Origin of the sequence: Amycolatopsis sp. cmx-4-83, from assembly GCF_046548815.1 — a bacterium.
Taxonomy (GTDB): Bacteria; Actinomycetota; Actinomycetes; order Mycobacteriales; family Pseudonocardiaceae; genus Amycolatopsis; species Amycolatopsis pretoriensis_A.
This window is the reverse complement of sequence record NZ_JAEBEF010000021.1, coordinates 55,568-111,268: the sequence shown is the minus strand read 5'-3', so window position 1 is coordinate 111,268 and position 55,701 is coordinate 55,568. Positions and strand designations below refer to the sequence as shown.

Genomic DNA, 55,701 nt, shown 5'->3' with positions numbered 1-55,701 from the left:
GAAGATCCTGCTGCTGCGCGGCCGCGCCGAGCTCGACGTCGTCGACGGCATCCCGCAGGAGTACCTGACGATGAACGGCAGCTACGAAATGACGCCCGAACAGCGCGTCGAGTGGGAGCGCGAGGTGCGCTCGCTCTACGACGGCATGGTCCGCATCGTCGTCACCCCCACCTGGGCGAAGCTCATCGATTTCGAGGAGACCCTCCCCAGCGCCGTCGAAGAGCTCGCCCGGCGGCGGGCCGAACGCGGCTAGCGCACGGCGGCGCGCTCGATGATCGCTCCGGTGTCGACGCCGGCCGGGAGCGTGCCGAAGGCGATGCCCCAGTCACCGCCGAAGCGGGAGGCGCAGAACGCGTCCGCGACCGCCGGGTGGCCGTGGCGCACCAGCAGCGAGCCCTGCAGGACCAGCGCCATCGACTCCACCACGCGTCGCGCGCGGTACTCGATCGCGTCCAGGTCGGTCAGCTCCTTGCGGAGCCGGTCGACGGCGGCGTCCAGCCGCGCGTCGCCGCCGGCGGCCTGCTCGACCTCGGTGAAGAACGCGGCCACCGATTCGGGCTGCTTGCCCATGGCGCGCAACGCGTCCAGCGCCGCCACGTTGCCCGAACCCTCCCAAATGGACGACAGCGGCGCCTCGCGGTAGAGCCGCGGCATGCCCGACTCCTCGACGTAACCGTTGCCGCCGAAGCATTCGAGGGCTTCGGCGGCGTGCGCCGGCGCCCGCTTGCACACCCAGTACTTCGACACCGCCAGCCCGAGCCGCCGGAACGCCTGCTCCTGCGGGTCGCCGGTCCGGTCGCCCGCCGCGGCCAGCCGCATCGCCACCGTCGTCGCGGCTTCGGACTCGATCACGAGGTCGGCCAGCACGTTGGCCATCAGCGGCTGGTCGACGAGCGCCTTGCCGAAGGCGTGCCGGTGGGTCGCGTGGTGGACCGCGCGCACGGCGCCCAGCCGCATCCCGGACGCGCTGCCCAGCGTGCAGTCGAGCCGGGTGTTGTTGACCATCTCGATGATCGTGCGGACCCCGCGGCCCTCTTCGCCGACCAGCCAGCCGACGGCGTCGTCGTACTCGATCTCCGAGGACGCGTTCGACCGGTTGCCCAGCTTGTCCTTCAGCCGCTGCAGCCGGATCGGGTTGCGCGAACCGTCGGGCAGGACGCGGGGGAGCAGGAAGCACGACAGCCCGCCCGGCGCCTGCGCCAGCGTCAGGAACATGTCCGACATCGGCGCGGAGGTGAACCACTTGTGCCCGACGAGGGTGTAGCTGCCGTCGGCGCTCGGGGTCGCGGTGGTCGTGTTGGCGCGGACGTCGGAGCCGCCCTGCTTCTCGGTCATCGACATGCCCGCGATCAGGCCGCGCTTGGTGCCCGGCTCGCGCAGCCCGAAGTCGTACTCGGTCGCGGCCAGCAGCGGCTCGTACCGCGCGGCGAGCTCGGGGTTGGCCCGCAGCGCCGGGATCGCGGCGTAGGTCATCGAAATCGGGCAGCTGTGCCCGGCCTCGGCCTGGCCCCAGACGTAGAACTTCGCCGCGCGGGCTGCGTGCACGCCTTCGCGCGGGTCCTGCCACGGCGTGCCGTGCAGGCCGTGGCCCACCGCGACGGTCATCAGGTCGTGCCAGTGCGGGTGGAATTCGACTTCGTCGATGCGGTTGCCGTAGCGGTCGTGGGTGCGCAGCACCGGCTCGTTCTCGTTGACCAGCCGGCTCCACTCCTGGACCTGCTCGCTCCCGGCCAGCCGGCCCAGCTCGTGCACCTCGGCGGCGGCCCAGCCCGCGCCCGCCCGCTCCAGCCCTTCGAGCAGCGCGGGGTCGTCCCCGGCGTCGTGGCCGGCCAGGGGTGGGACCTGGTTGGTGACCTCATGCGTGGCGGGCATCGGAACCTCCTAGAGCGCGGACGACGAACGTGCGGAGCTCGGCGACGTCACCGGCGTTACCGCTGGTCAACGGACCGATGAGAACTTCGGCGGCGGCCCCGACCAGCGCGGCGGCGGTCAGCCGGCCGTCCTGCGGCGGCAGCGCGCCCTGCTTCACCCCGGCGGCGACGTGCTCGGCGACGACCTCGGTGAACGCCCGCCGGAACTCGAGCCGCTCGGCGTCGATCAGCGCGTCGACCGGCTCGGCGAGCAGCGCGTAGGCCTGCCGGGGCGCCTTGAGCGCGCGCTGGGCGAAGGTCTCGAACACGGCCAGCACCCGCTCGGCGGGCTCACCCGGCCGCGCGGACGCGGCCCGCACGGCCTCGACCTCGCGGGTCACAACCTGCCGGAACACGTGCACGACGAGGTCGGCCTTGGTGGGGAAGTGCTTGTAGACGCTGCCGACGGCGACCCCGGCGCGCTCGGCGACGGCGGCAACGGAGCACCCGCCGTAGCCGTGCTCGGCGAGCTGCTCGGTCGCCGCGGCGACGATCGTCTCGCGCTGGGCATCCAGGCGTTCCTGCACCTTGGGGGTGCGGCGGTAGGGCACGTCAAGAAGTGAAGCACCGATTCACTGCTTCAGTCAACGCTCCGGCAGCTAGAAAAGCTGCCACCGCGCGGGGCGAGCGCAGCTCGACGACGTCCACATCGGACGTCGGCAGCGCCCGCCGCAGTTCCGGGGGTGCCGCCACCGCCAGAAGTCCCAGCGCTCACGTCCCCGGCGCAGCGCGCGCCGCGCACACCGCGCCGGCGAAGGGTTCAGCACCACCGCTGTGTCCGCCGCCAGCCGCACCTCCAGGACGTCGTACGGTCCGAGGTCGCCGTCCTCGATCCGTCGCGGCGCCGCGATCAACTCCCGTTGCCGCGTCACCCACTCCGCCCGCGCCGGCCCGACCGGCCCGGCTGCCAGAACACCGTGTCCAGCTCCAGCCCGCCCGACCGGCAGCCCGGTCACCACACCGAGCCGCCGCGCGAACAGCGGCTTGCCGGCCCCGCCGCACCCCAGCACCAGCACCCGCTCCACGCCGTCACCCTCCCGCGCGCTTGCGCTGGAGCGCACTCCAGCTCCTACCGTCGAAACCATGACCACCCCGCAGCACAAGATCGGTTCCGGCTTCGGCGCCACCAGCACCGCGGCCGAAGTCCTCGACGGCATCGACCTCACCGGCAAGCTCGCCCTCGTCACCGGCGGCTACTCCGGCATCGGCCTCGAAACCACCCGCGCCCTCGCGAACGCCGGCGCCCACGTCGTCGTCCCCGCCCGCCGCCGCGCCACCGCCGAAGCCGCGCTCGACGGCCTCGCCGAGGTGGACGAGCTCAACCTCGGCGACCTCGACAGCGTCCGCGCCTTCGCCGACCGCTTCCTCGCCACCAGCCGCCGCCTCGACGTCGTCATCGACAGCGCCGGCATCATGGCCTGCCCCGAAACCCGGGTCGGGCCCGGCTGGGAAGCCCAGTTCGCCACCAACCACCTCGGCCACTTCGCCCTGGTCAACCGCCTCTGGCCGGCCATCGCCGACGGCGCACGCGTCGTCTCCGTCTCCTCCCGCGGCCACCACTTCTCACCCGTCCGCTGGGCCGACCCCCACTTCGAGACCGGCTACGACAAGTGGCTCGCTTACGGCCAGGCCAAGACGGCCAACATCCTCTTCGCCGTCCACCTCGACCGGTTCGGCCGCGACCGCGGAGTACGCGCCTTCGCCCTGCACCCCGGCTCGATCCTGACCAACCTCGCCCGCCACATCCCGCAGGACGAGCGCGTCGCCCAGGGCTGGGTCGACGAAAACGGCGTCCCCAGCGGCTACTTCAAAACCCCCGAAGCCGGCGCGGCCACCCAGGTCTGGGCCGCGACCTCACCCCAGCTCGACGGCCACGGCGGCGTCTACCTCGAAGACTGCGACATCGCCGAACTCGCCCCCGAGGGCGACGGCGTGACCGACGTCGGCCTCCGGGTGGGTGTCCGCGACTACGCCATCGACCCGAGCGAAGCCGCCCGCCTGTGGGCGCTGTCGGCCGAACTCACCGGCGTCGACGCCACTTCCCGGTGATCACCCGCCGGATCGGCCGAGTCTGAACCTCCACATCGGACGTCGCGAACGAAGTCCCCACCGTGAAAGCGAAGTACGCGAAATCCAGCAGGTTCGGCCGCTCCGTCGCCGGGAACCGCAAGCCCGCCTCCGCACGCTAGTGCACGTGCGCGTACCCGAAGTGCGGCAGGATCCGCGCCGCGAGCACCGCAGCCACGCCGGCTCGCCGTCGGCGACCAGCCGGTACCGGCGGATCCGCAGGAACTCCGCGCACTGGTACCAGATCCTCCGCAGACGGCTCACCGCGCGAAGCTGGCGGCACCACGGATCACCTGGTCAGGTTGCGTGCTTGAGCAACGCCACCAGGTACCGGCAGGGGAGCGCACCCGGGTTCGCGAACACGCAGTCCGACGGCGCGCCCAGCTGCAGGCAGTCCCCGGCCGCCAGCTCGTGCACTTGCGCACCCTCGTGGAACCGCAGCTGCCCGGCCAGCACCCAGATCTGCTGGTGCAGGAACGCGTACGTCCCCGCCGCCATCGCCACCTCGGCGCCCGGGAGCAGTTCGACCTCCACCAGCTCCAGCGGCCGGCCGGCGGCGGGGGAGACGGCGCGGCGGCGGTAACCGGTTTCCGGGTCCACCCACACCGGCTGGTCCGCCGCCCGCACCAGCCGCCGCTCGTCACCCTCGGCACGCGCGATCAGCTCCGAGAGCGTCAGGCCCAGCGCGTCCGACAGCTTCGCCAGCAACGCCGCCGTCGGCTGGACGTCGCCCCGCTCGATCTTGCCGATCATCGCGCGCGACACCCCCGAGCGGTCGGCGAGCGCCGCGGCCGAAAGACCGCGGGACGTCCGGGTGGCGTGCACGGTGGCCGCCAAGCGGGCGGACAGGGGATCGGCCATAACCGGGGATACTATACGACCCATTCTGGCTACCATATGAGCCATGATCCGCGATGCCACCACCGCCGACGCCCCCGCCTGTGCGGCCATCTACGCGCCCTACGTCACCGACACCGTCATCTCCTTCGAAACCGAAGCGCCCGACACCACCGAAGTGGCCCGCCGCATCACCGCGGCCCACGCCTGGCTCGTCCTCGAAGACGACGACCACATCGCCGGCTACGCCTACGCCACCCCCTTCGCCGCCCGCGCCGCCTACCGGTGGTCCTGCGAAACGAGCATCTACCTCGAACGCGGCCGCCGCCGCACCGGCGCCGGGCGCGTCCTCTACGAGGAGCTGTTCGAACGGCTGCGCGAGCGCGGGTTCCACCGCGCCTTCGCCGGCATGACCCTGCCGAACGAAGCGAGCGCCGGACTGCACCGCGCCCTCGGCTTCGAGCCGGCGGGCGTCTACCGCCGCGTCGGCTGGAAGCACGGCGCCTGGCACGACGTCGCCTGGGTGCAGCACGACCTCAACGCAACTGAAGGTTGCACATCCGCGCCCCGCGAGCTAACGTGACACGCAACCAAACGTTGCACAAAGGAGCGGACATGGACCACGGCACCCTCGAACGCGAACTCCACATCGACGCCACTCCCGACGTCGTCTTCGACGTCGTCAGCAACCCCGAACACGTCCGCGAATGGTGGCCCGACGAAGCCGACTACCCCGTTGAACCCGGGGGAGAAGGCCACATCGCCTTCGACGGCCAGCAAGTCCGCTTCACCGTCGTCGACGCCATCCCGCCGAAGCTCTTCTCCTTCCGCTGGACCCACGCCGAGGGGGAGACCGCCGCACCCGGCAACTCCTTCCTCGTCGTCTTCGAACTCGAACCCACCGCCACCGGCACCCGCCTGCGGATGACCGAAACCGGCTTCCGCGAACGCGGCTGGGACGAAGCCAAGATCGCCGCCGAATACGCCGACCACGAAAGCGGCTGGGACCACTTCCTGCCCCGCCTGCCCGCCCGCGCCGCCGAGGTGGGGGCCACCCGGTGAGCATCGCCGTGGACGACGACCTCTGGTCGGCCATCGGCGACCCCACCCGCCGCCGCATGCTCGACCTCCTGCTCACCGAAGGCCGGGGGACCGCGACCAGCCTCAGCGAGCACCTCCCGGTGACCCGCCAGGCCGTCGCCAAGCACCTCGCCATCCTCGACCGCGTCGGCCTCGTGCACGCACAGGCCGAAGGACGCGAAAAGCAGTTCCGCGTCGACGAAACCCAGCTCGCCCGCGCCGTCGCGCAGCTCACCGACGTCGGCAACGCCTGGGACGCCCGGCTCCGCCGCATCAAGCACATCGCCGAAACCATCGAACGGAAGAAGCAGTAGAAATGGACATCCTGCACCGCATCGGCGTCCAGAGCGCCACGCCGGAGAAGGTCTACGAAGCGCTCACCACGATCGACGGCCTCGCCGGCTGGTGGACCGAGAAGACCGAAGGGGAGACCGGCGTCGGCGACGTCATCGCGTTCCGCTTCATCCCGGGCGGCTTCGACATGAAGGTCATCGAGCTCGACCCGGGCCGGCTCGTCCGCTGGGAGGTCGTCGACGGCCCGCCCGAGTGGATCGGCACGACGATCCGCTGGGACCTGGAGCAGCGAGACGACTACACGATCGTCCTCTTCAAGCACGAGGGCTGGCGTGAGGCCGTCGAGTTCATGCACCACTGCAGCACGAAGTGGGCGATCTACCTGATGAGCCTCAAGCAGCTCGTGGAGACCGGGGAGGGCGCCCCGGCACCGCGGGACGTCATGATCAGCGACTGGCACTGACGTTACTTGACATAATGTACATTATCGGCACTTGGGGACAGGCTGCGGCGGGAAGCCAGGAGGGGTGCCGAAGCCGGGATCCGGCGGTGGTGTGTTCGCTTCGCCAGGACGGCTTCTCCTGAGGTTTCCGGTCCGCCGTTCTCCCGCGTCAGGCGCCACGCAACCCTGAAGGCGCCTTCTGGGGGTCGCAGGAGCATCCCCTGGAGCCGTGGAGCCGACGTCCTGCCACTCGACCCAAAAACGTCACGGTGACGAAACTCCAGGGGTCGAGTGGGTCTCCGGAGATATCAGGTCGACGACGCAAGACGTCGCCGTGGGTCGCCCTCGGGTCATCCGGCCTCCTGAGGTGGCCTACGGCCGGGCCGGACACTCGAACATACGTGCGCATCCCCGCCGTGGGCATCGAGAGACGATCCGAGGCCTGAAATCACCTTCGCGAAAGACCCGGATCCCCCAGGGGGCCACTCCAGGCTAAATCGACATTTCATGCATAATTGCCATTATGCATGAAATGTCGGGGGACCCGGGCACCGGAATTATCGGTGCTGTGCGGTACAAGATCCACATGAGGCTTTCCGAGGCGCAGCAAGCCTTCTTCGCCGCCCGCCGGCCGCGCAAGGACTCGCCGCACACCACCGACGCCTACCGGCGGGACCTCGCCGGGATCACCACTCTCCTGGTTTCGGAGCTCGGCCGCCCCGCCGAGGACCTGGAGGTGGCCGAGCTGACCGGGCCGGCGCTGCGGTCGGCGTTCGGCGCGTTCGCGGACGGGCACGCGAAGAGCTCGGTGCTGCGGGCGTGGTCGACGTGGAACCAGTTCCTGACGTTCTGCGTGGCCGACGGCTTGCTGCCGGGCAACCCGATGGGTGCGGTGGCGCGGCCGCGGACGCCGGCGTTGACTCCGAAGCCGTTGCGGGGTGAGGAAACCCCGGAGCAGCTGCTGTCGGCGGCGGCCGCCGGGTCGCGGCGCGCGCGGGATCCGTGGCCGGAGCGGGACGTGCTGGTGATCGCGCTGGGGCTGGTGGCGGGGTTGCGGGCGGCGGAGATGCGGGCGCTGACGTCGCGGTCGCTGGTGGGGCGTGCGGGTGAGCTGCGGTTGCACGTGAAGGGCAAGGGCAGCCGGGATCGGTCGATCCCGGTGCAGCCGGTGCTGGCGGAGCTGATCGAGCGGTACCGGGAGTCGTGCCGGGTGCGGTTCCCGAACGTGCGGTCCTCCCCTGGTTCGCCGTTGCTGCTGGACCGGGCGGGTGAGCCGATCGGGCGGGGTGCGCTGGAGTACCTGGTGAAGTCGTGTTACCGGGGTGCGGGGTTGCACGACCGGGTGCCGGCGGGGGCGAACTTGCACGCGTTGCGGCACACGTTCGCGACGCGTTTGGCGGAGGACGGGGCGACAGCTTCGGAGATCATGGCGTTGCTGGGGCACGCGAGCTTGGCGACGAGCCAGAACTACATCGAGGCGACGGGTCGTGAGCAGCGTGCGGCGGCGGCGAGTAACCGGACGTACCGGGCCCTGGACGGGTTGGGCGCGGGGTCGTGAGGGGTCAGCGGAGTTGTTCGAGGTCCTTGGCGGCGCGGGCGATTTCGTCGGCGAGTCCGCGTAGCTCGCGGGCGTCCGCTCCGTCGTCGACGGCGGTGACGATGTCTTCGGCGGCGCAGCGGAGCTGGAAGAGGCGGTCCTGGAGGGCGGCGATCTCGGTGTCGGAGAGCACGACGGCGTCTTCGGGCAGTCCGCTTCGCTGGAGTGCGGTGCGGCGTTCGTAGGCGCGCTGGCGGCAGGATTGGCCGCAGTAGCGGCGCCGTCGGCCGACGTTGCCGGCTTCCGGGAGTCGGCGGCCGCACCAGCCGCAGTGCTTGGGGGCGCCGCGGCGGGCCGGGACGGGTTCGAGCTGGGTCAGTTCGGCGGCTTCCCTCACCCGGGAGACCCTAGCTGGCCATCGCCGGGTCATGCCGGGGTCATGGCGGAAGTGCACACTTGGGGGATGCAGCCGTCGTTCCCGTACCTGGCCGATCCGCTCCCCCGCGCCTTCGCGCACCGGGGGTGGCACCTCGATGAGCTGGACGGGTTGGAGAATTCGCTGCCGGCGTTCCAGCGGGCGTGCGCGGAGGGGTACCGGTACCTCGAGACGGACGTGCACGCGACGGCGGACGGTGTGGTGGTGGTGCACCACGACGCGAACCTGGACCGGACGACCGATGGTGCCGGGGCGATCGCGGCGCAGACGTGGGAGCAGCTGAAGGGCGTCAAGGTCGGTGGGAAGGTGCCGTTGTCGCGGCTGGAGGACGTGCTGGAGGAGCTCCCCGACGCGCGGTTCAACATCGACGTGAAGGTGGATCGGGCGGTGGAGCCGTTCGTGCGGGTGCTGGAGCGGACGGGTGCGCACGACCGGGTGGCGGCGGCGGCGTTTTCGGACGCGCGTTTGGTGCGGTTGCGGAAGCTGGCGGGGCCGAAGCTGGTGACGGCGATGGGGCCGCGGTCGGCGTTCGCGTTGTGGGCGCGGGGGAAGCTGCCGCTGCTCCCCCTGGGCCGGCTGGTGCTGGGGGCGATGGCGCAGGTGCCGGTGCGGCAGGGTGCGTTGCGGGTGGTGGACAAGGCGTTCGTGTCGATCGCGGGCCGGTCCGGGATCGAGGTGCACACGTGGACGATCGACGATCCGGCGGAGATGCGGATGCTGCTGGACCTGGGGGTGCACGGGATCGTGACGGACCGGCCGGACCTGCTTCGCGAGGTGCTGATCGAGCGGGGTGCGTGGCAGCGGTCGCAGGGCTCGTGAGTGGTTGGGGCGGTTCTGACCGCCCTGACCACTCACGAGGGGGTCAGCGGGGTGCTTTGCCCTGCCAGGCGGCGGTCCAGGTCTTGGGGCCGAGGAGGCCGCTGTCCTTGATGCCGTTGGCGCGCTGGAGGTCGAGGACGGCGGTGCGGGTCTTGTCGTAGTAGCAGCCGGTGCCGGTGAAGCCGTAGCCGTAGGCGTTCATGCGGAGCTGGAAGGCCTTGAGCGGGGCGGCGCAGTCGCCGTAGGAGTAGACGACGCCGGGCCAGGCGGGCATCGGGCCGCCGGGGGGCGGCGGGGTGGGCTGGGGTGCGGGGCCGCCGCCGATGTACGCGGAGTCGGCGTAGGTGGGGACGCGTTTGCTGCGGGCGTCGGCGTCGCCGGCGAGCTTGAGCATGCCGGCGCACTGCCAGGGTTGCCAGCCGCGCATGCGGTAGAGGTAGAGGGCGCGGTAGTCCTGTTCGGCGGGTGCGGCCTGGTCGGGGCGGCCGGTGCCGCCGACGCTGCGCCAGGTGGGCAGGTCGAACTGGTAGGCGCCGTAGTAGCCGTTGCCGGTGTTGGTGGCGTAGCGGCCGCTGGATTCGCACATGCGGAGCTTGGCCCAGGCGGTCGGTGCGGGGTCCGCGGAGGCGACGGCGGGGATGGTCAGCTGCAGACCCATGGCGGCGAAGGCGAGGAGCAGGACTCTCGCGACGGTGCGTCTCCGGATCTGGATCATGGGAGCACAGTAGGAGTGTGCCCCACTGACCACAAGGGACACACTGCGCGCCTCAGTCTCACATGAAACACCGTTCACACCTGTTCGCGACACGCGGTGACCGCGGGACCGTGATTGCCCCGGAAGTGGCGGATGCGCGCGATGCGACAAACCGGACACGGTTTCGGCGGTGCTGTGAGCGTCGTCGCTACCTCCCAGTAGTCTCCGCGCTGACCTGGAAGTTCTTGATTCGAAGGAGCCGTGGATGACGCTGGCCGGGACGCGCTCGACCAAGTGCGAGCGCTGGGGCTGGTATTTCTACGACTGGGCGAATTCGCCGTTCTATTCGTCGTCGACGACGGTGTTCGGCGCGTTGTCCATGAGCGAGATCGCGGCGGCGGACGCGAAGACGAACTTCACCCTTAACGGGGACCGCGCTTGCCTGAACGCGGCAGGCAAGGCGGACACGCTGCACAACTGCGACGTGACGTTGTTCGGGCTGCACTTCCCCGCCGGTTCGGTGTGGGGCTACCTGCTGTCGGTGGCGACGGTGGTGCAGGTGCTGGTGCTGCCGATCGCGGGTGCGGTGGCCGACCGCAGCCACAACAAGCGGCGGATCCTGGGCGGGTTCGCGTTCCTGGGTGCGGCGGCCGCGGCGGCGATGTTCTTCCTCGCGGGGTCGGACTGGCAGCTGGGCGTGGTGCTGTTCATCATCGCGAACATCGGTTACGGCGGTTCACTGGTCGTCTACTACTCGTTCCTGGTGGACATCGGGAGTCCGGACGAGCGGGACGACATCTCGGCGAAGGGCTGGGCGTTCGGGTACCTGGGTGGCGGGCTGGCGCTGGCGCTGCAGCTGGGGTTCTACCTCGGGCACGCCACGTTCGGGGTCAGCGAGGGCATGGCGGTGCAGATCTGCTTCCTGACCTCGGGGCTGTGGTGGGCGGCGTTCACGATCCCGGCGGTGCGCCGGCTCCCCCGCCGGCACACCCCGGTCGACGTCGTGCCGGGTCGGACGGTGCTGCGGGCGGGCTTCGCGGAGCTGCGGCAGACGCTGGTGTCGGCGAAGGCGTACCCGTTGACGCTGGCCTTCCTGGGCAGCTACCTGGTCTTCACCGACGGCATCAACACGGTGGTCACGGTGTCGGCGCAGTACGGCAAGGACGAGCTGGGATTCGGCAACAGCGTGCTGATCATGACGATCCTGGTGATCCAGTTCGTGGCGTACCTGGGCGGGACGCTGCACGGGCTGGTGGCGCGGCGGATCGGGGCGAAGCGGACGATCCTGGGCAGCCTGGTGCTGTGGGTGGTGGTGCTGGCCGGGGCGTACTTCGTGCAGCCGAAGCAGATGCTGCAGTTCCTCGCGGTTGCGGTGGGGATCGGGCTGGTGCTGGGGGGAACGAACGCGCTGTCGCGGTCGTTGTTCAGCCAGATGATCCCGGCGGGCAAGGACGCCCAGTACTACTCGCTCTACGTCGTGGGCGAGCGCGGGACGTCGTGGCTGGGGCCGCTGGTGTTCGCCGGGGTCGGGCAGGCGACGGGGTCGTTCCGGCTGGCCATCGTGGCGCTGGTGATCTTCTTCGCGGCGGGTCTGGTGCTGGTGTGGCTGGTGCCGGTGCGGCGGGCGATCGTGGCGGCGGGCAACACCCCGCCGGAGGTGCTCTAGGCCCCGATAGGGTCGACGGTCGTGACCTTTGTGAACGACCGGGCCGCCGGCCCCGACCCCACGGACGCCCTGTCGTCGGTCCCCGCGGCCGGTTCGCGCCGCGGGACGCCGCCGGTGGGCAGGCTGAAGTTCTGCTACGGGCCGATGGACTGCGGGAAGTCGACGCTCGCGCTGCAGATCGACCACAACCACGCCCGGCAGGGGCGGCGTGGCCTGATCCTGGTGCGCCACGACCGTTCGGGCGCGCCGCAGATCTCGAGCCGGATCGGGCTGACGCGGCAGGCGGTGGAGGTCGTCGAGGAGACCGACGTGCGGGACCTGGTCCGGCAGGAGTGGGCGCGCGGGCAGCACGTGGACTACGTGGTGGTGGACGAGGCGCAGTTCCTCTCCCCCGCCCAGGTCGACCAGCTGGCGGAGCTGGCCGACGAGGTCGAGATCGACGTGTACTGCTTCGGGATCGCGACGGACTTCCGGAGCCGGCTGTTCCCGGGAGCCGCTCGTCTGTTCGAATTGGCGGACGAGCTGCAGCCGGTCCAGGTGGAGGTGCTGTGCTGGTGCGGGCTGCCCGGGCGGTTCAACGCGAGGGTGGTCGACGGCGAGGTCGTGCGGGAAGGCGATACCGTCGTGGTGGCAGATACCGAACAATCCGTAGTTGAAACTTCAGCTTCAGCACGATTTGAGGCCGAATTCGCTACGGTGCGTTATCAGGTATTGTGTCGCCGCCACTTTCGATCGGGTGACTTGGGGCCGGTTACTGCTCATCACGGTCAGTTACGGTTGACCTGAGTCAGGCCCCAGTAGCCCATCCGGGGGATATCAGCACTAAGAAGGCCGTATTGACGTCACGCCGGAGCGCGAAACGCCTCCTACTAGAGGAAGCTGATGCCGGCGGGTGACGCAGCTCATCGTGAGCAACGACATGGTCTCCCGGGAATCCCCGGGGGCCCTGACTCGTTGCATAGGGTGAGCATCACCCTGGCTCCACCCCGGAGCTGACTGAAAGGACCCCACTATGGCCGACCGTGTTCTTCGTGGAAGCCGGCTGGGAGCGGTCAGCTACGAGACCGACCGCAACCACGACCTCGCTCCACGCCGCACCGTGCGTTACGCATGCCCGAAGAACCACGAGTTCGAGGTGCCGTTCTCCGACGACGCCGAGATCCCGACGGTCTGGGAGTGCCGCCTGCACGGCAGCGAATCGGAGATCGTCGACGGTGGGCAGCCCGAGCAGAAGAAGGTCAAGCCGCCGCGCACCCACTGGGACATGCTGCTGGAACGGCGCACGATCCCCGAGCTCGAGGACCTGCTCAACGAACGTCTCGCCGAGCTGAAGGGTCGCCGGACCTCCCGGTCCGCGTAGTCCCGCCCAGCCCGTAGCAACCGCGACCACCACAACGGAAAGGCCCCCGCGACCTCCCCCCGCGGGGGCCTTTCACCTACCCGGCGGCCGGCGACCCGGGCGAATCCGAGCTTTGGACGGCGAATCTCCTGTCCGGGTCAGTTCGCGTCGGGTCCGGGCTCTGTCCGCTCGAAGGTGTGCCAGGTGCCCGGCAAGTCCTCGACGGTGATGTGCTCGTCAGCCGGACGCCATCCAGGCGGCCAGAGCACTGGGCGACGGCCTTGAAGCCGGTTCGAGCGCGCGGCCATCGAGGAGTACCGGGTCAGCACGTCCTGCTCGATCAGTGCGCCGTCGAAGCCGACGAGTCCATCGAACGTCGCTTCGGTGAACCACGTGCACTCCGCAAACCTTGCCTTCGCGAAATCGGTTCGCCCGGCGAACTTCGCAAGGAGGAAAGAGTGGTACCCGAGCACCGAGGTCAACCGGGGCTTGCCGAACGTCGTTCCGGTGAAGCTGACTTCATCGGTGAACGTGGCGCCGTCGAACCGGGCGGGTCCGGTGAACCTCACCTCGTTGAACCTGGTGAACCCGGCAAAGCTGACTTTGTCGAACCGGGCGCCGCCGCCGAAGACACGTCGACGAAGCTGTTGCCGTAGGGCTTGGAATGATCCAGATCGTACGGCCGGACGGGGTCCCCGGCGAAGGTCGCCGCACTGAAGTCGGCGAGGGCGGTGAACGTTGCCTTGTCGAAGTGGGTGGGGCCGGCAAAGGCCGCCTTGTCGAACTGGACAGGCCCGGTGAACGCCGCCCCGGCGAACGAGGTGGTGCCGATGAACCTCGCGCCGGTGGCCAAGAAGGTGCGGGCGGCGCAACCGGCGAGGGCGAAGTCGATCAGGGTCGCTCCGGCGAGGTCGAGATCGACATCGGCCCAGAAGCCCGGCGATTCGTGGACGATCCAATCGGGGCCCCGGAACCGGTGGGTCAAATGACTGAAGAGCAGGCGTTGGGCGGTGAGCCGAACCTCTCGTTCCTGCAGGTTCGCCTGATGATCAGTGCGAGGCGGCGTCGAGCTGGTGGCGGACGCGGGTCGATCGCGTGACGTCCGCAGTGGAGCACGCGGTCGACCGAGCCGCCGCTGCGGCGGCTCGTCCGCCGGCACGGCGTACGGCATGCGCAGGTAGGCGCACAACACGTTCACCACGGTCTGCCGTTGCGGTGGGTTGTCCTGGGCCAGGCGTTCCAGGGCATACATCCCGCCCAGCCGGACCGCGGCGTGGTCCGACCCCAGTTGCCCGACTGACGTGCTGTACAGGTCGGTCACACGACGTGAGATGGCGTCCCATTCCGATGCGTCCGCAACGCGTTTGGAGTGCAGGCGGTTGGTCTCGGCGACCTGTTCAGCGTGGTCCTGGGTGCGATCGCGCTGGTCGAGCTCGGCCTGTCGATGCCGCAGTTCGGCGTGCCGGGCCTCCAATTCCAGCTCCTGTGTCCGCTGCCGCCGGGTAGCGAGGTACAGGGCGAACAAACCACCCCCGGCCACCGCCACCGACGCCGAAACCTTCACCACGTCCAGCTGCGCCGCGGCCTTCTTCTCGGGATCGGCCAACGCCAGACTGTCAATCCACTGCCACAAAACCCACCCCGCCACCCCCGCCGCGGCCAGCACGACCACGGCGACCACCGGCACTGTCCACCGCGGCAACAACGGACGCGGTACCAGCGGGTGCGAGGGTGGCAAGGACGTCTCTCTGGTCACCGCCGCATCATCGCGTGACACCGGGAGCAACCCGACGCATTCCCGGGCACTCCCCACCATCGCTTGAACCTCGGCTATCGGATGGCCGAACGACGTCACTGTCCGCTTCCACCCGCGTGCCGGCGAACGCCCTGAACGGGCTCGGGCCTACTCTCGCGGTCTGAACGGGCCGGCCAGTGCCGCCCACTGCAGGAGCATGATCGTCTTCGCGTCGGCGATCTCCCCCGTGCCGATCATCTTCAGCGCGTCCTCGAACCGCAGCTCCACCACCTCGATGTCCTCCCCCTCCGCCGCGATGCCGCCACCCGCACCGCGGTCGGCCGGGTCGTACGGCGCCGCGTAGCAGTGCAGGCGCTCGGTGACCGAGCCCGGGCTCGTGTAGACGTCGAACACGTGCTCCAGCGCGCCGATGCGGACGCCCGTCTCCTCCTGGGCCTCGCGGCGGATCGCCGTCTCCGGGTCGTCGGTGTCCAGCAGGCCCGCGGCCGTCTCCAGGAACATGCCGTCCGGGTGGTCGTTGACGTAGACCGGGTAGCGGAACTGGCGGGTGAGCAGCACCGTGCCGCCCGCCGGGTCGTACAGCAGCACCGTGGCGCCGTTGCCGCGGTCGTAGGTCTCGCGCTGCTCGGTCGTCCAGCGGCCGTCGCGGTGCTGGAAGTCGAACGTCGTGCGGCGCAGGACGTACCAGGCCGAGGACAGCAGCTCGACGTCAGTGATCCGGACGCGCGGGTTGCGGGCCGGGCTTGTCGAAGAGGTCATGCCGCGACCATAATGTGCACGACTCGGAAGAAACAAGGAGGATTGTGCATGCTGGTCGGGGAACGCCGTGAACTGCTGCTCGCCCGGCTGGCGGGCGAGGGCAAGGTGCTGGCGAAGGACGTCGCGGCCGAGCTCGGGGTCTCCGAAGACAGCATCCGGCGGGACCTGCGCGACCTGGCCGCGGCCGGACTGTGCCAGCGCGTCTACGGCGGGGCGCTGCCCGTCTCCCCCGCGCTCGCCGACTACGCCGGCCGCACCGCCATCGCCGTGGCCGGCAAGGACCGGGTCGCCGCGGTCGCCGCCGGGCTGGTCCGGCCCGGGTCGACCGTCATCCTCGACGGCGGCACCACCACCCTCGCCGTCGCCAACGCCCTCCCCCGCGACCTCGAGGCCACCGTCGTCACCCACAGCCCGACCGTCGCCGTCGCGCTGCTCGAGCACCCCGGCGTCGAGGTCTTCCTGCTCGGCGGGCGGCTGTTCCGGCACTCCGCCGTCACCTGCGGCGCCGCCGCGGCCGAGGCCGCCCAGGCGATCAGCGCCGACGTCTTCCTGCTCGGCGTGACCGGCGTGCACCCCGAGGCCGGGCTCACCACCGGCGACGCCGACGAAGCCGCGATGAAACGCACCCTGGCCCGCCGCGCGGCCGACACCTACGTGCTGGCCAGCGCCGAGAAGATCGGCGCGGCGTCGCGGTTCACCGTCCTGCCCTTCGCCGACGTCGCCGGTGTGATCACCGACTCCGCCGACCAGAACGTGCAGGAACTTGCAGACCTCGGGGTGCCGATCCTGCGGGCGTGACCTCGGCGAACCACTCGCGGCCCGCCACCACCGCGAACAGCGGTGCCGGCAGCCACACGAGCAGCCGCAGCACCGCCGAGAGCCGCCCGGGACCGCGGACGTCGGACACGTGCGCGGCGAGCGCCGCCTGCTTGCGCCCGGCGAAGCGCCGGACGTCGAAGCGGTGGGTGACGGCCGCACCCGGGCTGTAGGCGTGCTCGAGCGCCTCGGCGTCGTACCGGAACGGGATCCGCAGCGCCCGCAGCACCCGGACGAACCGCAGCGCGAAGTCGCGGGGCAGCGTGGCCTCCAGCAGCCGGGTCCCGGTCAGCCGGGCCGCCCGCCGCGCCACTTCGTGCACCTTGACGTGGTCGGGGTGGCCGTAGCCGCCGTGGGCGTCGTAGCCGAGCAGCAGGTCGGCCCGCTCCTCGTGCAGCAGGGCCGCGAGCCGGTGCGCGGCCTCCTCGGTGTCCGCGCGGGCGAAGCGCTGCCGGCCGGGCGGGTCCGGGTACAGCTCCGGCCCGTGCCCGCTGTCGGCATACCCCAGGTGCACGACGCGCCGCACGCCGAGGATGGCCGCCGCGGCCTCCAGCTCACCCCAGCGGGGTGTCGGGTGCTCGGCCACCATGCCGTCGGTGGCCACGACGACCACCACCCGGTGCCCGTCGGCCGCGGCCCGGGCCAGGGTGCCGCCGCTGAGCAGCACGGGGTCGTCAGCGTGGGCGTGGAAGGCCACGATGGTCGTCATCGGCCCCATGATGGCCCAGAACGGGAGAAGACGACGTGAGTGAACACCGGGCCCGGTTCGCGGCGATCTTCGACGAGGAGGTCCGCAGGCACAACGAGCGGTTCCGGGCGGTGGCCGCCGTGCGGCCCGGCGAAGACGTCCTCGACGTCGGCTGCGGCACCGGCGAGTCCACCCGCGAAGCCGCCGCGGCGGGCGCGAACGCGCTCGGCGTCGACCTCTCCGCGCCGGCCATCGCCAAGGCCCGCGAGCTCGGCGGCGCGGCGTTCGAGGTCGCCGACGTCCAGGCGCACCCGTTCCCGGCGACCGCGTTCGACGTCGTGCTGTCCCGGTTCGGCGCGATGTTCTTCCCCGACCCGCCCGCGGCCTTCGCCAACCTCGCCCGCGCGCTGCGCCCCGGCGGCCGCCTGGTGCTGCTCGTGTGGCAGGACCGCGACCGCAACGAGTGGTACTCGCTGCTGCGCGACGCGCTGGCCCCGGGCGCCGAGCCACCGCCGCCCGGGCCGCACTTCTCCCTCGGCGACCCCGGCCGCACCCGGGCGCTGCTCGAAGGCGCCGGCTTCACCGGCGTCGAGTTCACCGAACTGCGCGAACCGGTCTGCTACGGCCCGGACGCCGCCACGGCGACCGAGTTCGCGCTCGGCCTGCTCGACGTCAAGCAGCTGCTCCCCGACGGCGACGAACACGCCGTGACGCGCCTGCGGGACGCCTTCGCCGCGCACGAAACCCCCGAAGGCGTGCTCCTCGGGGCCCGGACGTGGCTCGTGACGGCGCGGCTCAGCCGCGCTTGACCAGCCGCCGCACCTGGTGCCAGCGCCGCTCCACGCCCCACTTCGCCACCCGCAGGAACGCTTCGCGGATGATCGAGCCGCTCATCTTCGACTCGCCGATCTCGCGCTCGGTGAACGTGATCGGCACCTCGACGATCTCGAAGCCCGCGTCGGCCGTGCGCACGGTGAGGTCGATCTGGAAGCAGTAGCCGTGCGAGTTGACCTCGTCGAGGGCCAGCTTCTCCAGCACCGGACGGCGGTAGGCGCGGAATCCGGCGGTGATGTCCCGCACGCGCATGCCCAGCGCGAGCTGCGAGTAGACGTTCGCGCCGCGGGAGAGGACCTGGCGGTTGACAGGCCAGTTCACGACAGCTCCGCCCGGCACGTACCGGGAGCCGATAGCCAGGTCGGCGTCCCCGACGGCGTCCAGCAGGCGCGGCAGGTCCTCCGGCGCGTGCGAGCCGTCGGCGTCCATCTCGACGATCGTGTTGTACTCGCGCGCCAGGCCCCAGCGGAACCCGGCGATGTAGGCGGCGCCGAGGCCGGCCTTTTCGGTGCGGTGCAGCACGTGGACGTGGTCGTTCGCGGCCGCGCGCTCGTCGGCCAGCTCGCCGGTGCCGTCCGGGCTGCCGTCGTCCACCACGAGCACGTGCACGTCCGGGAGTACCTTGTGCAAGCGATCCAGGATCGGGCCGAGGTTTTCCCGTTCGTTGTACGTCGGGATCACCACCAGCACCGGATCGATTTCCCGGGCCCCCCGCGGCGCCTGCGACATCCGTGCTCCTCCGATATCCGCGGCGGTCAGTCCGCCGCTTCCCCTGCTGCCGTGCCGGCGCTCGCGCGCCGGGTGCGAAAACGGAGTACGAGCCCGCCGGCCACCCCGGCGATCGCCAGTGCCAGCAGCCCGTACTCCGTCCACGCACCGAGTCGATCCGACAGCGTAGTCTGCGTCCGGAGCGGGACGCGCCCGACCAGGGAATCCGCGGTGAAAAGGCCCGTTGAGCTGGTCACCGTCCCGTCGGGCGCGACGATCGCGCTCACCCCTGAGACGGCGGACACCACGACCGCCCGGCCGTGCTCGACCGCCCGCAGCCGGGACATGGCCAGCTGCTGCACGCTCATCTCGCTCTCGCCGTACCAAGCGTTGTTCGTCGGCACCACGAGCACCTCGGCGCCGTCGCGCACGGCGTCGCGGGCCGGGTAGTCGAACGCGGCCTCGTAGCAGACGAACACGCCGACCTTGGTGCCCGCGACGGCCAGCGTCTGGTTGGCGCCGTCGCCGGGGAGCATGTCGACGGTCTCGGAGTCGAGGAACGGCGTGACGAGCTCGGCGAGCTTGCGGGCCGGCACGTACTCGCCGAAGGGCACCAGCTGCTGCTTCGCGTAGCGCTGCCCGGGCCCGGTGTGCGGGTCCCAGGCGATCACGGAGTTCTGGATGTGCCCGTCGGGCAGCTCGTAGAGCGCGCCGATCAGGGCGGGGACGCCGAAGTTGGCGACGAGCTGGTCGACCTGCGGGTCGGGGCCGGTGACGGTGGTGGCGCTCTCCGGCCACAGCACTAGGTCCGGCTTGGGGACCTTCCCGGCGCGGACGGCGTCGAGCAGCCGCTGGCTCTCGGCGATGGTGTTGCGCCGCAGCAGGACCCGCTCACCCTGCAGGGCGAGGCCGATGTCGGGGGCGTTGCCCTGGACGGTCGCGATGGTGCGTTCGCCGTCCTGGGCGCCGGTGCCGATCGCGGGCCACAGCGCGAGCCCGGCGAGGACCGGCAGCACGGTGCCGAGCGCGGCGAAGACGGCCGGGCGGGTGACCTCGCGCGTCTCCCACAGGCGGGTGGCGAGCGCGGCCAGGCAGAAGCCGGTGAAGACGACGGCGAGGCCGACCAGCGGGGCGCCGCCGATCGAGGCGAGCGGCAGGAAGGCGCCTTCGGGCTGGCTGAACGCGACCCGGCCCCAGGGGAAGCCGCCGAAGGGGAACCAGGCGCGCGGGGTCTCCAGCGCGATGAACACCAGCGCGCCCCAAAGCGGCGCCGGCGGCAGGCGCGCCACGAGGGTGATCAGACCGCCCGCGAGGCCGTAGTAGAGCGCCAGCGCGAACGACAGGCCCAGCCACGGCCACGGGCCGAAGTCCGGGCCGAGGAAGTCCAGCAGCCACGTCAGCAGCGGCAGGAAGAAGACGAACCCGAACGCGAAGCCGTAGCCGAACGCGCCGCGGAAGCTGCGCCCGCGCAGCACGAGGGCGAACCCGGCGAACGCCAGCGGCGCGAGCCACCACAGCGGGCGCGGGGCGAAACTCAGGTAGTAGGCGAAGCCGGACACCAGCGCCCCGGCCAGCCGCAGGAGCCACGCGCGGGGGAACCGCCGGGTTCGCGGGGGTTGGTGCGGGGCGCCCGGTTCGGGGTCCGCCACGGTGACTGCCACGACTGAGAACTCTAGGTGATGGCGTCGTGGAGGACCGCACCCGCGCGGACCGTCCGCAGGCAGCGCGGGAGGTCGGCGTCCGGTTCGAGCCTCGGCAGCGGCGGCACGCCGGCGCGCGGGTCGGTGGACCAGCGCTGCACGCGGCTGTCCGGGGTGGCCACGACGAGGTCGGTGGCGTCCCAGATCGCGTAGTGCGCCGGCGCGCCCGGGACGAGGCTGCCGGTGACGCCGTCGTTGACGCCGGCAGCGCGGTGCCCGGCCCGGGTGTGGGCGGTGAACGCCGCCCGCGGCGACAGGCCCGCGCCCGGCGTCCGGTGGTAGGCGCCCGCGCGGACGCTCCCCCACGGGTCGAGCGGTGTCACCGGCGCGTCGGAGCCGAAGGCCAGCAGGACGCCTTCGGCGGCCAGTGCGGAGAAGGGGTTGAGCCCGGCGGCGCGATCGGGGCCGAGGCGGTCGGCGTACATGCCTTCCGGGCCGCCCCAGAGCGCGTCGAACAGCGGCTGCACCGAGGCGACCGCGCCCCAGCCGGCCAGCAGTTTCGCCTGCTCGGTGGTGACCATCTCGACGTGCTCGAGGCGGTGGTGGCGGGCGGCGAGCGCGCGCTGCCCGACCTCCTTTTCGGCGAGCCGGAAGCCTTCGACCACTTCGGCGACGGCGGCGTCGCCGATGACGTGGAAGCCGGCCTGCAGCCCGGCTTCGGTGCAGGCGGCCAGGTGCTCGCCGATGCGGTGGGCGTCGAGGTAGAGCGTGCCGGCTCCGGTGTGGTCGGCGTACGGCGCGCTCAGGGCGGCGGTGTGGGAACCGAGGGCGCCGTCGACGAAGAGGTCACCGGCGAGGCCGCGGGCGCCGAGTGCCTTGGCGGTGTCCACCGCGCCGAGCTCGCCCCAGTAGCCGACGACCTCGGGGGTGTCCGGGCCGGCGAGGGCGAGGAGGGCGGTGAGGTCGTCGGCGCCGGAGATGTCGGGGCCGGCGCATTCGTGGACGCTGACGATGCCCTGCTTCGCGGCCTCGGCGAGGAACGCGCGCTGGGCGTGTTCGCGCTGCCCGGGCGTGATGGCGGCGCGCACGGCCGCGCGGACGGCGTGGTGGGCGGCACGGGTCAGCGGGCCCTCGGGCGACCAGCCGTCGGCGGCGCGGGCGGCCGGGGCGAGCTCGACCAGCGCGGTGGACACGAGCGCGGAGTGGACGTCGACGCGGCTGAGGTAGACGGGCGCGCCGGCGGCGGCGTCGTCGAGCTCGGCGCGGCTGGGCAGGCGCGGGTCGGTCCAGGCGGACTCGTCCCAGCCGTGGGCGAGCAGGACCTGGCCCGGGGTGACGGCGGCGCGAACCCGGCCGAGCAGCTCGGCGCGGTCGCGGACGCCGGTGAGGTCGAGGCCGGTCAGGTGCAGGCCGGTGGCGGTGGCGTGGACGTGGGCGTCGACGAAGGCGGGGGCGACGAAGGCGCCCTGGAGGTCGACGATCTCGGCGTTTTCGTGGAGGGCGCGGGCTGGGGCGTCCTGGCCGACCCAGACCACGGTGCCGCCGGTGACCGCCATGGCCGTGGCGTCCGGGCCGGCGGGGGTGTAGATGCGCCCGCCGAGCAGGAGCGTCGTGTGTTCGTCCGTCACGCCCCCGAGTCTCCCCCTGGTCGCCGGGCCTACTGCACCTGGGGGAAGACATGCCAGCAGGCAGGAAGATTTACTCCGTGAGAACGTTATGACAGGATATTTTCACGCGTTCCCGACGACTAGGAGTACAAGTGACTGCGATCCAGGAACCTGTGACGCCTGCCGCCGCCTTCGACCAGCCCTACGAGTACGCCCGCGCCGAGCTGGTGGAACCCGACTGGCGCCGCTTCCCCGGCTGGCACGACGTGACCGAGGCCGAGTGGCGTGACGCGCAGTGGCAGCGGGTGCACTGCGTCCGCAACGCCAAGCAGCTGCGCGCCCTGATGGGCGACCTGCTCGAGGAGCGCTTCTACGACGACCTGCTCGCCGACCAGCGCGAGATGGCGACGATGTCGATGCTGCTGCCGCCGCAGATGCTCAACACGATGGCGCCCACGGCGGGCACCGACCCGGCGAAGGTCACCGAGGCGTTCTACGCCGACCCGATCCGCCGCTACATGCTCCCGGTCCGCAGTGATCGTGACGCCACCTGGCCGAGCCACCCGCACTCGGAGCGCGACTCGCTGCACGAGGCGGAGATGTGGGTCGTGGAGGGCCTGACCCACCGCTACCCGACCAAGGTGCTGGCCGAGATGATCTCGACCTGCCCCCAGTACTGCGGCCACTGCACCCGGATGGACCTGGTCGGCAACTCGACGGACACGGTCGAGAAGCACAAGCTGACCCTCAAGCCGGTCGACCGCCAGGACGCGATGATCGCGTACCTGAAGAAGACCCCGGGCGTCCGCGACGTGGTGGTGTCGGGCGGCGACGTGGCCAACGTCCCGTGGCCGCAGCTGGAGTCGTTCCTGATGCGCCTGATGGACATCGACACGGTCCGCGACATCCGCCTGGCGACCAAAGCGCTGGCGGCCCTCCCCCAGCACTGGCTCCAGCCGAAGGTCGTCGAGGGCCTGGAGCGCGTCGCCGTGACCGCGCAGCGCCGCGGCGTCAACCTGGCGATCCACACGCACGTCAACCACGCCCAGTCGGTGACTCCGCTGGTGGCGGAGGCGGCCCAGACGGCGTTGAACGTGGGTGTCCGGGACGTGCGCAACCAGGGCGTGCTGATGCGCGGGGTCAACGCGACGCCGGCGCAGCTGCTGGACCTGTGCTTCGCGCTGCAGGGCGAAGCGAACATCCTGCCGTACTACTTCTACATGTGCGACATGATCCCGAACGCCGAGCACTGGCGGGTTTCGGTGCACGAGGCGCAGGAGCTGCAGCACTCGATCATGGGCTACCTGCCGGGGTACGCGACGCCACGCATCGTGTGCGACGTGCCCTACGTGGGGAAGCGGTGGGTGCACCAGCTGGCCGACTACGACCGGGAGCTGGGGATCTCGTACTGGACCAAGAACTACCGGACCGGGATCGAGCTGGACGACCCGGAGGCGTTGCAGCGCCGCTACCCGTACTACGACCCGATCTCGACCCTGCCCGAAGCCGGCCGGAAGTGGTGGGCAAGCCAGGGCTGACATCGGGGCGTCACCGTCCAAGAAATGGGCCGGAGGGGTGCTGCTTGCACCCCTCCGGCCCATTCCTGACGATTTGGCTGGTCAGCATTGACGGGGCCCGGGTGGACCGATCACCACGCGGCCCGGAAAGTCTACTGTGGACAGCCGAGGACCACGATTGCGGCGGGTCTGCACAATGGCGACCTGGCCCTCTACGGCGGCGAGGTGCGTAACAGCGCAGGACAAACCGTGGTCCGCCTCAAGAAAATCACCGCACCGATCTTGACGGTCGCTCCCGTTGCGATACCGCGAATACGGATAGCACCTTCCTCCCGCCCCAGAGCAGCGACCCGTACGTACGAAGCCGTCCCCTCCGGTGGATGCGGGGTTCTTGTAGGGATTTCCCTGACGTGCGGGTGCGCGCACGTCCATAACGTCGGGCGGGTCGTCGACGCCGGTGGTGGGAGACCGCCGGTCGTCAGCAAACGCTTCGGTGCGGGCGGTGGCCCGCGGCCGAGCCGTCGGGAGGGGAATGACGATGACGTCGAGCACGGACCGGGCCCAGCAGGACAACGGACGCCGGCACCACCACGACTACGTGGTGACCCGCATGGACACCTTCGGCAACTCGCCGCGGCCGATCCCGGCGCGCGTCACCATGGTCGAGGCCGCCGGGGAGGAACAGCTCTTCCTGGACCACCTGCCCGTCCCGCGGGACGCCTGGAGCTATGACGAGCACGACCGGGTGCTGACCTGGCAAGGCGCCTTCGGCGGCGGCCACCTGCGGCTGAGCCACGACGGGACCGGTGCACACGGCGCCGTCGGGCCCGAGGACGACCTCTGCTCGGTGACAGCCGGGGCCCGGGCGCAGTTCTCCTGCGACGTCGCCCTCGACTGCGGGGCCACCTACGAGACGTCCGGTGGCGCGGTCGTCGGCCTGCTCTGGGACCCCGGGTCGACCGCCTGGAACTCCGCCCGCTGGGTCGCGAACCGACTGCTGCTGACCTACACCGTCACCCCCGGTGGGCCCCTCCAGCCGCCCACGTTCAGCTTCGAGTTCAAGGACGTCGAGACCGGTGCCCTCGCGTGGGACCCGGACGCCTTCGCCGCCGGCATCCAGCTCGGAGAGCGGGACGGCCGGCTCGTGTGGCGGCTGAGCTTCAAGTCCTCGGTCGCCCCGATGCGGGACAAGGGACCGCGCGAGGCCACCGGGCCGGACACCGTGTACCCGTGGTGGCTGGAAGCGGTGGAGGATTCAGCGGCGCTGGGCATCACCGGCGTCCTCGAGATCGACGGCGTCGCGCCCAAGGGCACGCTCGCGGGTTTCCGCGGGGTGCGTGCCGCGCCGGCGCTCACCGGCTACTACCAGGCCGAGGCCGGGGCGGTGCCGTTCGGGGTCTTCGACGGCCGGCTGGTCATCGCCGGTGAGCCGGTCTCCGGCGCCGCCGTGCTCGGGGACGAGCTGGTGTGGCGCGACCTCGACCCGGAGCACCAGCGGCGCACCGGCCTGCCGGCCGAGGGGCGCCTGCAGGCCGACGGCGAATCGCTCGGTGCCGCGGTCCGGTTGAGCACCGAGGACGCCCTGGCGGCGATCTCGCTGCACCGGGACGTGCACCCGCAGCTGCACCGCATGGCCGTCGAGCAGTCCGCCGCCGCCAAGAACGACATCTACGGCCTGCTGGCGATGACGCCGTTCGGCAAGGACGAAACCGGCGCCTGGGGCGACGTCGTCCAGGCCGGGGTCAACGACAGCCTCAGCACCATCATGAACAGCTGCATCCCGGGCGACCTGTGGACCCGGCTGTTCCCCGGCGTGCCCCAGCCGGCCCTCACCGGCGACCTCGCCGAGGTGGCCGGCAGCGCGGTCACGGGCGTGGCCGAACCGGCCAAGTGGTACGAGTCGCTCGCGACCGCCGTGCTGACCTACGGCCTGGCGAACGGCTCGGAAGACCACTGCCGCTACCTGAACGGCCCGCGCGCGACGACCTGGCTGAAGACCCAGGTCGCCACGTCGCCGGTCTACCACGCGCACGGGCAGCGGCTGTTCGGCGTCGAATGGCAGAAGCGCTGGCCGATGACCGCCGGCTACCTGGCCGACCAGATCACCAACGCCAAGACCTACGAGGCCACGATCGACGCGGCGGTGAAGGCCGACATCACCGACATCAAGGCGAACGTCGTGGCCGACCCGGCCGCCACCGGCGACGTCCACGCCGAACTCATCGCCGATGTGCGCAACGCCGGGCAGTACGCGAAGACCAACAACCTCTACTGGGCGTTCGCCTTCTACACCTACAACGTGGCGCCGGGCATCCTCGCGAACATCTCGCTGCAGATGTCGGTCAACACCGGGGCCGGCGACGGCACCAGCCTGAGCCGGCTGTTCCAGCAGAACGTGGCCGTGCTGACCGCCCTGGACCCCTCCGGCTTCTTCGCGCAGCGGTACGTGAGCACGATCAACACCTTCCTGGCCACCAACATCCTGCCCAGCATGTTCGGGTTCCTCGGCGAGGCCACGAGCTTCGACCTCGTCAAGGAGTACCTGCAGGCGTTCGTCGACGGCAACGTGCACAACGAGGACGCGCAGATCGCCGAGGCCGCCCGGTCGATCGGCGCCGTCCTGCAGGAGGAGAACGCCGACCGCCTGCTGCACGACTCGATCGACGCGCTGCTGGCGATCTCCGGCACCGTGCAGGACACCCTGGCGCTGCCCTACATCGCCGGCGAATGGCTGACGTGGTTTTCCGGCAAGTTCCCGAGGCTGGCGTCGGTCGGGCAGCTGTTCGGGTCGGCCCTGATCGGCGGGATCACCGGGCTGGCCGTGTTCAACCTGTTCAGCGCCTTCAAGAGCTGGGACGAGCTGAGCAAGACCCAGCGGGCCACCCTCGTGATCAACACCGTCCAGCTGGGGCTGCAGATCGTCTCGGCGGTGGTCAAGCGGGGCGTCCGCATCTACGCGATCTTCAACGTCAACGGGATGACGAAACTCCAGCGGTACGCGGCCGTGCAGAACATCATCATGAAGGGCGAGACCGCACAGCTGGACCGGGGGCTGCTGAAGATCGGCAACTCGACGGCCCGGTGGATCGGGGACCTCGAAGGCACCGTCGGCAAGCTGGCCACCGGCGGCGATGCCAACCTCACGGCCGTCATCGTCACCGAAACAACCGCCACGGCCGAAGAGGCCTCGCTCGTGTCGAAGGTGTTCGGGGCGAACCTCGACGAGTTCGTCGCGACCCGGATCGGGCCCCTCTTCATCCTGGCCGGGATCGCCGTGAGCATCGTGCACCTGGCCGAGGGGGAATCCGGTCTCGCGCTCGCTTCGGACGTCCTCAACATCGTCAGCGGGTCGCTGATGCTGTTCGCGATGGTGGGCGAGTGGCTGATCGCCGCGGGCACGGTCGCGGAAGCGGGGGTGCTCGCGACGATGTTCGCGTTCGCCGGCCCGCTGGCGATCCTCGCCGCGCTCGCCGGCGTCGGCCTGATGCTCTACGAACTGTTCAAGCAGGTACCCGACGAGATCGAGAACTTCGTCAACGACCACGCGGCGCCGGCGGGATTCCGGGTCAGGGACAAGAAGGGCAGCCTCGACTACGCCGTTCCGTACCGGAACCCGGACCGGGGCAGCCTGCTGATGGTCGGCAGCACCCTGACCGTGGACGGCGATGTGGTGCAGGCGAACCCGGACGGCACGATCCGGTACGGCGCCGGCACTTCGCTGCCCGACTGCGTGTGGCAGGTGACCACCGACGCGTTCGGGTTGAGCACCATCTTCACCGTGCTGCGGCCGGATCCCGCGAAGCCACCGGTCGTGCGCTACCTGAGCCTGATGGACGACCGGTCGGTCTCGTTCCAGCCGAAGATGCCCCGCCCCGACGAGCTCCAGGACCTGTCGCCGGTCGTGGTGGTGAGCCAGACCTGGGTCGGTCAGCCGTGGGGATCCCCCCGGCTGACCGGGGACGAGAAGTTCCTCGGCTCGCTCGACATCAAGCTGGTGCCCACAACGGTCGACGGCGACGGCCGCTACCAGCCCGCGATGGGGAAGACCTTCCTGTGGCTGGCGCGCCGGGAAAGCGGGCTCGTGGTGACCGACCAGCTCACGCCGTCGCACGACGTCATCCCCACCCCGGGATCGGTCTTCACCCTCACCATGGCGGGGATGGCCCCCAACTTCATGACCATGCCCGACCTGACCTTCCCGCCCGGCAGCACGCCGTCGGAGCAGCAGACCTTCGGTCCGGGGTTCGCGGTCCTGCCGAGCACGCCGATGAAGTTCCGCCACGGCGGTGACCCGCTGCCGGAGTTCCTCCGGTTCGACGACAAGACCGGCGCCATCAAGCCCAACGGCAAGCCGGCGGCCGCCGAGTCGCGGACCCGCAGCAGCATCACGGCGAGCAACCCATGCGGGGGCACGTCGACGTCCTTCGACGTCGTCGTCGGGACGCCGGCCACCGTGCTCACCCCGGCCGGCTGAGGCGACGATGAATTCCCAGCAGCAGCTGCAGGCCCGGTTGACCGGGTTCGTCACCGGTGCCGCACCGCAGCCGGCGTCCGGATTGCTGCCGGACCTGCGGCTGCTGCTGGAGTCGCTGCCCGGCTACGGCCACCCGGAAGCCGAAGCGGCCCACCGCGGTGCGCTGAGCGCGGTGCTCCAGCTCGCCCTTCCCAACGAGCGGATCGCGCCTCAGCCGGCCGAGAACGGCTCGGGCTACTACATCTCCTATTCGTACGAAGGCCCGTTCGCCGGGTACGCGGACGCGTTCTTCCCGAAGCGGGTGGTGACCGCCGCCGCGACGGCGGTCACCACCGCGGTGCGGTCCCGCGGGCTCGGCCAGCCGTGGTGGCGGGCGTACGCACTGGCCGTGCTCACCGACGCCGCCCGCCGGGCCGCGGGGATCCCGCTGGACACGGGCAAGCTGGCCGGGGAACTGGCGGCCATGGACAGCCAGTTCCGGCCCGCGCTGACCGCGAGCTACCTCGTGGCCGTGCAGACCGCCTACGAGCCGACGGCGTCGGCGCTGCGGGCCCTGACGGCCGCCGGGCAGCTCGCCGAGGCCCGCGCGCAGCTCGTTCGCCTGCTGGCCGGCGACACCCTGGTCGCGAACTTCAACGGCGCCATCGGCACCGGCGGCGACAGCACGAACGCGGCGGTGTGGTTCCTGTACACCCTCTGGGTGGTCCTCGCGGCCCTGGCGTGCCCGGACGTCGACGCCGAGATCCGGGCGCTGCGGGCCCGGGGGCTGATCGTGCCGGGCGAGGTCGCCGAGGGGAACTGGTGGAACGGCGGCTACACCACCTGGTACCGGCCGCTTTCCGGGGCGGACGTCGAGCCGGCGACGGCGGGGACCCTGACCGCCGGCCTGCCGGAGCTGGTGACGTCGTCGTACGCGTCCAAGCCGCCGATGCCCCCGGTGCGCGAACACCAGGGGGTGACGAACGGCTATTCGCTCAGCCTGTGCCTGTGGGGTCCGCTCGCCCGGTACCGGCCGCAGCCGAGCAGCTGCCTCGGCGCGGGCACCGGCGTGCTGATGGCCGACGGCTCGGTGAAGCCGATCGAAGACGTCCGGATCGGGGACGAGGTGCGATCCGGCGGCGGCACCGGAACGGTCGTGCTGGCCGAGCGGCCCGCCCGGCTCGGCCGGCCGCTGTACTCGGTGAACGGGCTGAACGTCTTCGCGACTTCGGGGCACCCGTTCCGCGCGGCCGACGGCCCCGGACCCCGGCGGCGCGCGGTCGACCCGTGGAACCTCGCGGACGCCGTGCCGACGATGATCGCCGACGGCATCGGCTCGCTCGCCGTCGGAGCCGAGCTGGCCGCCTTCGGCGGCGAACCGGTGACCGTCCGGGAGGTGACGGCGCACGAACCGGCCCCGGACCGGCCGGACGAGCTGGTCCACGACGTCGTGGTCGCCACCGGGGACCGCGGGCACGCCGCCTACTACGTCGGTGGCCCGGGCACGTTCGTCGCCGTCGACGCCGAGTCGGCGGATCCCTTCCACGACGTCGCCGCCACTCTCGCCGTGGTCGCGGCGATGGACCGCGCGCTGGACGACGTCCGCGAACAGGTCGCCGATCCGCACGCGGACCTGCTCGACATCCTGGGGCGCCTCGACCTGTCCGGGATCGGTGAGGCGGCCCGGGCGGCCGACGGCGCCGAACGTCCCGAGATCCCCGGCCCCGGGTACTACCTGCGCGACGGCGAATGGGACCCGCACGCGTCCGCGCTCGAGACGGAGCTGGTCCGCCGCTACGGCCGGCTGTTCCGGCGGAACTGCGCGACGGGCTGGCGTCCGGACGCCGATCCCGAGGGGCCGTTCACCCTGTGCCTGCACGACATCGAACTGCTCGGAGACGTCCCGGCGGTCGCCGTGCTGGACGTCGAGCTGCGCGTGCGCGGCGACGCCGAGGACGTCGTCCGGCGGGTGACGGCGCCGGCCACGCGAAAGCGGCCGGGCTGGCACTTCGCGCCGGACACCGACGTCGAGTTCGGGCCACTCCTCCCCTCGGCTGCCTTGCTCGGCTCCCTCCACGCCGACGGCGAACTGCTCGGCCGGTTCGGCATGCCGTTGTCCGCCACAGGCCACGGCGAGCACTTCGTGTTCGGCGACGGCGGAACGGTGCTCGGCCGGGTCGCCCTCGGGCGGCACGGCGCCGGGACGGCGGACCGCCCCGCCCAGTCCGCCGCCAGGGCCATGGCGGTGGCCGCGGGACGGCACGTCGGGGAGCTGCTGGCGAGCCGGGTGCGAGCGCGTCGATGAGTTCGGAAGCTCCGCCGGCCGAGTGCCGACTGCTAGGGTGAAAATCCCTGCCTGACCACGAAACGCGTGGGTCCGGGCGGCCGCAGATCGGAGTGGGTCTCCGGTGACGGAGCTCGTCGAACGGGACGCCGAAGTACGTGCACTGGCAAGGTCGCTCGCCCGCCTCGGTGCCGGCCAGGGCGGGGTGGTCGTCCTCGACGGTGGCGCCGGCGCGGGGAAGACGGCGCTGCTGAAGGAAGTTCGCCGGCTGGCGGTGGACCGGGGGTGCACGGTGCTGTCCGCGCGCGCCGCGGAACTCGAGCGCGAGTTCGCATTCGGGGTGGTGCGCCAGCTCTTCGAGCCCGTGCTCCCCGCGGCGGGACCCGAGCGCGCCCGGCTGTTCGGCGGTGCGGCGGGGAACGCCGAAGGCCTCTTCGGCGCCGCGGACCAGACCATCGCCCCGGGCGCGTCGTACGCGGTGCTGAACGGCTTGTACTGGCTGCTGGTCACCTTGGCCGAGCGGGCCACGCCGGTCCTGCTGGTGGACGACGTGCACTGGGCCGATCTCCCTTCCCTCCGGTTCCTGGGTTTCCTGGCCCGCCGGCTCGACTCCTGCGCCGCGCTGGTGGTGGTCACGACGAGGTCCGCCGACCACGGCGAAGACGGGCTGGCCGACGACCTCCTCGCCACGGACGAGCTGACGCTCCTGCGTCCCCGGAACCTGAGCGGCCGCGCGGTCGCGGAGCTGGTCCGCCGCGAGCTGGGCCCGGACGCGCACGAGGAGTTCTGCGCCGCCTGCCACGCCCTCACCGGCGGGAACCCGCTCTTCGTCCGGGAACTGCTGCGCGTCCTGGCCACCGACGGCGTCCGGCCCACCGCCGAAGGAGCCGCCGCCGTCGCCGCGGCCGGTCCTGACGCGATCCGGTGGTACGTGACGGCACGGTTGCGCCGGCAACCCCCGCCGGTGCGCGCGGTGGCCCGGGCCGTCGCGGTGCTGGGCGACGACGCGGCGCTCGCCGAGGTGGCCGGGCTGGCCGGCGTGCCGGCGCCGGAGGTGGTCGCCGCCGCGCGCCGCCTGACGCGTGAAGGGATCTTCGACCGGGCCGATCCGCCCGCTTTCGTCCACGCGGTCGTGCGCGACGTCGCGCACGCGTTGATCCCGGTGCCGGAACTCGGGCAGGAGCACGAACGGGCCGCGCAGGTGCTGCTCGAGGCGGGCCGGCCGGTCACCCGGGTCGCCGCCCACCTGCTGCGGACCACGCCGGCCGGGGTGCCCGGCCGCGTCGGGCTGCTGGCGGCCGCGGCCGACCAGGCCTTCCGGCACGGGGCGCCGGAGAACGCGGCGGTGTTCCTCGACCGGGCACGCGCCGAACCACCGCCGTCAGCGCAGCGCGCGGAGGTGAGCCGGCAGCTGGGCAACTGCCGCGCGCACCACCTGGCCCTCGCCGAAGCCGACGGCCACCTCCGGGAAGCGCTGGCCCTGGCCGACGGCGGCCGGCAACGAGCCTTGTGCGCGTACAGCTACGCCCGGTTCCGCAACGCCTGCGGTGAGCCCCGGGAGGCGGTTCCGCTGCTCGTGCGGGCGTTGGCGGACCTGGCCGGCGCCGACGATCCCGGGCTGGTGCTGGAGGTCGAGGCGGAGCTCATCGGGATGGCACGGGCCGACCTGGGCGGGCGGGCGGAACTGCTACACCGGCTGGACTCCTTCGGCCGCCGGACCGGCCGGCCGCAGGCGGTCCTGGACTCCCAAGCGGCCTTGGAGGCCGTGCTCGCCGGCCGCCCGGTCGGCGAGGCGCTGGCCTTCGCCAGGTCCGCACTGGCGGGCGAGGTGCTGACGCCTGAGCGGTGCGGGCTCTGGGCGGCGGTGCACACCCTGCTGGTGACCGATCAGCTCGACGAGGCCGACCGGCGGATGCAGCGGGCGCTGGACACCGCCGTGGACCGCGGTCTGCTGCTGCCGATGGGCATCGTCCGCGGCTACCTGGCCCGGATCGCGTTCCTCCGCGGCGACCTGGCGCAGGCGGCCGAGCACCTCGAGCTCGGTACGGCGGCCGCGCCACCACCGAACATCGGCCTGCCACTGCTGGAGGCGACCGCGGCCGACGTGCACCTCGAGCACGACCGGACCTCGGACGCCGCGGCCGTGCTCGCGGCCGGGGTACTCGGCGGCGACCGTTCACCGCACTCCTCGGCGCACCTGTGGCTGCTGGGTTCACGGACCCGGCTCCGGCTGGCGCAGGGAGACCACGTCCGTGCGCTGGCCGACGCCGCGCTCTGCCGGGAGTCGTACGAGCGGTGGGGTGCCGGCGAGCTGTGGGACGTGCCGTGGCGGTTGCTGGCAGCCCGGGCCCACCTGCTGGCCGAGCGGCCCGCCGAGGCCTCGGCGCTGATCGGCGAGCAGCTCCGGCTCGCCCGTGGCTTCGCCGTTCCGCGTCACATCGCGGTCGCGCTCCGCGCCTCGGCCCGGCTGGCCGGGCCCGCGGACGCGCGCCGTTACCTCGAGGAGGCCGTCGAGCTGCTGCGCACCGGACCAGGCCGGCTGGAGCACGCGCACACACTGGCCGAACTCGGGCAGCTGCACATGCGCGGCGGCGACCGGAGCACGGCCCGCGCGACCATCCGGCGTGCCGCCGAGCTGGCCCTGGAGTGCCAGGCGCACCCGCTGGCCGACCGGTTGACGGCCGGTCTCACGACGAAAGGCGGCCGTCCGCCGCGGCTGCGCGTCACGGGTGTCAGCGCGTTGACCCCGTCGGAGCGCCGGGTCGCCCAGCTGGCGGCCGACGCGCTGACCAACCGCCAGATCGCCGAACGGCTGTACGTCACGGAGAAGACGGTCGAGGCGCACCTGAGCCGCGCGTTCCGGAAACTCGACGTCCGATCCCGCATCCAGCTCGTCAGCCGGCTCAGCACCGGACCTCGTTCGTGACGTCGACGCGTCGAGCGTTTCTCGGTCCATTTCGAAGATAAACACCGAGCCACCTGAGCGAGTGATTTCACGCCATTCACGATGTCCGATTCCCCGCGCACGTCCTATGCTCGTCCGACGCCTTCCCGCCGTTGTCCTCCGCTCGGCGGTTCCTGCGCACCGATCGGGTATTCGCGCAGGTCAACCCGGCCAAAGCGTCGGTAGTGTCCTTTCCGGACAGATGTGCTGCCCCGGCGGCCGGGGCCCCGAAAGCGCCCGGTCGCCGTACCCGGAAAGGAACCCCGAGAAATCATGTCCACATTGCGACGACTGGCGCTCGCCGGCGCATTCGCGCTGCCGCTTTCCCTCGTGATCGCCGGTCCTTCGAGTGCGCACCCGCTCGACTGGCCGCACGATTCCTGGAGTGCCGAAAGCTCGGCCACCTGGGCCGGCATCGGTGGTGCGGGCACGACCGAGACCGAGGAGGGCTCCGACTGGTGGGGTCACCACTGGTCGGAGACCGACACCGCCGTCGCCGGGATCGGCGGGGCCGCCGTGATCCACGGTGAGACGTCCGGCACCGACGAGGACGACTGGTCGGACGACGACGACTGGGCCGACGACGAGACGCCGGCCGTGGTCCACCACGACTCGCACCCGGTAGCGCACCAGGAGTCCCACCCGGCCACCCACCACCCGGCGGCGCACCACGCCTCCCACCCCGTCGCGCACCACCCGGACCCCGAGCCGGAGGCGCCCGCCGCCGACGTCAGCTACGCGACCGAGACGCAGTCGGCCGACATGGACGGGGCCACCTCCTCGCACGTCGCCAGCCACGCCGGTGACCACCACGCCGCCTACGAGGCGGAGAACCTGTCGGCCGGGCCGGACGGTGCCGTGTCGGAGGGCGTCCACGCCCTCGCCGTGCCGCAGTACGCCGCCTACGCCAACTGGTACGCGGCCGCCGGTGACGAAGGGGCCGTCGTGCACTCGGTGTCGTCGGTCGCCGACGCCACCGACGACTACGGCTACCACCACCACCGCGACAGCGACCGCGGCTGAACCGCCGGGCCGGGTCCGCGAGGGCGGACCCGGCCCGCTCAGCCCAGCAGGGCCAGCACCGCGGCCGACTTCTCGGCGTCGAGGAACCGCAGGCCCATGAAGTTGTCGCCGGTGGTGAAGCCGGGCAGCGCCCAGATCGCTTCGTACGGGACGTCGACCACCCGGTAGCGGCGCAGGCTGTAGACGTTGCTCCACACGCACTTGCCGGGATCGGGCCGCCACAGCCGCCGGGCGAACGCCGGGTCGCGGAAGCTGTGCCCGACCTCCGCGGCCGCGCGCACGTGCTTGCCCCCGGTGAGCAGGACGACGTCGCCGGTCCGCACGGTGGCCATCCGCTTGTCGTGCTTCTCGGTGGCGCCCCAGAAGCGGGCGCGGCCGTCCGGGTGGAGCTCTTCCAGCCGCGTCCGGGCTTGGGCGGGGGCGTCGCGGAACGGGACCGGCCGATCGAGGGTGGCCGCACCGTAGCGGCGGGCTTCCGGGGTGCCGTAGGACGGCTGGATGAACACCTGGACCACGCGGGCACCGTACCCGCGACGGCTCAGCCGCCGTGGGTGGTGTCGCTCTGGTAGGTCGTGTACGTGTACGGGTTGTCCAGGATCTTCGTCTCCGGGACGTCCGGGTTCATCCCCCGCCGCCACGCCTCCTCCCCCAGCTGGGACCGCAGGTGCTCGACCGTCGCCTCCACCCGCCGGCGCAGGGCCGGGAGGTCCACGCCCACCAGGCGGCCGTCGCGCTTCACGACGCGGCCGTCGACCAGGACCGTGTGGACGTCGCCGCGCTGGGCCTGGAACGCCACGTGGCCGTACGGGTTGAGCAGGGGGAACGACGCCGGCGAGTGGTCGTTCTTCAGCAGGACCACGTCGGCCTTCTTGCCGACCTCCAGCGTGCCCAGGTCCGAACGCCCCAATGCGGCCGCGCCGCCTCGGGTGGCCCAGTCCACCACCTGCTCCGCGCGCAGGGCCGCGTGCGTCACCGTTTCGCCCTTCGCGTGGGCTTCCAGGTGCTCGCGGGAACGGTCGGCGCCCAGGGTCGCGCGCATCGCGGAGAACAGGTCGCCGCTCCACCAGACCGACGTGTCCATCGACAGCGACACCGGGATGCCGTGCTGGCGCAGGGCCCAGGTGGGCGGGTAGCCCTGCCCGGCGCTCTGCTCGCTTTCCGTCGACACCGACACCGAGCCGCCGGTCGCGGCGATGCGGTGGTAGGAGTCCGCCGACAGCGACGCGCCGTGGACGTAGACCGTCTCCGGGGTCATGAACCCGTTGTCGTGCATCAGCCGGATGCCGTCGTCGCCGGTCGCGCCCCACACGCCCGCGTGCGTGGTGACCGGGACGCCGAGCTCGCGCGCCACCTCGAACGCCGGTTTCTCCGGGAACGCCGGGTCGCCGGTGACGTCGAACGCGAGCTGGAAGCCGAGGTCGCCGCCGGTGCGGCGGGCGACGAAGTCGCGGAACTCGGGCGTGCCGGTCCACGTCGCCGGTGCGTCCTGGATGTTGCCGTAGGCCAGCACGAACCGGCCGGGCACGGCTTCGAGCGCGTCGGCCGCCGCGTCGGCGTGCTGGGTGGTCTGCAGGCCGTGTGACCAGTCCACTGTGGTCGTGACGCCCGCTTCGAGCGCTTCCCACGCGCCGAGCAGGTTGCCCGCGTAGATGTCCTCGGGGCGGAACACCTTGCCCCATTCGAGGTAGTACCAGACGAAGTACTGCGTGAGGGTCCAGTCGGCGCCGTAGCCGCGCATGGCCGTCTGCCAGAGGTGCCGGTGGGTGTCGATCATCCCCGGCATGACCAGCCCGCCGGTCGCGTCGATCTCCTCGGTGCCCGCGGGGACCTCCACCGCGGGGCCGATGGCGGCGATCCGGTCGCCGGTGACGAGGACGTCTTCGCCGGGCAGCACCCGGTGGGCGTCGGCCAGCACCGTCCCACCCCGCAGGACGATCGATCCGCTCATCACGGCCTCCATTTGCGTACACTCGTCCGCCAGGCGGACAGCGGGTGGGTGCCGCCACTTTCGTCCAGTGCCGAGCCGGTGTCAATGCCCGCCGCTACGCTGCGGTCAGGACCATCGGAGAGGGAGGTGGCGCCATGCCACGCGAGGGAACCGGTCCCGACTTCATCGAGGCACTGGCCCGCGGGCTCGAGGTGATCACGGCGTTCCGGCCGGGCCGCCCGGCGATGACGCTCGCCGAGGTCGCCGCGGCCGCCGGCCTGGCCCGCCCGACCGCCCGGCGGATCCTGCTCACCCTGGCGGAGCTCGGCTACGTCCGCACCGACGGGCGCGACTACGCGCTCACCCCGCGCGTGCTCGACCTCGGCGTCGCCTACGTCCGCTCGACCGGCCTGTGGGACGTCGCCCGCCCGCACCTGGAACGCCTGGTCGCGCGCACCGACGAATCGTGCTCGATCGCCCAGCTCGACGGCTCCGACATCGTCTATGTCGCCCGGGTCGCAGTGCCGAAGATCGTCGCGCTCACCGTGCAGATCGGCACCCGCTTCCCGGCGCTGCCGACGTCGCTGGGCAAGGTCCAGCTCGCCGCGCTGCCGCCGGACGAGCTGGAGGCGGTGCTGGCCGAGCCGACCCGGTCCGGGCTGGTCCCGCGGTGGCGGCCCGAGCGCGCCGAACGCGACGCCGAGCTGCGCGAGGTCCGGGCGCGGGGCTGGGCGCTGACCGACGAGCAGCTCGCGCCGGGTATCCGGTCGGTGGCCGCGCCGCTGCGCGACGGCTCCGGCCGGGTGATCGCCGGGGTGAACGTCAACTGCCACGCCGCGGAGACCCCGGTCGAGAAGCTGCTGGAGCACCACCTGCCGCTGCTGCTGCAGACCGCCGGGGAGATCAGCGCGGACTTCGCGCGCCTGGACACCGTCCCGCACGTCACCGTCCCCGCCGCGCCTTGACCACGCTCCCGCACCGGAGCAGACTGCGGACACTAGTCCGTCAGACGGACAGATGCGGAGGCGTTGCGTGGATCGACCCGAGGGCCCGCTGTCCGGGCTGCTCGTCGCGGACTTCTCGCGGGTGCTCGCCGGCCCGTACGCCACGATGCTGCTGGCCGATCTGGGCGCCGACGTCGTCAAGGTCGAAGGACCGCAGGGCGACGAGACGCGCACGTGGATGCCGCCGGTGCGCGGGGACGTCTCCACCTACTACCTCGGCGTCAACCGCGGGAAGCGCTCCCTCGCGCTGGACCTGCGCGACGAAGCCGATGCCGCCCTCGGCCGCGAGCTGGCCACCCGCGCGGACGTGGTGATCGAGAACTTCAAGCCCGGCGGGCTGACCAAGTACGGCCTGGACTACGACACCGTCAAAGCGGCCAACCCCGCCACCGTCTACGCCTCGATCAGCGGGTTCGGCTCGGGCGAAGGCAAGCACGTGCCCGGCTACGACCTGATGGTGCAGGCGATCTCGGGGCTGATGAGCCTGACCGGCGATCCGGACGGCCCGCCGTACCGGGCGGGGATCTCGGTGTTCGACGTGATGGCCGGCAACCACGCGGTGATCGGCATCCTCGCCGCGCTCCGCCACCGCGACGCGACCGGCGAGGGGCAGCACGTCGAGGTCAACCTGCTGTCCTCGGCGCTGACCGGGCTGGTCAACCACAGTTCCGCCTACGCCGCGGGCGGGGTGGTCCCGTTCCGGATGGGCAACGCCCACCCCAGCGTCTTCCCCTACGAGCCACTGCCCACCGCGGACGCCGACCTGATCGTCGCCGCGGCCAACGACGGGCAGTTCCGCCGGCTGTGCGAGGTCCTGGACCTGCCGGACGTCCCCGGCGATCTGCGGTTCGCCCGCAACGCCGACCGCACGAAGAACCGCGAAGAGCTCCGGCCGCTGCTCGTCGAGCGGCTGAAAACCCGGGGCGCGGTGGACTGGTTCGAGGCGCTGACGAAGGTCGGTGTCCCGTGTGGACCGATCAACACCATCGACGGCGGGTTCGCGATGGCCGAACGGTTCGGGCTCGACCCCGTCGTCGAGGTCGGCGAAGGCGATCGCGCCGTCCCGACCACACGTCACCCGATCCGGTTCTCCGCGACGCCCGCCGCCTACCGGCTGCCACCGCCGGAGCTCGACGAACACGGCGCGGAGCTGCGCGCCTGGCTGACGGAGGACCGCGATGCCTGACCCGGTCTACGAAACGGCGCTGGGTTCGTCCACGAAGGACAAGATCACGCTGCTCGGCCAGGACCTCGCCGAGGACGTGATGGGCTCGGTCGGCTTCGGCGAGCTCGCCTTCTGGCTGGCGACGCAGCGACGTCCGTTCCCAGGGGAGACGCGGGTCTTCGAAGCGGTGCTGGCCGCGCTGGCCGACCACGGCTTCACCCCCACCGCGATCGTCACCCGGCTGACCTACCTGTCGGCGCCCGACTCGGTCCAGGGCGCGCTCGCCGCCGGGCTGCTGGGCGGCGGGTCGCGGTTCCTCGGCGTCACCGAGGACTGCGGCCGGTTCCTGCACGACGTGCTCACCGGCGCCGTCGCGCCCGCCGACGAAGCGGGCTGGGACGCGCTCGCGCTCGAGACGGTGGAAAAGCAGCGTGCGGCGAAGAAGTTCGTCCCCGGCCTCGGGCACCACGTGCACAAGGACGGCGACCCCCGCACCCGGCGGCTGTTCGCGATCGCCGACGAGGAGGGCCTGCGCGGCCCGCACCTGGAGCTCTTCGCCGCGATCGGGCGGGTGCACCCCCAGGTGCTGGGGAAGACGCTGCCGCTCAACGGCGCGGGCGTCTGCGGGGCCGCGCTCGCCGACCTCGGGCTGCCGCTGGAGCTGCTGCGCGGGTTCGCGCTGCTGGCCCGGACCGCCGGGCTGATCGGCCAGCTCGCCGAGGAACTGCGCCACCCCGTCGCCAACGACATCTTCCTGTCGGTCGACCTGAACAACCGGCCGGTGCCGCCGGACCCGGAACCCTGAGAGGAACGCCGATGCAGCTCGTCACCGAAGACAACATCACCGAGCTCGCCGCGGCGCGCTGGGCGAGCGCGCACGACCCGCGCACGGCGGAGCTGCTCTCCGCACTCGTGCGCCACCTGCACGCCTTCGCCCGCGAAGTGCGGCTGAGCGAGACCGAGTGGATGGCCGCGATGCGGTGGCTCACCGAAACCGGGCAGATCAGCGACGAGAAGCGGGAGGAGTTCATCCTCGCCTCCGACGTGCTGGGCCTGAGCATGCTGGTGGTGCAGATGAACCACGCCTTCGACGCGAAGGCGACCCCGGCCACGGTGCTGGGCCCGTTCCACATCGACGGCTCCCCGGAGAAGGAGTTCGGCGGCGACATGTCCGACGGCCTGCCCGGCACGCCGCTCTACGTCACCGGCACGGTCACCGGGCTGGACGGCTCCCCCGTCGCCGGCGCGGTCCTCGACGTCTGGCAGGCCGACGAGGAAGGCGCGTACGAGTCGCAGATCCCCGGCATCGACGAAGCCCGGCTGCGCGCGAAGTACACCAGCCGCGCCGACGGGGCCTACTGCCTGCGCACGATCGCGCCCAAGGGCTATTCGATCCCGATGGACGGCCCGGTCGGCGAGCTGATCGGCGGCACCGACATCAGCCACTTCCGGCCCGCGCACGTGCACTTCCTGATCAACGCGGCCGGCTACGAACCGCTGATCACGCACCTGTTCCAGGAAGGCGCCGAATACCTCGACAGCGACGTCGTGTTCGGCACCAAGCAGGAGCTGGTCGTCACCTTCGAACCGCGCGAGCCCGGGCCCACCCCCGACGGCGGGCACTGCGCCGAGCCGTGGCTCGAGGCCCGGTACGACTTCGTCCTGCAGCCCGTGTGATCGCCGCGGAGATCCGCGAGGCGGGTGAGCCGCCCGTGGTGACCGACCGGCCGGAGCCCGAACCGGGCCCGGGCGGGGTCGCGGTCAGCGTCACCGCGGCCCCGATCACGCCGCTGGACCTGCTCTGCGCGTCCGGCACGTCCTACTTCGGGCGCCCGGCGACGCCGTACGTGCCGGGGGTGCAGGGGGTCGGGGTCCTGACGCGACCGGCGCCGATGCACCCGGCGGGCACGCCGGTCTGGTTCGCCACGGCCGCGGGCATGCTCCCCGGCGACGGCAGCATGGCCGAGCACGCCGTGGTGGCGTCCGCGGACGTGGTCGTCTTGCCGGCCGGGGCGGACCACGCGCTGGTGGCGGCGCTCGGGCTGTCGGCGGTGGCGGCGGGGCGGTGCCTGACCGCGACCGGTGAGCTCGCCGCGGGTGAGACCGTGCTGGTGCTCGGGGCCGGCGGGGTCGTCGGCCAGTCGGCGGTGCAGCTGGCCCGGGTGGCCGGGGCCGGGCACGTCATCGCGTGCGCGCGCTCGGACGCGGCGCTGGAGCGGGCCCGGCGGCTCGGCGCGGACGCCACCGTGCGGCTCGAACCCGGCGACGACGTCGAGACCCTGGCCCGGCGGTTCGGCGCCGGGCCGCCGGTGGACCTCGTGCTCGATCCGGTGTGGGGGCTCCCGGCCGCGGCGGCGCTGCACGCGCTGCGCCCGGGCGGGCGCCTGGTCAACCTCGGCAGCTCGGCGGGTGAGCAGTGCCCGGTGTCCTCGGCCGTGCTGCGCAGCCGGTCGCTGCGCATCCGGGGGTACACGAACAACGAGCTGAGCGGCGACCAGCGCCGTGAGGCACTCCTGACGGTGGTGGGGCACGCGATGACCGGTGCCCTCACGGTCGACTACGCGCGGGTGGCGCTGCACGACGCGGCCCGGGCGTGGACCCGCCCGGGCCGCGTGGTGCTAGTTCCCTAGGCCGGCGTAGCCGTCGGTGGCCAGGCGCTTGCCGATCTGGTCGTAGACGGCCTGGTCGTCGGGGGCGATCGTGCCGAGGCCGTCGACGTACCGGTTGAACAGGCAGAACGACGCCGCGATCAGCACGGTGTCGTGGATTTCGACGTCGGTGGCGCCCTCGGCGCGGGCGGCGGCGACGAGCTCGCCGGTGACCGCGCGCCCGGTTTCGCGGACGGCGAGGGCGATCCACAGCAGTGCCTTGATCTTCGCCGAGACGGGGGCGTCGTCGATCCCGCCGCACGCGGCGTCGACCACCGCGCGGCCGCCTTCGAGGGTCTCGGCGGCCGCGGCGGCGTGGCTGCCGGTGCAGAAGCGGCACTCGTTGCCGTTGGACACGACGGCCGCGATCAGCTCGCGTTCGCCGACGGTAAGGGAGTTCGGCCCGCGCAGCAGCACCTCGGCCAGCTGCCCGAGCGGTGCCGCGGTCTCCGGCCGGTAGGCGAAGAGCGCGGAGATCCCGGGCAGGGCCGGGTCGAGCGGGATGTGCGGCATCGAGTCCTCCTGGCAGGGCGAAAGGTCCTCTCGCGAGTCTTTCGCCCCGCGGCGGCCCGGCCAACCTCCGCTTTGCGCAACCGGGCCACCGCCGAACGCCTCAGCTGATGCTGAAGTCGTCCGCGTAGAGGGCACTTTGGCCGTACCAGCCGTGGACGTAGACCGTCACCGCGCCCGACGCGCCGGTGGTGAAGGGCACCGACAGCTGGGTCCAGCCGCTGCTCGAGGTCCACGTGCTCGCGCTGGCCCCGCCGCGGACGCCGACGTAGGCGTAGCTGCCCTGGACCCACGCCTTGAGCGTGTAGGCGTGGTTGGGGGCGAGGGTGACGTTCTGCGCGGCCTCGCCGGTGGCCGAGGCCGTCGGCACGACCTGCAGTGCCTTGGTGCCCGAGTGGGCCGGGGTGGCGACGATGGCGTCGCCGGCGGCGCTCCACGGGCTCAGCGCGCCGGATTCGAAGCCGCCGTTGACGACGCCGCCGGCGGGCGGGGTGCCGTTGACCGTGAGGGTGAAGGTGGTGCTGTGGCTGCCGGAGGTGGCGGCGCCGGTGACGGTCAGCGGGTAGACGCCGGGGACGGCCGCGGCCGTGGTGCTCACCGACAGCGTCGCGGTGCCGCCCGCGGTCACCGTGCCCGGGCTGACCGACGCCGTGACGCCGGCGGGTGCGCCGGTGACCGACAGCGCGACCTGCTGCGCGGAGCCCGACGTCACCGCGGTGCCGATCGTGGCGGTGGCGGACTTGCCGGGGTCGAGGGCGGCCGAGGCCGGGTTCGCGGTGACGGAGAAGTCGTTGCCGGGTACGGAGGTGCCGCCGGTGAAGGGTTCGAAGGCGTGGCTGAAGAACCAGGTGTCCTGGGCGATGCCGGAGCAGTTGTCCGCTGCGGCACCGCCGGGGCAGCTGCCGTTGTCGCGCTGCAGCGCCCAGAAGGAGATTTCGTTGATGCCCTTGGAGACGGCCCAGTTGTAGACGGTGGCGGCGTCGGCGGTGGTGAAGGTCTCGGCGGGGCCGAAGTCGTCGACGCCGATCATCTCGGTGACCCCGACGCTCGCCCACAGCTGCGCCTGCGTCTTGCCCGGGTAGAGCGCGGCAAGCTGGGAGACCAGGCCGGTGGCGGCGGTCTGGGTGTCGGTGGCCATCTGGTGGGCGGCGTTGTCGTAGTAGTCGAAGGTCATCAGGTTGACCACGTCGACGCGGGTGCCGTTGGAGACGGCGTTGCGCAGCACGGCCAGTCCGCTGTCGGCGAGCCCGCGGGTGGTGGTGGGCAGGGTGTAGGAGATCTGCAGGGAGCGGCCACTGGCGGCGGCCCAGTCCTGGACCTTCTTGATGGCCTTGTTGCGGCGGTCGATGCCGGCGGAGTTGGTCAGCGAGTTGTCCTCGATGTCCATGTCGAGCCGCGGGACGTCGTAGGTGGTGATCACCGACTCGTAGGCCGCGGCGATGGAGTCGACGCTGGTGCAGCTGTCGGCGATCTCGGTGCCGGTGTTGTCGGCGGTGTAGCCGCCGAAGGAGGGGATGACGTCGCCGCCGCGGGAGCGGATCGTGGCGATGTCGGAGCCGAAGGTCGAGTTCGCGATCGGCATCCCGGTGTCACCGTTCCAGTAGACGGTGCAGGAGCCCTTGGTGGCGGCCTGGATGAACGCCATGGTGAGGTGCTTGGCCCCGGACTGCTGGGCCAGCGCGGCCGGGCTCTCCCCCGTCCAGGCTTCGAAGTAGGGCGCGAACACGTGCGTGGGCAGCGGCGTGGCGGCCTGGGCGGTGCCGGCGGCAGTGACCAGCGAACCGGTCGAAACCGCCAGTGCGGCCAGGAAAACGGACATACGGGGGAAGGATCTGCGTCGACGCATCTGCGCTCCAGAGCCGGCGGGGACCGTGCCGCGGCGGTGCACGGGGGAACGCCTTCAGGATTGGATCAGACCAATCCTGGCGTCAAGGTCTAGACCACTAAACCGGCCGGATGGCCGCCGGGGTTGGGCCGGGCCGGAAAAGTCCCTTTCCCGCATGATCGGAGCCCAGCGTGACCATGTCCCGCGATTAACGATCGTGACAAAAACGTTCCAACACCTCGGAAGTCCCGGTAGCGTGCGCGTCCATGCGGGTGATGTGGGGGAAGATTGGACAACACAGAGTGACCAAGCCGTGGCGGGCGGCCCCGAAGGCCGCGCTCTCCAGCCCGCTGACGCTCATCGTGGCCGCGGTGACTTCACTGCTCGCCTGCTTCCTCGGCACCGCCGCGGTCCTGCAGGCCTCCGCGGCCGGCGGCGCGGCGGTGACCTACCAGACCGGGATCACCTGCCCCGACAGCTACGGCCCGGTCTTCGGCAAGGGCAACATCGCCGTCCAGGACATCCCGGCCCTCACCCAGGCCGTCCGGCGGCACGCCCCGGCGCACGGCTTCGCCGCCCCGGTCGTCGGCGCCTACACGACCGTGCTGCCCGGCACCGAGTTCAACGGCGACCCGCACTACAAGATCCGCCTCGCCTACCGCGACCAGGCCGGGCTGGACAACCTGACCCTGCAGCAGGGCAGCCGCGCACCCGGGCTGTGGCTGGGCAACGTCGTCGCAGACGCCGAGCACATCGGCCTCGGCGCGAAACCCAGCCTCCAGGGCATCCCGCTGCCGCCGGTGACCGGCATCTACGGCGACCTGCTCGACCCGCCGCCGCGGTTCTGGTGCTCGCAGCAGTCCGGCGCGGTCATCGACCGGCTGGTCAACGACCCGATCGACTCGATCGCCTTCGCCACCGACCAGAAGACGTTCGACAGCGCGGTCAAGGCCATCGGCCTGCCCCGGATGCAGTACTTCCACATCTCGTTCTACGAGCCGCCACCCACCACCCTCAGCGGAGCCGAAGACCTCCTGCAGCGCTCCCACGACCTCGTCACCGACGTCCGCGCCGACCTGACCGCCCAGGGCCGCGGCGACCTCGTCGCCGCCGACGTCCCGACGTTCGAACGCTCGGTGCAGATCGCCCGCCAGGCCCAGGACAACGTGTTCGTCTCGATCCTGCCGCTCGCGCTGATCAGCGTCCTGGTCGGCTGCGCCGGCCTCGGCACCGTCGCCCTGCAGTGGTACCAGCGCCGCCACGCCCAGCTGCGGCTGCTCTCCGCCCGCGGCAGCGGCCCGGCCGCCCTCGGCGGGCTCGCCGTCGCCGAACTCGGCCTGCCGATCTTCGCCGGCGGCGCCGCCGGAGCCGTCGCGGCCCGGCTGCTGCTCGGCGTCTACGGCCCGCCGGGCGCCCCGGACCCGGCCGCCGAACTGCAGGCCGGCGGCGTCGCGGCGGGGACGCTGGTGCTCTCGCTGGCGCTGCTGGCCCTCGTCGTCGCCGTCCGCGTCCACCGCGAGTTCGAACTCGGCCGGGTACGGCGCAAGGGCAACCGGGCCCGGCTGCTGGCGTACTTCCCGTGGGAGCTCGCGACGGCGGGCATGGCCTGGCTCGGCTGGAACCGCCTCGCCCACTACGGCAGCGGATCCCGGCTCGGAAATCCATTACCGCAGGTGGATCCGCTGGCACTGACCTACCCGGTGTTCGTGGTGCTCACCGTGGGCCTGCTGACCGCCCGGCTGGCGTGGCTGGCCCTGCACGCCTCCCACCGCGCCCGGCTCTGGTCACGCCCGGCGCTGCAGCTGGCGATCCGCCGGCTGGCCGGCGCCCGCGCACCCGTGACGGGCGTGCTCGTGATCGGCACCCTCGCCGTGGGCACCCTCGCCACCGGGATCGGCATCGCCAACGGTCAGGAAGAGGCGCTCGACACCAAGTCGGCGGTCTTCGTCGGCAGCAACGCACGCCTCGACACCGACAGCCCGATCGGCATGGGCGACGTCGCCATGCCCGCATCGCTCGCCGGCACCAGCACCGTCGTGGGCGAGCTGACCGGCACCGGCAGCGTCGTGCTCGTCGTCGACCCCGCCACCTTCGCCCGCGGCGCCGCCGCCGACCGGATCCCCACCGCCGACCTGGACGAGCTGCTGCGCAAGATCTCCCAGCCCGACCCGCGCGGCACCCCGGTCATCCGCATCGGCCACACCGCCAGGCAGACCACCCAGCTGCCCGACGGGCTCCCCGACGCCGTCCCCGCCGGCGACCTGCCGGTGTTCCCGATGATCGGCACCTCACCCGGCTACGTCGTCTCCCGCACGGTGCTCAGCCACGCGCAGCTCGACAGCGTCCCGAAGTGGAGCGTGCTGACCACCGCCCCGATGGCCGAGGCGACCAGCGCACTGCGCTCCGCGGGCGTGTTCATCCCGAACCGCGTCAGCCGCGAAACCGCGCTCGACGGCCTGCCGTTCTTCGTCGTGTCCTGGACGTTCTCCTTCGTCGCGCTGCTCGGCGCGGTCCTCGGCATCGTCGCCATCCTGGCCCTCCTGGTCGCGGTCGAAGTCCGGCGACGCCAGAACGCCCTCGCCGGCGCGCTGGTCCTGCGCATGGGCATGCGGCCACGGACCCTGCTCGCCAGCCACCTCATGGAACTGGGCGCGCTGAGCGGGCTCGCGATCGTCGTCGGCGTCGTGTGCGGGATCTCCGTGGCCGGCCTGTCGGTCCCCCGGTTCGACCCCGCGACCTTCCTCGCACCCCGCTCCGAACTACCCGACCCGCTGCCCTTCGTGCTGACCGTCGTCGTCATCGGCGTGGCCGTCGTCGCGCTGGCCGGCTGGATCGCGGTGCGCTCGGTGCGCACCGCCCGGACCGCGGAGCTGATCCGTGCCTGAAAAACCGATCTTCTCCCTGCGCGGCATCGGCGTGGACTACCAGACCCCCGCCGGGATCGTCACCGGCGTCGACGACGTCAGCATCGACGTCCCCGCCCGCGGAATGACCGTCCTCGCCGGACCGTCGGGCTCCGGCAAGTCCACGCTGCTGCGCGTACTGGGCCTGTTCGAACAACCCGCCCGCGGCACCCTGACCTTCCAGGGCGCCGACGTCCGCAAGCTCAAGCACCGCGAACGCCGCGCACTGCGCCGCCACCACCTCGGCCTCGTGTTCCAGAACCCCGCCGACAACCTCCTCGGCTACCTCTCCGTCGCCGAAAACCTCCGCGCCGCCGCCGAAGCCGCCGGCACCGACTGCAACGCCGAGGACATCCTCGGCCAGCTGGGCCTGCACGGCACCGGCGACTGGAAGATCTCCGCGCTCTCCGGCGGCCAGCAGCAACGGCTCGCCTTCGGCTGCGTCCTCGCCGCCCGCTCCACCGTGATCCTCGCCGACGAACCGACGTCCCAACTGGACGAAGCCTCGGCCGACCTCGTGCTCGACACCCTGCGGTACCTGGTGGACCAGGACTTCGCCGTCCTGGTCGCCTCCCACGACGACCGCCTCATCGACCTCGGCGCGCGAGTGGCCCGGCTGCACAAGGGCTCGCTCGAAGGCATCGAAGAACGGGAACCGCTGCCATGACCCTCGTGGAAGCCAAGGGCCTGCGCCGCAGCTTCACCCACCCCAGCGGCGACATCGAAGTGCTGCGCGGCCTCGAACTGCGCGTCGGCGCCGGCGAACTCGTGACCGTCTCCGGCCGCTCCGGCTCGGGCAAGAGCGCACTGCTGGCCCTGCTGTGCGGCTTCGACTCCCCCGACTCCGGCTGCGTCCTGCTCGACGGCATCCCCATCACCGGCGCGCCCCCGTGGCACACCTGCGCAGTGCTCCCGCAAGCCCTCGGGCTCGCCAACGAACTGACCATCGCCGAGAACGTCGCACTCCCCCTGCGGCTGCGCTCCGACGTCCCCCGCCCGGCCGCCGCCGACATCCAGGCGCGCGTCACCGAACTCCTGGACGAACTGGGCATCGGCGACCTCGGCGACCGCTACCCCCTCGAGGTCTCCTTCGGCCAGCAGCAGCGCGTGGCACTCGCCCGCGCGGTCGCCGGCCGCCCCCGGGTCCTGCTCACCGACGAACCGACCGCACACCTCGACGCCGGCTCCACCCCGCGCGTCCTGCGCCTGCTGCGCCGCTGCGCCGCCGAGGGAGCCGCGGTCATCGTCGCGACCCACGACGACGAGGTCCACCGCATCGCCGACCGCCGCGTCCGCCTCCTCGACGGCGTCCTCACCGCACTGCTCGACTGATCGATCAGGAATCGAGAAGCGCAGGTCAACGAGCCGGGAATAGCGTCGACCACGTACCGCACCCGACGATTCCAGGAGCACCACGATGACCACCCAGGGGATCAAGACCGTCCTGCACCCCGTCACCGACCTGGCCGCGGCCAAGGCCGTCTACACCGCCCTGCTCGGCACCGAACCCCAGGCCGACGCGCCCTACTACGTCGGCTACGACACCGCCGGCCAGCACATCGGCCTCGTCCCCAACGGCGCCCAGCAGGGCATGACCGGCCCGGTCACCTACTGGCACGTCGACGACATCGCCACCAAGCTCGCCGAAGTCACCACCGCCGGCGCGAAGGTCAAGGACGAGCCGAAGGACGTCGGCAACGGCCGCCTGGTCGCGACCTTCACCGACACCGACGGCAACGTCCTCGGCCTGCTCCAGGACTGACCGAGCGGCGGTGGCCCAGGACGTCACCCCGCTGCGACTGGTCCGCCACATCGCACCGCTGCGGCGGCGCGATGTGGCCGGGCCCGGTCACCCGAGCGCGGTGGCCCGGCTGACGTCCTCCCACGCCGCCAAGTCCGCCGCGAGCGCCTCGTGCTGCGCCCGGATCGCCTCCACCGCGTCCGCGCCCAGCGCGAGGTGCAGCGGCGCGTCCGCACTCCCGACCGCACGCACGATCGCCGCCGCGGCCTTCGCCGGATCGCCCGGCTGGGTGCCGTCCATGCTCTCCACCGCCTCCCGCGTGCCCGACGTCGACACCGCGTACGCGTCGATCGTGCGGGAGCGGTGCATGCGGCCCCCGCCGAACTCGGTGCGGAACGCGCCCGGCTCGACGATCAGCACCCGCACCCCGAACGGCGCCACCTCCGCCGCCAGCGCCCCCGAAATACCCTCCAGCGCGTACTTCGCCGCGCAATAGGCACCGAAGCCCGGCATCGACAGCTGACCGCCCATCGAACTGATCTGCACGACCGTGCCGCTGCCCTGCGCCCGCAGGTGCGGCAGCACCGCCTTCGTCACCGCCACCGCACCGAAGAACATCACGTCCAGCAGCCCGCGCAGCTCGCCCATCGTCAGTTCCTCGACCGCGCCGACCGAGCCGTTGCCCGCGTTGTTCACCACGACGTCGATCCGGCCGAACGCGGCCAGCGCCGTCTTCACCGCCGCGTCGACCTGCCCCTCGTCGGTGACGTCCAGCGCCGCCGTCCGGACCCGGTCACCGCCCCGCTCCTGAAGATCCGCCAACGTCTCCGGCTGGCGCGCGGTCGCCAGCACGCGATCACCCGCCGCCAGCGCGGCCAGCGCGATCTCCCGGCCGAACCCGGCCGAGCACCCGGTGATCAGCCAGACGCGGCCGTCGGTGTTCGTCATCTCTGCGTTCCTCCCAGTGGATTCCCCTCCCATCCTGCGGACGATCACCACCGGGGCGCCAACACCGGTCTCCTGCCACGGCTACAGTCAGCGCCTGTGACCCCCGAGCTGCGCCAGCTGCGCTACTTCGTCGCCGTCGCCGACGAAACCAGCTTCACCCGCGCCGCCGCCGGCCTCCACATCGCCCAGCAGTCGCTCTCCCAGCAGATCACCGTCCTCGAACGCACCCTCGGCGCCCGCCTCTTCGACCGCGACCCCCGCGGAACCCGCCTCACCGCCGTCGGCGCCCTGTTCCTCCCCGAAGCCCGCGCGGTGCTCACCCGCGCCGACGAAGCCGTCACCACCCTCGGCCGGGCCGTCCGCGGCGAAATCGGCACCGCCCGCCTCGCCTTCCTCACCACCACCGCGAACTACCTGCTGCCCCCGATCGTCCGCGCCGTCCGCGAACGGTTCCCCGGCCTCGCCGTGACGACCACCGAAGCACCCATCGCCGAACTCGTCGACGGCCTCCGGGACGGCCGCTTCGACCTCGCCTTCAGCCGCCCGCCCCTGGTCGACGACCTCACCTCGCGAACCCTGCTCACCGAAGAGGTCTGCGCCGTCCTGCCCACCGGCCACCCCCTCGCCGGCCGCGCCGCACTGAAGCTCGCGGACCTCGCGGCCGAGCCCTGGGTACTGACCCCGCGCACCAGCTGGGAACCCTGGCACCGCACCTACGACGCCGACTTCACCGCCGCCGGCTTCACCCCGGACGTCGTCCAGCGCGCCACCACCGTCCAAGGACTCCCCGGACTCGTCGCCGCCGGCGTCGGCGTCACCCGCCTGACCCGCTCCTCCCACAGCCTCCGCCGCACCGGCGTCACCTTCATCCCCCTCGACGGCGACCTCGCCCGCACCGAACTCGTCTGGTCACCCGGCAACGACAACCCCGCGATCCGGACCATCACCGACGTCGCCGTCGAACTCGCCGCGACCACCGACCTCACCCAAGCCGGCTAGAACGCCTTCGCCGCCGAACGTCGGCAGCGAGCCGTCCCGCAGTTACCCCTCGTCGATCCCGGCGCCCGGGCGGATCGCGCGGTAGCGGCCCAGAAAAGTAGCTGCCAAGCGCAGCGACTCGGCCGCCTCACCGCGTGGAGACGCGGAAATGTGCGGAAATGTGCGGCAGATCGGGCCTGACGAAGCTCCTCGGCACCCCCGTGCGAGAACCCACCAGCGCCGCACTCACCCGATCCCTCGTCCACTCGCCACCACCCGGCTCCCGAAGTGACCGGGCACGCACGCCATCCGCCCCCGGGCCGATCACCCGGACCGTAGACTCGACGCCGATGCGACGTCTTCGGTGGTACTGGGGGGCCCTGGTCCTCGCCTGCGTAGCCCTCTTGATCGGCTCCTTCGCCTTCTTCGGCTCCGAAAGCCAACCCGGCCAACCCCAACCCCGCCAAGGACCACCCGGGACCGGGCCGCTCACCGTCGTCGCCATGGGCGACAGCACCGTCTCCGGCGAAGGCGCCGGCCAGTACACCGCCACCACCAACGGCCAAGGCGGCAACTGGTGCCACCGCTCGCCCAACGCCTTCGTCGACAAGATCGCCGTCCCCGGCATCACCGCCCACATCAACCTCGGCTGCTCCGGCGCACCCGCCGAACAGGTCGCGCTCGGCGACGTCAAGCAGTGGACCGAAGGCTCCCAAGCCCAGCAGCTCGCCGCCCTCGTCAAGGACCACCGCGTCGCCGCCGTCGTCATCGCCGTCGGCGCCAACGACGAACCCAAGTTCTCCAACCAGGTCACCGAATGCTTCAAAGCCTGGTTCGACCCCGGCGGCCCGCCCTGCAGCGAAGCGCTCAAGCAGACCTGGCAGTCCAAAGTGGACGCCATGGTGCCCAAGGTCGCGACCGCCGTCTCCGACGTCAAGAAAGTCCTCGCCCAAGCCGGCTACGTCCCCGCCGACTACCAGCTCGTCCTGCAGTCCTACGCCGCACCCATCGGCCCGGACCTGCCCGAAGACCTCCGCAGCCTCAACGGCTGCCCGTTCCGCGTCGAAGACCTCCGCTGGATCTCCCAAACCGGGATCGGCGTCCTGTCCTCCGGCCTCAAAGCCGCCGCGCGGCAAACCGGCGCGCGCTTCCTCGACCTCGCCAAAGCCGGCGTCAAGCACGAAGCCTGCAGCGGCGGCGCCAACCCGGCGACCGAGTGGTTCACCCGCCTGACCCTGCAGCTGGCCGACCTCGGCCGAGCCGACCGCGCCGGGCACGCACTGCAGGAATCGTTCCACCCCAACGCCGCCGGGCACGCCGCGATCGCCGGTTGCGTCACGGAGTTCATCGCGGCCGGCGAAGGGAACGCCTCCTGCCTCGCCGGTGCCGACGGGAAACTGCACTCGGCTCCGGAGGTCGTGGCTCGCTGAGCCTCCCCGGTCTGCTGCCGGTGTTCAGGTTCGGTGCCGGGACGGCTTTTCGTTTCGCCAGGCGGTATAGGGCGTTATACACTCAAAGATCGAGAGCGGCTCGCAGGGCGATGTCGATGCGCTCCTGGACGTCCAGGTCGATCTCGGCGATCCGCTCGTCGAACCAAGGCCGGTACAGCCTGGTCAGGTTGAGCGTCGACACCCAGTAGCGCGCGTCGATCGCGACGCCGAGGATGTCCTGCGGGTCGCGCTCGAGCAGTTCGGTGCCGAGCAGCCAGGGGCGCTCGGACTCGTTCACCCCGTCCGAGGACAGCAGCACGACGGTGCGCTGCCGGGCCGGTTCGGTCGGGGGGTGGTACGTCCAGACTTCACCCCTGCGCACGCAGATCCTTTTCCGCCGCGGTGCGCTCGGCCTCGTCCGATTCCGCGATGGCCGGCTCCGGCTTCCGCGGGGTGTAACCCGTGCGAACCGCCTCGCGCCTGGCCGCCTTCGACAGCCAGGACGAGACCGAGATTCCGTGGGCTTTCGCGGCTCGTTCGGCGAATTCCAGCGCGCTGCTGTCCAGCGAAAGAGTGACCTTACGTGTTGCCATACCTTTTACCGTACCAGCGCTCCGGTCACCGGGCGGGCCACCGGCGTCAGAACGTCGGCGAACGTCCCTCGAACGGCGTAGAGAGCACCACCGTGGTCCTCGTCGACACCTTCGCGGCCTCGCGGATCCGGCGCAGCAGGTCCTCCAGCGCCAGCGGCGACTGGACGCGCACCAGCAGGATGTAGGACTCGTCGCCGGCCACCGAGTAGCACGACTCGATCTCCTTGATGTGCTGGATCCGCTGCGGGTAGTCGTCCGGCGCACCCGGGTCGTTCGGCGTCAGCGAGATCAGCGCCGTCAGGGGCAGGCCGATCTGCTCGCCGTCGAGCCGCGCGGTGTAGCCGAGGATGACCCCGCGCTGCTCGAGGCGGCGCACCCGCTGGTGCACCGCCGACACCGACAGCCCGACCCGCTCGGCGAGGTCGGTGAAGCTGCGCCGCCCGTCCGCCGCGAGCTCCTGGACGATCGACTGGTCCAGCGGCTCCAGCCCGCCGACCGTCATGCGTCCAGCACGACGAGCTCGTGCGGCTGGTTGTTGACCGACTCGACGCCGGTTTCGGTGACGATGACGATGTCCTCGATCCGGGCACCCCAGCGGTCCGGCTGGTAGATGCCCGGCTCGACGCTGAAGGCCATGCCCGGCTCCAGCGGCAGCGCGTTGCCCGCGATGATGTACGGCTCCTCGTGCACGTCCAGGCCGATCCCGTGGCCGGTGCGGTGGATGAAGTACTCGCCGAACCCGGCCTCGGCGATGACGTCGCGCGCGGCGGCGTCGACGGCCTCGGCCGTGACGCCCGGCTTGACCGCGGCCACCGCGGCGGCCTGGGCGCGCTGCAGCACCGCGTACGTCTCGGCCACGTCGGCGTCGCGGGGCGTGCCGACGGCGTAGGTGCGGGTGGAGTCGGAGTTGTAGCCGGCGGGCAGCGGACCGCCGATGTCGACGACCACGACGTCACCCTTCTCGATGACTCGGTCGGAGACGTCGTGGTGCGGGCTGGCGCCGTTCGGGCCCGAGCCGACGATCACGAAGTCCGCCTGGACGTGCCCCTCCTCGACGATGGCCGCGGCGATGTCGGCGCCGACCTCGGCCTCGGTGCGCCCGGGGCGCAGCCACTCGTGGACGCGGGCGTGCACGCGGTCGATCGCGGCGCCGGCCTCCCGCAGCGACGCGATCTCGGCGGCGTCTTTGCGCATCCGCAGCTCGCGCACGACCGGGCCGGCCAGCGTCTGCTCGGCCTCGCCGAGCGCGGACCGCAGCGCCAGCACGTGCAGCGCCGGGGTGAAGTCGCTGACCGCGACGCGGCCGGGCTTGCCGAGCCGGTCGGCGACCAGCTTGTACGGGTCGTCGCCGTCCACCCAGGTGAGCAGCTCGACGCCGAGCTCGTCGGTGGGGACGTCGGCGTACCCGGGCGCCTCCAGCTTCGGGACGACGAGCGCCGGCGTGCCGTCGGCGGGTACGACGAGGGTGGTGAGCCGCTCGAACGAGCCACCGGCCTGCCCGAGCAGGTACCGCAGGTCGGAGCCGGGCGCGATCAGCAGGGCATCGGTGCCGGCGGCGGCCGCGGCGGTGCGGGCGCGGTCCAGGCGAGCGCGGAGGGCGGCGGCGTCGGGGGCTGGCGTGTGGAGGGATCGGCGCGACATGAGGGCGAGCCTAGCCGGGCCGCACCACCGGCCGGACGGCCTGGGGCCGCGACATGCCGGGCCGCGAGGTGCGTCACCCGGCCCGGTGCACCACCACTCTCCTCCCCCGCGGCCGCGACGGTCAGGAAGGTGCCCCTGCCGGGTTTCACGGCGGCGGGGTGCGTCGTGCGCACCGGGTGGTCGCCGGGCGTGGGAGGCTGTGCGGGTGACCGGATCCCTTGCCCTGCTCGACTCCGCGAGCCTGTACTTCCGTTCGTTCTTCGCCCTGCCCGACTCGATGCGCGCCGCGGACGGGACGCAGGTCAACGCCGTGCGCGGGTTCGCCGACACGATCGCGCGGATCCTCACCGACCGGCGGCCCGCGCGGCTCGTGTGCTGCCTGGACGCGGACTGGCGGCCGAAGTTCCGGACCGACCTCCTCCCCAGCTACAAGGCGCACCGGGTGGCCGAGGAGACCGGCGGCGGCCCGGACGTCGAAGAGGTGCCCGACACGCTCACCCCGCAGGTGCCGATCATCCTCGACCTCCTCGAGGCCTTCGGGTTCGCGACCGCGGAAGCGGCAGGCTACGAGGCCGACGACGTCATCGGCGCGCTGGCCACCCGCGAGAAGACCATCCCGGTCGAGGTGATCACCGGCGACCGCGACCTCTTCCAGCTGGTGCGCACCGAGCCGTCGCCCGCGTCGGTGATCTACGTCGGCAAGGGCTGGGCCAAGGCCGAGGTGCTCGGGCCGGCCGAGATCGCCGAGCGCTACAGCCTCCCCCTCGAAACCGCCGGGCCGGCGTACGCGGACATGTCGATGATGCGCGGCGACCCCTCCGACGGGCTGCCCGGCGTCGCCGGGATCGGCGAGAAGACCGCGGCCAAGCTGATCACGCAGTTCGGCTCGCTGGACGCGCTGCTCGAGGCGTCGGCGGCCGGGGATTCCCGCGTCCCGCTCAAGACCCGGCTGCGGCTCTCCGACGCCGCCGACTACCTCGCGGTCGCGCCCACCGTCGTGCGGGTCGCGGTCGACGCGCCGGTCGAGCAGTCCCGCCCCGACACCGTGCCCGCGGCGCCCGCCGACCCCGAGCGGGTCGCCGAGCTGGCCGAGCGGTGGAACCTCGGCAACTCGGTCGAGCGGCTCCTCAAGGCCCTCCCCGGCGCCTAGGAGCTGTCCTGTAAGTCATCGGAGCAAGAGCACGATGGCGGCGATGGTGCGCTCGAGTCGACCGAGATGATCCATTCGAGGTCGCCGACGGCGTCGTCTTTGACGATCACCCGGTCGGGGATCTCGTCCCAGGTGCCATCTTTGGTCCACAACCGCAGCCGCGCGTTGATGACTTGGCGGTGATCCCGCCACCTCCGCCCACCGCCCTGCTGCGGCGGCACGGCTCGATCACCGCCCACGCCTTGCCCGTCAACTCACCGCGACCAACCACCGGCACAACTACCAGAGGCCCAGCTCAACCACTTACAGGACACGCCCTAGAAGTAGGTGCCGCACCATGGTGCGGCGACCGTCGTGAACAGCTCGTCCGCACGCGCCACCGCGGCCGCGTCCGCGACCTGGACGCGGCACGCCTGCACCAGCGCCGTGACACTCCACTCCCCCAGGTACAGCATGCCGAGGGTGTCGACGTCGAGGGTCAGGTCCGCGGCGGCCCCGGTCCGCCGGGCGCCCTCCGGGCCGATCTCGTAGCGGCCGGTGTTGGCGGGCAGCAGGCGGTCGGTCACCGCGAGCACCACCGGGCCGGCCGCCCGGTACGTCCGGGCCGCCAGCGCCGTTTCGACGTCGACCGGCCGCAGCCACAGGTCGTCCTCGACGGCGAGGGTGGCCGCGTGCCGGTGGTCGGCCAGCATCGCCGGCAGCGGCTCGTCCAGCGGACGGTGGCGGGCGTGCACCGCGGAAACCAGGTCGACCGACAGCAGGAACCGCCAGAGTCCCGCCAGCGCGCCCGGGCCGTCGGCGTGCAGATCGCGGACCTGCAGCACCGCGCCCTCGTCCGGCGTGTCCAGGGAACGGCGGCTCACGGTCTCGTACACGACGAATCCGTCGTCCCCGTCCGGTCCACTGTGGACGGCCACGACGTGGTCGCCGTCCGCGCCGGTGAGCCGGTCGTGCGTCACCGGCCACCACAGCGGCGGGCGGGCGATCGTGCCCGGGCGGCGCGCGATCCGCCGGTACAGCCCGGGAATCTCCTCGACGGCCTCGTCCGGCGTCAGCATCCGGACCTCGCCCCGCAGCGGGACGCGCTC

Annotated in this window: 53 protein-coding genes and 1 pseudogene (2 of these 54 only partly in view); 30 read left to right on the top strand and 24 right to left on the bottom strand. The window is 72.0% G+C overall.

Going from position 1 to position 55,701, the window contains the following annotated elements; all coding sequences use genetic code 11:
- Nucleotides 1–253: the 3' portion of a pyridoxamine 5'-phosphate oxidase family protein gene (locus tag ACLJQM_RS45350; RefSeq protein WP_410636362.1), read on the top strand. It extends 239 nt beyond the left edge of the window; 253 of the gene's 492 nt are visible here — the last part of the coding sequence; its start codon lies beyond the left edge, outside the window; the stop codon is at nt 251–253.
- Here the strand turns inward: ACLJQM_RS45350 and ACLJQM_RS45345 are convergent.
- From ACLJQM_RS45345 to ACLJQM_RS45335, 3 genes are read right to left on the bottom strand one after another with little or no spacing between them, the layout of a single operon-like run.
- Nucleotides 250–1,872 carry an acyl-CoA dehydrogenase family protein gene (locus ACLJQM_RS45345; protein WP_410636315.1) on the bottom strand — a complete coding sequence of 541 codons (1,623 nt, stop codon included), beginning with the start codon at nt 1,870–1,872 and terminating at the stop codon, nt 250–252. The two genes, ACLJQM_RS45350 and ACLJQM_RS45345, sit on opposite strands and share 4 nt — an antisense overlap.
- A complete protein-coding gene (locus tag ACLJQM_RS45340) occupies nt 1,856–2,461 on the bottom strand; it encodes a TetR/AcrR family transcriptional regulator (RefSeq protein WP_247023328.1) in 606 nt (201 codons plus the stop codon). Before ACLJQM_RS45340 ends, ACLJQM_RS45345 begins: the two co-directional genes overlap by 17 nt.
- Nucleotides 2,462–2,509: 48 nt before the next feature.
- Nucleotides 2,510–2,971: a hypothetical protein gene (locus ACLJQM_RS45335; protein WP_410636314.1), complete on the bottom strand. Its 462-nt coding sequence runs from the start codon at nt 2,969–2,971 to the stop codon at nt 2,510–2,512.
- Between the two features lie 22 nt (nt 2,972–2,993).
- Here ACLJQM_RS45335 and ACLJQM_RS45330 point away from each other — a divergent pair, with 22 nt between their 5' ends.
- Nucleotides 2,994–3,959 carry an SDR family NAD(P)-dependent oxidoreductase gene (locus ACLJQM_RS45330; protein ID WP_410636313.1) on the top strand — a complete coding sequence of 322 codons (966 nt, stop codon included), beginning with the start codon at nt 2,994–2,996 and terminating at the stop codon, nt 3,957–3,959.
- Here the strand turns inward: ACLJQM_RS45330 and ACLJQM_RS45325 are convergent.
- Together ACLJQM_RS45325 and ACLJQM_RS45320 are read right to left on the bottom strand one after the other, a co-directional pair.
- Complete coding sequence (locus ACLJQM_RS45325; protein ID WP_410636312.1) at nt 3,931–4,080, bottom strand: DUF1345 domain-containing protein; 150 nt, start codon at nt 4,078–4,080, stop codon at nt 3,931–3,933. The genes ACLJQM_RS45330 and ACLJQM_RS45325 overlap by 29 nt on opposite strands.
- 194 nt (nt 4,081–4,274) lie before the next feature.
- Nucleotides 4,275–4,838 carry a helix-turn-helix domain-containing protein gene (locus tag ACLJQM_RS45320; protein ID WP_410636311.1) on the bottom strand — a complete coding sequence of 188 codons (564 nt, stop codon included), beginning with the start codon at nt 4,836–4,838 and terminating at the stop codon, nt 4,275–4,277.
- Between the two features lie 43 nt (nt 4,839–4,881).
- On the opposite strand from ACLJQM_RS45320, the gene ACLJQM_RS45315 reads away from it, so the two are divergent.
- The 5 genes from ACLJQM_RS45315 to ACLJQM_RS45295 all read left to right on the top strand — a co-directional run bounded on the left by ACLJQM_RS45315 (nt 4,882) and on the right by ACLJQM_RS45295 (nt 8,188).
- The gene (locus ACLJQM_RS45315) at nt 4,882–5,397 is read left to right on the top strand and encodes a GNAT family N-acetyltransferase (RefSeq protein WP_410636310.1); all 516 of its coding nucleotides are present in this window, start codon (nt 4,882–4,884) and stop codon (nt 5,395–5,397) included.
- Nucleotides 5,398–5,429: 32 nt separating this feature from the next.
- Nucleotides 5,430–5,876 (top strand): SRPBCC domain-containing protein, encoded by a 447-nt coding sequence (locus tag ACLJQM_RS45310; RefSeq protein ID WP_247023323.1) that lies wholly within the window; start codon nt 5,430–5,432, stop codon nt 5,874–5,876.
- Nucleotides 5,873–6,208: an ArsR/SmtB family transcription factor gene (locus ACLJQM_RS45305; protein WP_410636309.1), complete on the top strand. Its 336-nt coding sequence runs from the start codon at nt 5,873–5,875 to the stop codon at nt 6,206–6,208. Before ACLJQM_RS45310 ends, ACLJQM_RS45305 begins: the two co-directional genes overlap by 4 nt.
- Nucleotides 6,209–6,210: 2 nt before the next feature.
- A complete protein-coding gene (locus ACLJQM_RS45300; RefSeq protein WP_410636308.1) occupies nt 6,211–6,651 on the top strand; it encodes an SRPBCC family protein in 441 nt (146 codons plus the stop codon).
- Nucleotides 6,652–7,198: 547 nt separating this feature from the next.
- The gene (locus ACLJQM_RS45295; RefSeq protein WP_247023320.1) at nt 7,199–8,188 is read left to right on the top strand and encodes a tyrosine-type recombinase/integrase; all 990 of its coding nucleotides are present in this window, start codon (nt 7,199–7,201) and stop codon (nt 8,186–8,188) included.
- 4 nt (nt 8,189–8,192) lie between these two features.
- Here the strand turns inward: ACLJQM_RS45295 and ACLJQM_RS45290 are convergent, their stop codons facing one another.
- A complete protein-coding gene (locus ACLJQM_RS45290; protein WP_247023319.1) occupies nt 8,193–8,564 on the bottom strand; it encodes a hypothetical protein in 372 nt (123 codons plus the stop codon).
- A gap of 66 nt (nt 8,565–8,630) precedes the next feature.
- Between ACLJQM_RS45290 and ACLJQM_RS45285 the strand changes: the two genes are divergently transcribed.
- Nucleotides 8,631–9,422 carry a glycerophosphodiester phosphodiesterase gene (locus ACLJQM_RS45285; protein ID WP_360781998.1) on the top strand — a complete coding sequence of 264 codons (792 nt, stop codon included), beginning with the start codon at nt 8,631–8,633 and terminating at the stop codon, nt 9,420–9,422.
- 43 nt (nt 9,423–9,465) lie between these two features.
- Here ACLJQM_RS45285 and ACLJQM_RS45280 read toward each other — a convergent pair whose 3' ends face one another.
- Nucleotides 9,466–10,137 (bottom strand): transglycosylase family protein, encoded by a 672-nt coding sequence (locus ACLJQM_RS45280; protein ID WP_247023317.1) that lies wholly within the window; start codon nt 10,135–10,137, stop codon nt 9,466–9,468.
- Nucleotides 10,138–10,381: 244 nt separating this feature from the next.
- Between ACLJQM_RS45280 and ACLJQM_RS45275 the strand changes: the two genes are divergently transcribed.
- The 3 genes from ACLJQM_RS45275 (at nt 10,382) to ACLJQM_RS45265 (ending at nt 13,142) form a co-directional block, all read left to right on the top strand.
- Nucleotides 10,382–11,782, top strand: a complete 1,401-nt coding sequence (locus tag ACLJQM_RS45275; RefSeq protein WP_410636307.1) for an MFS transporter — start codon at nt 10,382–10,384, stop codon at nt 11,780–11,782.
- A 21-nt stretch (nt 11,783–11,803) separates the two neighbouring features.
- Nucleotides 11,804–12,568 (top strand): thymidine kinase, encoded by a 765-nt coding sequence (locus ACLJQM_RS45270; protein ID WP_247023315.1) that lies wholly within the window; start codon nt 11,804–11,806, stop codon nt 12,566–12,568.
- A gap of 226 nt (nt 12,569–12,794) precedes the next feature.
- Entirely contained in the window at nt 12,795–13,142 is a 348-nt protein-coding gene (locus tag ACLJQM_RS45265; protein ID WP_003081521.1) for an RNA polymerase-binding protein RbpA, read from the top strand.
- Nucleotides 13,143–13,279: 137 nt separating this feature from the next.
- On the opposite strand, the pseudogene ACLJQM_RS45260 reads toward ACLJQM_RS45265, so the two are convergent.
- From ACLJQM_RS45260 to ACLJQM_RS45250, 3 genes and pseudogenes are all read right to left on the bottom strand, one after another.
- Nucleotides 13,280–13,693: pseudogene (locus tag ACLJQM_RS45260) on the bottom strand (pentapeptide repeat-containing protein); the annotation flags it as partial.
- The gene (locus ACLJQM_RS45255) at nt 13,687–14,802 is read right to left on the bottom strand and encodes a pentapeptide repeat-containing protein (protein WP_410636306.1); all 1,116 of its coding nucleotides are present in this window, start codon (nt 14,800–14,802) and stop codon (nt 13,687–13,689) included. The pseudogene ACLJQM_RS45260 and the gene ACLJQM_RS45255, both read right to left, overlap by 7 nt.
- A gap of 222 nt (nt 14,803–15,024) precedes the next feature.
- Nucleotides 15,025–15,636 (bottom strand): NUDIX domain-containing protein, encoded by a 612-nt coding sequence (locus tag ACLJQM_RS45250; RefSeq protein WP_360781992.1) that lies wholly within the window; start codon nt 15,634–15,636, stop codon nt 15,025–15,027.
- Nucleotides 15,637–15,684: 48 nt separating this feature from the next.
- Between ACLJQM_RS45250 and ACLJQM_RS45245 the strand changes: the two genes are divergently transcribed.
- A complete protein-coding gene (locus tag ACLJQM_RS45245; RefSeq protein ID WP_360781990.1) occupies nt 15,685–16,434 on the top strand; it encodes a DeoR/GlpR family DNA-binding transcription regulator in 750 nt (249 codons plus the stop codon).
- Here ACLJQM_RS45245 and ACLJQM_RS45240 read toward each other — a convergent pair.
- Nucleotides 16,367–17,161 carry a PIG-L deacetylase family protein gene (locus ACLJQM_RS45240; RefSeq protein WP_247023312.1) on the bottom strand — a complete coding sequence of 265 codons (795 nt, stop codon included), beginning with the start codon at nt 17,159–17,161 and terminating at the stop codon, nt 16,367–16,369. The two genes, ACLJQM_RS45245 and ACLJQM_RS45240, sit on opposite strands and share 68 nt — an antisense overlap.
- 35 nt (nt 17,162–17,196) lie before the next feature.
- On the opposite strand from ACLJQM_RS45240, the gene ACLJQM_RS45235 reads away from it, so the two are divergent.
- Nucleotides 17,197–17,949, top strand: coding sequence for a class I SAM-dependent methyltransferase (locus tag ACLJQM_RS45235; RefSeq protein ID WP_410636305.1), 753 nt, complete (start codon nt 17,197–17,199; stop codon nt 17,947–17,949).
- Here ACLJQM_RS45235 and ACLJQM_RS45230 read toward each other — a convergent pair.
- Genes ACLJQM_RS45230 through ACLJQM_RS45220 form a run of 3 tightly spaced genes read right to left on the bottom strand, consistent with a single transcriptional unit; the run spans nt 17,936 to nt 21,950 of the window.
- On the bottom strand, nt 17,936–18,703 hold the full coding sequence (locus ACLJQM_RS45230) for a polyprenol monophosphomannose synthase (RefSeq protein ID WP_360781986.1): 768 nt from the start codon (nt 18,701–18,703) through the stop codon (nt 17,936–17,938). The two genes, ACLJQM_RS45235 and ACLJQM_RS45230, sit on opposite strands and share 14 nt — an antisense overlap.
- 26 nt (nt 18,704–18,729) lie before the next feature.
- The gene (gene lnt / locus ACLJQM_RS45225) at nt 18,730–20,343 is read right to left on the bottom strand and encodes an apolipoprotein N-acyltransferase (protein WP_360781984.1); all 1,614 of its coding nucleotides are present in this window, start codon (nt 20,341–20,343) and stop codon (nt 18,730–18,732) included.
- A gap of 11 nt (nt 20,344–20,354) precedes the next feature.
- Entirely contained in the window at nt 20,355–21,950 is a 1,596-nt protein-coding gene (locus tag ACLJQM_RS45220) for an amidohydrolase (RefSeq protein WP_410636304.1), read from the bottom strand.
- Nucleotides 21,951–22,081: 131 nt separating this feature from the next.
- Between ACLJQM_RS45220 and ACLJQM_RS45215 the strand changes: the two genes are divergently transcribed.
- The 5 genes from ACLJQM_RS45215 (at nt 22,082) to ACLJQM_RS45195 (ending at nt 34,150) form a co-directional block, all read left to right on the top strand.
- Entirely contained in the window at nt 22,082–23,467 is a 1,386-nt protein-coding gene (locus tag ACLJQM_RS45215) for a KamA family radical SAM protein (RefSeq protein WP_410636303.1), read from the top strand.
- A gap of 517 nt (nt 23,468–23,984) precedes the next feature.
- Nucleotides 23,985–27,920, top strand: a complete 3,936-nt coding sequence (locus ACLJQM_RS45210; protein ID WP_410636302.1) for a hypothetical protein — start codon at nt 23,985–23,987, stop codon at nt 27,918–27,920.
- A 7-nt stretch (nt 27,921–27,927) separates the two neighbouring features.
- Nucleotides 27,928–30,204 carry a hypothetical protein gene (locus ACLJQM_RS45205; RefSeq protein WP_410636301.1) on the top strand — a complete coding sequence of 759 codons (2,277 nt, stop codon included), beginning with the start codon at nt 27,928–27,930 and terminating at the stop codon, nt 30,202–30,204.
- A 103-nt stretch (nt 30,205–30,307) separates the two neighbouring features.
- Nucleotides 30,308–33,109, top strand: a complete 2,802-nt coding sequence (locus tag ACLJQM_RS45200) for an ATP-binding protein (RefSeq protein ID WP_410636300.1) — start codon at nt 30,308–30,310, stop codon at nt 33,107–33,109.
- 291 nt (nt 33,110–33,400) lie between these two features.
- Entirely contained in the window at nt 33,401–34,150 is a 750-nt protein-coding gene (locus tag ACLJQM_RS45195; protein WP_360781972.1) for a hypothetical protein, read from the top strand.
- Between the two features lie 38 nt (nt 34,151–34,188).
- Here ACLJQM_RS45195 and ACLJQM_RS45190 read toward each other — a convergent pair whose 3' ends face one another.
- Both ACLJQM_RS45190 and ACLJQM_RS45185 read right to left on the bottom strand, forming a co-directional pair.
- Nucleotides 34,189–34,665, bottom strand: coding sequence for a hypothetical protein (locus ACLJQM_RS45190; RefSeq protein ID WP_410636299.1), 477 nt, complete (start codon nt 34,663–34,665; stop codon nt 34,189–34,191).
- 23 nt (nt 34,666–34,688) lie between these two features.
- Entirely contained in the window at nt 34,689–36,098 is a 1,410-nt protein-coding gene (locus ACLJQM_RS45185) for an amidohydrolase family protein (RefSeq protein WP_410636298.1), read from the bottom strand.
- A 134-nt stretch (nt 36,099–36,232) separates the two neighbouring features.
- Between ACLJQM_RS45185 and ACLJQM_RS45180 the strand changes: the two genes are divergently transcribed.
- From ACLJQM_RS45180 to ACLJQM_RS45160, 5 genes are all read left to right on the top strand, one after another.
- Nucleotides 36,233–37,042, top strand: a complete 810-nt coding sequence (locus tag ACLJQM_RS45180; RefSeq protein ID WP_410636297.1) for an IclR family transcriptional regulator C-terminal domain-containing protein — start codon at nt 36,233–36,235, stop codon at nt 37,040–37,042.
- 67 nt (nt 37,043–37,109) lie between these two features.
- Nucleotides 37,110–38,267 carry a CaiB/BaiF CoA transferase family protein gene (locus ACLJQM_RS45175; RefSeq protein ID WP_410636296.1) on the top strand — a complete coding sequence of 386 codons (1,158 nt, stop codon included), beginning with the start codon at nt 37,110–37,112 and terminating at the stop codon, nt 38,265–38,267.
- Entirely contained in the window at nt 38,260–39,051 is a 792-nt protein-coding gene (locus tag ACLJQM_RS45170; RefSeq protein WP_410636295.1) for a citryl-CoA lyase, read from the top strand. Before ACLJQM_RS45175 ends, ACLJQM_RS45170 begins: the two co-directional genes overlap by 8 nt.
- An 11-nt stretch (nt 39,052–39,062) precedes the next feature.
- Nucleotides 39,063–39,923, top strand: coding sequence for a dioxygenase (locus ACLJQM_RS45165; protein WP_360781959.1), 861 nt, complete (start codon nt 39,063–39,065; stop codon nt 39,921–39,923).
- A complete protein-coding gene (locus ACLJQM_RS45160) occupies nt 39,920–40,876 on the top strand; it encodes a quinone oxidoreductase family protein (protein WP_410636294.1) in 957 nt (318 codons plus the stop codon). The genes ACLJQM_RS45165 and ACLJQM_RS45160 overlap by 4 nt, the downstream gene beginning before the upstream one ends.
- Here the strand turns inward: ACLJQM_RS45160 and ACLJQM_RS45155 are convergent.
- Nucleotides 40,865–41,407 carry a carboxymuconolactone decarboxylase family protein gene (locus ACLJQM_RS45155; RefSeq protein ID WP_247023295.1) on the bottom strand — a complete coding sequence of 181 codons (543 nt, stop codon included), beginning with the start codon at nt 41,405–41,407 and terminating at the stop codon, nt 40,865–40,867. The two genes, ACLJQM_RS45160 and ACLJQM_RS45155, sit on opposite strands and share 12 nt — an antisense overlap.
- A gap of 100 nt (nt 41,408–41,507) precedes the next feature.
- Nucleotides 41,508–43,223, bottom strand: coding sequence for a glycosyl hydrolase family 18 protein (locus tag ACLJQM_RS45150; protein WP_410636293.1), 1,716 nt, complete (start codon nt 43,221–43,223; stop codon nt 41,508–41,510).
- Between the two features lie 308 nt (nt 43,224–43,531).
- On the opposite strand from ACLJQM_RS45150, the gene ACLJQM_RS45145 reads away from it, so the two are divergent.
- From ACLJQM_RS45145 to ACLJQM_RS45130, 4 genes are all read left to right on the top strand, one after another.
- Complete coding sequence (locus ACLJQM_RS45145) at nt 43,532–46,114, top strand: FtsX-like permease family protein (RefSeq protein ID WP_410636292.1); 2,583 nt, start codon at nt 43,532–43,534, stop codon at nt 46,112–46,114.
- Nucleotides 46,107–46,799, top strand: coding sequence for an ABC transporter ATP-binding protein (locus tag ACLJQM_RS45140; protein WP_247023292.1), 693 nt, complete (start codon nt 46,107–46,109; stop codon nt 46,797–46,799). Before ACLJQM_RS45145 ends, ACLJQM_RS45140 begins: the two co-directional genes overlap by 8 nt.
- Nucleotides 46,796–47,464, top strand: coding sequence for an ABC transporter ATP-binding protein (locus tag ACLJQM_RS45135; protein WP_410636291.1), 669 nt, complete (start codon nt 46,796–46,798; stop codon nt 47,462–47,464). Before ACLJQM_RS45140 ends, ACLJQM_RS45135 begins: the two co-directional genes overlap by 4 nt.
- Before the next feature lie 85 nt (nt 47,465–47,549).
- A complete protein-coding gene (locus ACLJQM_RS45130) occupies nt 47,550–47,894 on the top strand; it encodes a VOC family protein (protein WP_410636290.1) in 345 nt (114 codons plus the stop codon).
- A gap of 87 nt (nt 47,895–47,981) precedes the next feature.
- Here ACLJQM_RS45130 and ACLJQM_RS45125 read toward each other — a convergent pair whose 3' ends face one another.
- A complete protein-coding gene (locus tag ACLJQM_RS45125) occupies nt 47,982–48,821 on the bottom strand; it encodes an oxidoreductase (RefSeq protein WP_410636289.1) in 840 nt (279 codons plus the stop codon).
- A gap of 96 nt (nt 48,822–48,917) precedes the next feature.
- Here ACLJQM_RS45125 and ACLJQM_RS45120 point away from each other — a divergent pair, with 96 nt between their 5' ends.
- Nucleotides 48,918–49,820, top strand: a complete 903-nt coding sequence (locus ACLJQM_RS45120) for a LysR family transcriptional regulator (RefSeq protein ID WP_410636288.1) — start codon at nt 48,918–48,920, stop codon at nt 49,818–49,820.
- A 329-nt stretch (nt 49,821–50,149) separates the two neighbouring features.
- On the top strand, nt 50,150–51,229 hold the full coding sequence (locus ACLJQM_RS45115) for a GDSL-type esterase/lipase family protein (RefSeq protein WP_410636287.1): 1,080 nt from the start codon (nt 50,150–50,152) through the stop codon (nt 51,227–51,229).
- 82 nt (nt 51,230–51,311) lie between these two features.
- Here the strand turns inward: ACLJQM_RS45115 and ACLJQM_RS45110 are convergent, their stop codons facing one another.
- The 4 genes from ACLJQM_RS45110 to ACLJQM_RS45095 are packed head-to-tail and all read right to left on the bottom strand — an operon-like array spanning nt 51,312 to nt 53,463.
- Entirely contained in the window at nt 51,312–51,611 is a 300-nt protein-coding gene (locus tag ACLJQM_RS45110) for a hypothetical protein (protein ID WP_247023286.1), read from the bottom strand.
- On the bottom strand, nt 51,598–51,822 hold the full coding sequence (locus ACLJQM_RS45105; protein WP_410636286.1) for a hypothetical protein: 225 nt from the start codon (nt 51,820–51,822) through the stop codon (nt 51,598–51,600). The genes ACLJQM_RS45110 and ACLJQM_RS45105 overlap by 14 nt, the downstream gene beginning before the upstream one ends.
- A 46-nt stretch (nt 51,823–51,868) precedes the next feature.
- Nucleotides 51,869–52,324 (bottom strand): Lrp/AsnC family transcriptional regulator, encoded by a 456-nt coding sequence (locus ACLJQM_RS45100; RefSeq protein WP_247023285.1) that lies wholly within the window; start codon nt 52,322–52,324, stop codon nt 51,869–51,871.
- Nucleotides 52,321–53,463 carry a M24 family metallopeptidase gene (locus ACLJQM_RS45095; protein ID WP_360781938.1) on the bottom strand — a complete coding sequence of 381 codons (1,143 nt, stop codon included), beginning with the start codon at nt 53,461–53,463 and terminating at the stop codon, nt 52,321–52,323. The genes ACLJQM_RS45100 and ACLJQM_RS45095 overlap by 4 nt, the downstream gene beginning before the upstream one ends.
- Before the next feature lie 205 nt (nt 53,464–53,668).
- On the opposite strand from ACLJQM_RS45095, the gene ACLJQM_RS45090 reads away from it, so the two are divergent.
- Nucleotides 53,669–54,613 (top strand): 5'-3' exonuclease, encoded by a 945-nt coding sequence (locus ACLJQM_RS45090; protein WP_360781936.1) that lies wholly within the window; start codon nt 53,669–53,671, stop codon nt 54,611–54,613.
- Nucleotides 54,614–54,930: 317 nt separating this feature from the next.
- On the opposite strand, the gene ACLJQM_RS45085 is transcribed toward ACLJQM_RS45090, so the two are convergent.
- On the bottom strand, nt 54,931–55,701 hold the 3' portion of the coding sequence (locus ACLJQM_RS45085; RefSeq protein WP_410636285.1) for a GNAT family N-acetyltransferase. The gene runs 444 nt beyond the window's last position; 771 of the gene's 1,215 nt are visible here — the last part of the coding sequence; the start codon falls outside the window, past its right edge — the gene reads right to left on this strand; its stop codon occupies nt 54,931–54,933.

Excerpts from the sequence above, each read along its gene's own strand:
- ACLJQM_RS45345 (WP_410636315.1), bottom strand. The coding sequence starts at position 1,872 with ATGCCCGCCACGCATGAGGTCACCAACCAGGTCCCACCCCTGGCCGGC.
- ACLJQM_RS45330 (WP_410636313.1), top strand. The coding sequence starts at position 2,994 with ATGACCACCCCGCAGCACAAGATCGGTTCCGGCTTCGGCGCCACCAGC.
- ACLJQM_RS45320 (WP_410636311.1), bottom strand. The coding sequence starts at position 4,838 with ATGGCCGATCCCCTGTCCGCCCGCTTGGCGGCCACCGTGCACGCCACC.
- ACLJQM_RS45315 (WP_410636310.1), top strand. The coding sequence starts at position 4,882 with ATGATCCGCGATGCCACCACCGCCGACGCCCCCGCCTGTGCGGCCATC.
- ACLJQM_RS45310 (WP_247023323.1), top strand. The coding sequence starts at position 5,430 with ATGGACCACGGCACCCTCGAACGCGAACTCCACATCGACGCCACTCCC.
- ACLJQM_RS45300 (WP_410636308.1), top strand. The coding sequence starts at position 6,211 with ATGGACATCCTGCACCGCATCGGCGTCCAGAGCGCCACGCCGGAGAAG.
- ACLJQM_RS45285 (WP_360781998.1), top strand. The coding sequence starts at position 8,631 with ATGCAGCCGTCGTTCCCGTACCTGGCCGATCCGCTCCCCCGCGCCTTC.
- ACLJQM_RS45280 (WP_247023317.1), bottom strand. The coding sequence starts at position 10,137 with ATGATCCAGATCCGGAGACGCACCGTCGCGAGAGTCCTGCTCCTCGCC.
- ACLJQM_RS45275 (WP_410636307.1), top strand. The coding sequence starts at position 10,382 with ATGACGCTGGCCGGGACGCGCTCGACCAAGTGCGAGCGCTGGGGCTGG.
- ACLJQM_RS45265 (WP_003081521.1), top strand. The coding sequence starts at position 12,795 with ATGGCCGACCGTGTTCTTCGTGGAAGCCGGCTGGGAGCGGTCAGCTAC.
- ACLJQM_RS45250 (WP_360781992.1), bottom strand. The coding sequence starts at position 15,636 with ATGACCTCTTCGACAAGCCCGGCCCGCAACCCGCGCGTCCGGATCACT.
- ACLJQM_RS45245 (WP_360781990.1), top strand. The coding sequence starts at position 15,685 with ATGCTGGTCGGGGAACGCCGTGAACTGCTGCTCGCCCGGCTGGCGGGC.
- ACLJQM_RS45240 (WP_247023312.1), bottom strand. The coding sequence starts at position 17,161 with ATGACGACCATCGTGGCCTTCCACGCCCACGCTGACGACCCCGTGCTG.
- ACLJQM_RS45230 (WP_360781986.1), bottom strand. The coding sequence starts at position 18,703 with ATGTCGCAGGCGCCGCGGGGGGCCCGGGAAATCGATCCGGTGCTGGTG.
- ACLJQM_RS45210 (WP_410636302.1), top strand. The coding sequence starts at position 23,985 with ATGACGTCGAGCACGGACCGGGCCCAGCAGGACAACGGACGCCGGCAC.
- ACLJQM_RS45205 (WP_410636301.1), top strand. The coding sequence starts at position 27,928 with ATGAATTCCCAGCAGCAGCTGCAGGCCCGGTTGACCGGGTTCGTCACC.
- ACLJQM_RS45195 (WP_360781972.1), top strand. The coding sequence starts at position 33,401 with ATGTCCACATTGCGACGACTGGCGCTCGCCGGCGCATTCGCGCTGCCG.
- ACLJQM_RS45185 (WP_410636298.1), bottom strand. The coding sequence starts at position 36,098 with ATGAGCGGATCGATCGTCCTGCGGGGTGGGACGGTGCTGGCCGACGCC.
- ACLJQM_RS45180 (WP_410636297.1), top strand. The coding sequence starts at position 36,233 with ATGCCACGCGAGGGAACCGGTCCCGACTTCATCGAGGCACTGGCCCGC.
- ACLJQM_RS45170 (WP_410636295.1), top strand. The coding sequence starts at position 38,260 with ATGCCTGACCCGGTCTACGAAACGGCGCTGGGTTCGTCCACGAAGGAC.
- ACLJQM_RS45165 (WP_360781959.1), top strand. The coding sequence starts at position 39,063 with ATGCAGCTCGTCACCGAAGACAACATCACCGAGCTCGCCGCGGCGCGC.
- ACLJQM_RS45155 (WP_247023295.1), bottom strand. The coding sequence starts at position 41,407 with ATGCCGCACATCCCGCTCGACCCGGCCCTGCCCGGGATCTCCGCGCTC.
- ACLJQM_RS45150 (WP_410636293.1), bottom strand. The coding sequence starts at position 43,223 with ATGTCCGTTTTCCTGGCCGCACTGGCGGTTTCGACCGGTTCGCTGGTC.
- ACLJQM_RS45135 (WP_410636291.1), top strand. The coding sequence starts at position 46,796 with ATGACCCTCGTGGAAGCCAAGGGCCTGCGCCGCAGCTTCACCCACCCC.
- ACLJQM_RS45130 (WP_410636290.1), top strand. The coding sequence starts at position 47,550 with ATGACCACCCAGGGGATCAAGACCGTCCTGCACCCCGTCACCGACCTG.
- ACLJQM_RS45125 (WP_410636289.1), bottom strand. The coding sequence starts at position 48,821 with ATGACGAACACCGACGGCCGCGTCTGGCTGATCACCGGGTGCTCGGCC.
- ACLJQM_RS45115 (WP_410636287.1), top strand. The coding sequence starts at position 50,150 with ATGCGACGTCTTCGGTGGTACTGGGGGGCCCTGGTCCTCGCCTGCGTA.
- ACLJQM_RS45105 (WP_410636286.1), bottom strand. The coding sequence starts at position 51,822 with ATGGCAACACGTAAGGTCACTCTTTCGCTGGACAGCAGCGCGCTGGAA.
- ACLJQM_RS45100 (WP_247023285.1), bottom strand. The coding sequence starts at position 52,324 with ATGACGGTCGGCGGGCTGGAGCCGCTGGACCAGTCGATCGTCCAGGAG.
- ACLJQM_RS45095 (WP_360781938.1), bottom strand. The coding sequence starts at position 53,463 with ATGTCGCGCCGATCCCTCCACACGCCAGCCCCCGACGCCGCCGCCCTC.